Origin of the sequence: Mucilaginibacter sp. NFR10, from assembly GCF_900100445.1 — a bacterium.
Classification (GTDB): Bacteria; Bacteroidota; Bacteroidia; order Sphingobacteriales; family Sphingobacteriaceae; genus Mucilaginibacter; species Mucilaginibacter rubeus.
Genome location: NZ_FMTV01000005.1, coordinates 1 through 57,671, shown reverse-complemented (window position 1 = coordinate 57,671; position 57,671 = coordinate 1). Strand labels below are relative to the sequence as shown.

Here is a 57,671-nt window from a genome sequence, read left to right as displayed (position 1 = left end):
ACTAAAACAGTTATCAACTACATTGTAGTTATCAAATACAACAGCGCTTTGGTTGGCCTCAAATTCACTGCTGCTGGTACGTTTGTAAGCATCCTTGAGCAACGCGAAGGTGTTGACCTTAAAGGACCAGGATGGCACTTAGGCGGATTCTTTGATAATCGTGACAGTAAACACCGCGATACCATTGCTATTTCGGCCCTTCCTGCTGCTGTAAGCAGCTATTTTTCAACAACCTATCCAACAGATACTTTGTTGCATGCCTCTATCGCACCTGATAACGTATACATTTTGATAAGCCAGAACGGGGTACTTTACTCAACAACGGTAACCGCGGCAGGCAAACTTGTAAAACGTATTCAGATAGAAAAACACGATTTAAAACATGCTGTAGTAGCTGAAGCTAACTTACCGGCTGCTATTACCACTTATCTTACTGCTACTTATCCGGGCTACGTATTTGATAAAGCATTTTCTGAAAGCCCCGGCGGAACCCTGCAAGGTTACGTTGTGTTGATTACATCAAACAATACCAAATACGCTTTAATTTTTAATGCGTCTGGTACATTTGTCAGAGTCCTGCCTATCCACTAAACAATCAAGATTATAGCGCTGTTGGTAAGCCATGTTTTTAATTAAACATGGCTTACTTGCTTAATTTCAGAGCCTCAAACAGCGGATTACATATTTATTTCCTACTGATGAATTTAAAATTGGAGAATTTAACATACGAGCGGTGCGGCCCGTAGGTACTATGGTAAAGGCCGATTTGCAGATCAGCACCAATTAAATCAGGCCTAACAACCGGGCTTCCGGGCAGATCGGTCCAATGTATGCCGTCGTTGCTGCTCCTGATGTAAAATACGTCGCCCGATTTTTGGATCTGCAGATAACGGTTATAATTCCAGCCGGTTTGGGTATTGGTTTGCATCCGGTCGCCGGTTTTAAAATTGGTGAGCATGTTGCCACAATTCCAGGCCGGAAAAATACTGTTCTGGATCAGGTTTTCGCTGCCTTCAGTACCGGGTCGTTTTGCTTTGCGTACCATCAAGCCCATATCACTGTTACCGGCCACCTTTTTGTCCTTAAGGCCACTTACGTCAGCTACTTCTACCTCGGCCACAAAATCGCCCAAAACATTACGGTATAAAAATGGCCCATAAGGCAAGTTACCGTCCCAGTTTGAACCTTTTGATTCCAGGGTTAACACGTTGTCGCCGATAAATACCTTATCTTCCTGCTTATCCCCGCCGCTAATTAAACCATTCCATATTGTGCCGGTTGTGCCATCGACCACAAAATCCTTTTTAACCGGGAATCCGTCCGTAACGACATTAAACAACCCTGAAGATGTACTGACCGGCAAAGCCGCTGTTTTTGAATTTACATTACCGTAATTATCCTTTACTTTAAATGAATAGCTGTAGTTTTTATCTGGCTTAAGCCCGTAGCTGATATAATGCGGATTAGCCTGCCAGCCGCTTGATTTGCGGTTATCTGTCTCGTTAATAAAATCATATTGCAGGTTTGATTTTACAGAAGCATATTCGGGCGCCTCCATTTCAACCATGCCGGGTGTTACAGCCGTCGGAGCAGCTTTAAATGCAAACGAACCTGCTATAGGCGGATGATAGTTCTGTTTCCAACCCAGGCTCAATTGTTTAATTTCTGCTGATGATAAGCTATGTTTATAGACCACAAGATTAGATACCGCACCATTAAAACCATCGCCCAGTAAAAGCTTGCCGGTGAGCTTGTCTGTATTTGATGTTGTTGCAACCAGAGCACCATCTACATATAATTTAGCGACATTTCCGCTAACAGCTTTTATAACATAGTGCCATTTGCCCGTACCTAAATATTCACCGGCATTGATGAAAGGCTCTTTCAACGATTGTGCTCTCAGCATCGAACCGTTTTGCGTTGATGCACTTTGATAAACGCTTAATGCTACGCTGTAACCTTCTTCGCTATTAACAGCAACATCGTTATTAAACATAAGCGGGCTTTTGCCATTAAAACTAACAGCTATTTTTCCTTTAATATCCCTTACTTCTGCTGCCCGCCCATTAGCAGATTGAAACGCCCCGCCTGCACCTCCGTTGTTTATCCATTTTTGAAGCGGACCATAGTTAAGTTTTGCGGCATCGAGGTAAAGGGAGATATCTGATTTGGCAGGGTGTAAAGCCCATTGCTTTATCACACTATCGGCCAGCGGTTGATTATAAATTTTAAGCGAGGAAATAGCACCTGAAAAATAAGCCGAACGGTTTGTTTTTGCACCGATGATAAATTTATCTGCAAGCTGTAAAAACAGCATCTTGTTTTCTGCATTATTCAGCTCGCCATCTACAAATAGTTTTTCGAACGATCCATCAAACGTAACTACAACCTGGTGCCATTTCCCGGCAGCGGGCATTGTTTTGTATTGAAAGTCGGAAACACCAAAATGCTGAACAGCGCCGGCAGTTCGGTTGCTTCCATAGCCGAAAGTAGCGCTGCGATGATCTGATTCGCCGTTTGTCCAGCTTAATACCGGGTTTTCATCTTTGATCAGATCGGCGTAAACCTCATACGATACAGTATAACTGTTGTTGCCGGCAAGCGACCGGGGTACGGCTACAGTTGATTCAAGCGATTGCGTACCGTTAAACAACAATGCCTTTTTACCAGCGATGATATCAATAACAGGAGGTTTACCATTCGCAGTAAAACTACCGCTCAAGGCACCTTTGTTAACCCATTGGGTTACCGCTTCGCCGGCCTGAAAATTATCGGCGTTTAGGTTTACCAATAAACCTTCTTTCTCGTTTGAAACTACAGCCGTTGATATTTCTTTTTTATTAACAGGATCAACGTTGCCAGTTACTACCCTCTCGCCGTAAACTTTTACGTTCCAAATCGCTTTGTATAAACCCGGATATTCTGTGCCGGTAATTGTTAAGCGTATAAACCGGGCCTGCGCATTTCCTGAATCTACCATCGGCGAGCCATGTTGCTTATTCTCTGTTCTATCAGCAAAAGGCTTCCAGTTTTTGCCATCTACCGATGATTCTACAAGGTATTGGTAGTACCACGTTGCATATTCAAATTGCGTTAATACCTGCTGCACGGTCTTTATCGCACCTAAATCGATGGTGATCCAAGCCGTCTTGCGACTGTTATCGGCAGGTTTCCATAAGGTGCCGTTATTGTTATCAAGTGCAAATGATGGCTTATAATTTTCGTTGTAAAAAGATGAGGCTGTCACCTTTTTTTGATAAGCTTCGTCGGGAGCATTAATAGTACTTTTTCCTAATAGCCCAACTCCAAGATGGGTAGGAACAATCTTTTCAATATTGCCTTCGGCATCAAACACGATCTTATCCGCGCAAACCTGCCGGTGATAGCCCCCGTTGGAGTGCGGGTTATTATGGCGATGATACACCATATAAAAATCATCCCCAACCTGCACTACCGACTCATGGCCCGGTCCGTGAATAGTTCCATCAGCATTGGTACTCAGCACTGGGCTATTTTTGCCGAACTCAAATGGCCCCATCGGCCCGGTTTTGCTAATGGCGTATTGTACCTGATAAGTAGAATCCTCACAAAGACCGGATGAATAGGTAAAGTAGTAGATGCCCTTGCGTTTAAACATAAAAGGCGCTTCAAAAAAATCTTTGGCAATAGTATTGGGGATCTTTGCTGTTTTGGCAAAGGTGTGCATATCTGCGTTTAACAAGCCTACACCGCAGCCATGATCAGGATAGATGCCCCAGGTACCCCAAAACATATAGATCTTGCCGTCATCATCTTTAAAGGTTTGTCCATCCAGCGTAATCACCCCTGGGATAAAATAATTGGGGATCATCGATTTGCCGTCGGGCAGTAAGGGAGTCCAGGGTCCGGTGGGGCTTGTTGACGATGCGCCATAGATATCAACAGGCTGGCAGTAGTACATATAATACTTGCCGTCGTTTCCATTAATTACATCGGGAGCCCAATAGTAATTGGAGGTTGGCCAGTTCATATCATGCATGGTCCAGTTCACAAAATCTTTGGATGTCCAAACCTGTGATGGCCCGTGCCCGCCGCCATTGCCATCGGTGGTAGCATAAATGTAGTAGGTATCGCCAAACTTGCGTACAGTTGGGTCGGCAAAGTAGCCGGGAATAATGGGGTTGCCATTACCCGGTCCTGTTGCTGATTGTTGCTGTGCAGAACTGTTTAATACAGCCAAACACATATACCAGAAAAGAAAAACCGTTAATTGAAATTTATGCATTGTACCTTGTTACATCGGTAAAGCTAAAAGCTGAAGGCACAACGCCAAAAGCTAACTACCCTTTATCAAATATTAAAATACATGTAGAGGATTTTATTTAATTATGTGCTAACTCATCCGTGTTTCTTGCAGGCGGCTCTGCGTTAAGCAGGTGCTTTACAAAAAAGTCGCGTTTCTTTTTACGACCATAAGGGCCACCATCGCTATGGCCCATACCCGGCACCACCAGCAGGTCGAACATTTTATTGTTTTTGATCAGCGCATCCGCAAAACGGAAAGTTGATTCAGGCGGAACATTGTTATCGGCCTCACCTACTATCAGCATCAAATCGCCCTGCAATTTACCGGCGTTGGTAATGTTTGATTGCTGCTCGTAATGCGGGCCAACCGGGTAGCCCATCCATTGCTCATTCCACCATTGTTTATCAATGCGGTTATCATGACAGCCACAGGCAGATACCGCAGCTTTATAAAATTCAGAATGGAACAGCAATGCGCCTGCCGAATTTTGCCCGCCTGCCGATGTTCCGTAAACACCTATCCTGCTGATATCAACCTGTGGATACTTGCCAGCGAGCGCCTGCATCCATAAAATACGATCAGCAAAACCGGCATCAGCAAGATTGCGCCAGCATACATCGTGGAACGCTTTGGAACGGTTGGCTGTGCCCATACCATCCATCTGTACTACAATAAAACCCAGTTGGGCTATACTTTGCATTTCGTTAACAACCGAAAAGCTTTTAGGTACAAAGGAATCCTGCGGACCTGCATAAATGTTTTCAATTACCGGGTAGCTTTTATTGAGATCCATATTGGCCGGGCGATAAACCACACCCCAGATATCGGTTTTGCCATCCCTTGCTTTGGCGACAAACACTTCAGGAAGTTTAACACCTGTGGCCAAAAGACCGGTCAAATCGGCATGTTCAAGCTCCATAACCGTTTTCAGGTCGGCTGTGTTTTTTATTACAATGCGGGGAGCTATATTAACTTCCGAATACGTATCGATGTAATATTTTCTATCGGGCGAAAAGCTTAGGCTATGGTTGCCTTTTTCGGGCGTTAGGTCAACAAGGTTTTTACCATCAAAACCAATGCGGTAATAGTGCATGAAATAAGGGTCTTCACCTGCATTTTTACCGCTTCCCTTAAACCAGATCTGCCTTTTCTTAACGTCAACGCTGTCAATATCACGTACTACCCAATCGCCTTTGGTTACCAGCTTTTCTTTGCCGCTCAATTCATCAACCAGGTAAATATGACGCCATCCGTCCTTCTCGGTGATCCACACTATCTCATGCGTTTTTGAGGCGTAATAAGTGTAGATCCTTTGCTCATAAATAAAAGTATTTGTTTTTTCATCAATGATGTTGCGCGTTTTACCGGTAGTAACATCTACCTCAATAACCCTGAAACGCTGGTGACCACGATCTGCTTTTTCATAGATAAAATAGCGGCTGTCGCCATCGCGCCAATGCAATCGCGGCGCACCAAAAAAATCTATCTTTTCGGCATCGGTTTTTATCGCGCTTTTATCAGCGATGTTAAATATATATTGCTGATACGAGGTAAATTCATCGCCCGGCTGATCATACTCATGTGATTTCAACACCGCCCGCGTGGTGCCCGGTACCGAACTCAGCAGGTAATAAACCTCTTTAATTTTTTTAGGGTCGATACGATAACCGACAATGTGCTTACTATCCGGCGACCAGCTCAGTTCGCCATAAGGTTTATCTAAATTACCATCGGTAGTTAACTTGATCTCCGTTGAGTTTTTTAACGATTTAACGATGATGTTTCCGCCTTTTACAAAAGCAACCCATTGTTTGTCGGGCGATACAGAATCGGCGCTAACACCTTCCCAACGGTAATGGCGTTCCTGTAGTGGTTTCTCGTTATCATAACTTTGATGTACCGTATCGATAGTTTTAATGCATTGCAATGTGCCCAAATCACACTTGAGCCAGGTACCGCCTGTTTTAAATGTTGCCTGCTTTTTATCGGCACTAAAAAACATATCTTCAATACGGAAGCCGCCATCTTTCACAGGTTTGCCTGTTGCTTTGCTTACCTCATTACTTAACTGACTGCTTTCAAAAATGGTTTTCTTTGTTCCCTTTTCAGGATCAACCAAAATATAAGCTGTTTGGTTGTTAGCAGTTTTTTTACCGTACCAGAATTCATTCCCCCCAGCCTGCCAGTTGGGCCTGACGCCGGTGATAATCGGAATCTTCTTTAAGGCTGAATCAAGGGCATCGGCTGTTTTATAATTTTGCAGCACTTCTGCGTGAGTGGGGTAATACGGAGTAGCTTTTTGCTGGGCCTTGGCTGATTGACCTGCAGCTGCTAAAAAAACTGTTAACAGTAAATATTGGTGGTATCTTGTCATAAGTTATAGTGTTGCGTAAAGTTACCTAACACCACCAGTTTATATTTACATAAATTAACACATCATAGCAGGCATTTAACAAATCAGCCCGCGGCTTTTGGATGCGGACCGATTTGTTTGGTTAATCCCTTTTGCAAGTTCAAGCGCCCTTCGCTTGAATTATAAAATAACTAAGTGCCCACGGCAAAGCCGGCAACTTAAGGTAGTCGAGGGGGTTAACAGGGTTAACAGAAATTCGATTTTTATATTACAAACAACTGAAAATCAATTTATTAATCAACAGACAGGGTTACCTCTAAATCCACCGCTCAGTTGAAGTTGGGTGGGCCGACAGCTTTAGAAATTAAACAAACAAAGGATTTAAAAAAATCTTATGCAAGTTCAAGCGTCCTTCGCTTGAATTAAATTTAAAGCAAGCGTCCACGTTTACTTATTTTAACGTTTATGCGAGCGTGGACGCCCAATAAAAGCAAACGATCAAGCGTGGACGCTTGACCGTGCGAACGTTTTTCAAATCCCCTCTTGAGAGGGGGCGCGGCGGAAAGAGCGTTAGCAGGGGTGTGTTTATGCGATTGGCTTATCACAGCAGAAACACACCCCTCCGCCCCTCTCAAGAGGGGAATCGCACAATCCCGTACTTTTAACTTGTTTTATCCCCTCAACGCCTCAATTTCTTCCCGTGTTTTAGGCAAATATTTACCCAATAACTGGCTACCGGTGTCTGTTATTAAAAAGTTGTCTTCAATGCGGATACCGCCGAAATCACGATAAGTATTCAGCACATCGTAGTTAATAAACTCAGCGAATTTCTTTTCGGCTTGCCAGCGGTCAATCAGTTCGGGAATGATGTAGATACCCGGCTCAACGGTAAGCACATAACCCGCTTCCAACTCACGGCCCAGCCTTAATGATTTTAGGCCGAAAACAGCAGTTTCCTTTTTCAAAGTTTCGGTATAGCCCACATATTGCTCGCCCAGATCTTCCATATCATGGGTATCCATACCCAGCATGTGGCCTAAGCCGCATTGGAAAAACATAGCATGTGCCCCGGCTGCAACAGCCTCGGCCGGGTCGCCTTTCATGAGGTTCACTGCTTTAAGGCCTTCGGCCAGTTTTTGGCAGGCTTGCAGGTGTACATCTTTGTAGCGTACGCCCGGTTTCAGCATACTGATGGCATGATCCATCGAATTCAAAACCACATCATACAGCTCTCTCTGGCGGGTGCTGAACTGCTTGCCTACCGGGAAGGTACGGGTCAAATCACCGCCGTAGTGCATGGCGTTTTCGGCGCCGATATCACTTAGTACCATATCACCCTCTTCCAGGATATTACCGTAATAGTGCGTGTGCAGCGTTTGGCCATGTTTGGTGATGATTGCCGGATAACCTAAGCGTGAATCATTGGCAATGGCCACTTCATGCGCCCTGGCAACCAGTTCATACTCCCTGATACCTGGGCGGGCATATTTCATTACTGCCAGTTCCATATCAACACTGATAGATACCGCCTTTTCGATTTCAGCAACCTCCAACGGGGTTTTGATCACCCTTTGGGCTATTACCGCTTTTACCAGTTGCAGTGAAACACGACCGGCTACATCTTCCAGACTCGTGTTTAGCCAATCGGCCAGCTTGATTTTATTTTCCGGGCGATATGGTGGCAAAATATGAACCGGGCGACTGCCGGTAACCGCCTTGTGGATATAGTGCTTTACCTCAGCATAAGGCCTTGTTTGCGAAACGCCAACCAGCGCGGCCATTTCACTAACAGATGGCAAAGTGCCCGTCCAGATAATATCATCAATAGTGAGATCATTGCCGAATATTACTTCCTCGCCCGTATCCGTATCAATGATGGCAGCCAAACCAGCTACATCAAGTCCGAAATAATATAAAAAGCTGCTATCCTGCCTAAACAGGTAGGTGTTGTCTTTATAGTTCATGCTGCTGTCCTCGTTTCCTAACAAAACGATGATGCCATTGGCACCTATGCTTTGTTTTAAAACATTACGGCGCTGTACGTAAACCTGCTGATCAAAAAGTTGAAGTTTCATAATGCAAAATTAAACATGCCGGCTCTGTTGAGGAACCGGCATGTGCAAGTATAATTTAAATTTGATTATCTGATGATGTTTAACGGCCCACTATTTCTTCCACTCGCCATCAAATAAACGCCAGATGTTAGTTGGGTTGGCCTGTTGTAAAGCTAAAGGCAACAAAGCATCCGGGCAGTTTTGATAGCAAACCGGGCGCACCCAACGTTTAGCAGCATTGATACCTACCGCGGTAAAACGGCTATCGGTAGTGGCCGGGAACGGACCACCGTGCACCATACTGGCGCAAACCTCAACACCTGTTGGTACACCGTTGAACAATACTCTGCCTGCTATGGTCGGCAATAATTGTAACAGGCTTGAATGGCCTGCAAAATCTTCGTCGGTACCCATTACAGTGGTGGTTAACTGTCCGGATACTGATTTCAATACTTTGATCAGTTCCTGCTCGTCTTTACAGCTTACCATTAATGAGTACGGGCCAAATACCTCTTCATGCAACAGGTGATTTTCAAGGAAAGTTTCGGCGCTTACCAGGGCGATAGTTGGCTGCGCTTCGATGTCGACGGCTTCAGTAGTGGATTTTACAACACTGGTAACACCAATCTGTTCCAGGGCAGCGTGGCTCTTTTTCTCGTAAGCCGAATGAATGCCGGCGTGCAGCATTTTGGCCGGTTTGATATCTTCAATACCGTTACCTAACAGCTTATAAAAATTATCAAGTCCTTCACCTTCAATAGCCAGCATTAAGCCCGGATTGGTACAAAACTGGCCAACACCCAAAGTAATGGAACCTGCATATTGCGCAGCGAGATCGGCTGCGTTTTTGTTTAAAGTATCCGGTAAAAATATAACCGGGTTGATACTGCCCATTTCTGAAAATACAGGGATAGGCTTTTTACGCTCAGACGAATATTGCAGCAGGGCTAAACCGCCAACAGTTGAACCGGTGAAGCCAACTGCAGCGGTATCATCTGCCTGAACCAATGCTTTACCGCTTTCAAAGGATGTACCATGTACATGTTGAAAAACATGCTCAGGCATATTGCTGCTTACAATAGCTTTTTTGATAGCCTGATAAACCATTTCAGAAGTTTCGGCATGGGCAGGGTGTGCTTTTACTACTACCGAACAGCCTGCACCCAAAGCACTTGCAGTATCGCCACCTGCGGTTGAATACGCAAATGGGAAATTGCTTGCGCCAAAAACAACAACCGGTCCCAGTGGGACAAGCATTTTGCGGAGATCCGGGCGAGGTAACGGTTTCCTGTCGGGCAAAGCGGTATCGATACTGGCCTCAACCCAGCTGCCTTCGCGCAGCATCCCTGCAAACATACGCAGCTGACCGGTGGTACGGGCACGCTCGCCGGTTAAACGGGGTAAAGGAAGGTTAGTTTCTTCAGCTGCTTTATGCAACAGGGCATCGCCTACTGCTTCTATTTCATCAGCAATAGCTTCTAAAAACAGGGCCTTTTGTTCGGCGCTTGTTTTTTGGTAAGCCTCAAACGCGCTTTGCGATTGCTGCATAATGATATTTATTTCTTCGGTGCTTTCTTCTTTAAAGTTGTTAGCCATGGCAGATATTTTAGTAAAAAACGAGGGCCTACGCCATTATTTTGCGCAAGCAAATATATTTAACCTTTTATGATATGTACTGAAGATTCCTAACCAGTTATAGCAGGATTTTATCTTATTTATACAACACAATCTCAAAACAGATTAAAAAACGGTCAAGCGATACAGTACTCAACGCGTGGGCAACGGTCTTGTTTACATCAATTTATAAAACCTTACCCCATGCGGCGGAATGTTGCAGGAAACAGCGACAACATTTTTAGCGAGATCTTTTTGCTGCCAGAGATCCCGCACTGTTTTGGCCTTACCCTGTTTTATACTTTTAAACTGCAGATCATACTTTGCGTATTTTTCACCAAGATTAAAGATGCCTATGGCTTTGCTGCCATCTGCCAGCTGTTTAACCCAAACCTGGATTTGCTTATCATTGATCATCCTCTCGGCCTGCTTGCCTGCCACATCCTGATCAATGGCAATTACCTCCCGATTTTTTAACAGGTTGAGGGTAAACTCATCAAGCTTATCCATATCACAGCCAATAAGCAGGGGTGCCGATAAAAGGCTCCATAAGCTCATGTGGGTATATTGCTCATAAGGCGTTAAGTTGGTTTGGTGCAGGTTTTCGCCCCAGCCTACCCTGCCTAAAATAAGCATATCCGGGTCGTTCCATCCTCCCGGTCCGGCATAGGCTGCATTATTGGTTTGACTGAAGCCAATGCCATACAAACTTTCCCAGGTATCGGTGATATCCTCCGTGGTACGCCACAGGTTGCCATTCATTTTTGCGCCCCATTTCCAAACATCTTTGATACCGTACTGGCAAATGCTGTAAATAATATCCCGTGGTTGCTTTGCCAATTCATCGCGCATGACCATGTATGGCATTTGCTGTGCGAAAAGCGTTGTATCACCCGCAGTTTGATCGGAGTAGCTGCATAGATCGTATTTTAAATAATCTACGCCCCAATTAAAATAGGTGGCAGCATCCTGCCCTTCATGCCCTAACGAGCCCAGGTATCCGCCACAGGTTTTAGCGCCAGGCGATGAATAAATACCAAATTTCAATCCCTGTTGATGCAGGTGCGCGCCAAGTGTTTTCATGTCGGGAAACTTTTCGTTCGCTGCTATTTCTCCATCCTGTTGCCTTGCGGGAGCCTGCCAGCCATCATCAACGTTGATGTAATTCCAGCCGTATTCTGTGAGCCCTTTATCAACCATGGCTTTGGCCGAAAGCCTTACTTTTTCGTCGCTTACGTTTAATCCCCAGCAGTTCCAGCTGTTCCAGCCCATGGGCGGGGTAAGTGCCAACAGTTTGCCCGATTTAACGGTTAATATTTTTCCATCTTTCCCTAAAGTATTGCTTACAGAAACAGATACCCGGTAGTCGCCGGCCTTGGGTGCAACACCGGTTATGATGCCTGTTTTAGGATTAAAGCTTAAACCTTGAGGCAGATTTTTAACTGTAAACCTTAAAGGCTTTTGCCCGCTTGCCGCAATCTTATAAAGTACCGGTGAGCCGGGATGTACGCCTAAAACTTCCGCGCCATTGATCATCGGTTTAAGGGATACTTTGGGGGTAAGCAGATACGGGGCAATCTCAGCAAAAGCTTTAGTCTTGCCGGACGCGCTTTCAGTAAATTCATAAAACAGCTTGATCCCCTCACGATGCGGGAAGGTAAGCGTATAGGTTTCCTTACCCAACGGTGGCAGATTTGCGTTTACAGTTTTTTCGGCGATTGTATTTTCGGTTACCTCGTCAATGATCCTATAATGAAACTTGCCTGTGATACTGGTTCTAAAGCTATTACCTACAGTTAATTTCCTAACAGATTGTGCATTGGGTAAAAAGCTAATGTCGGTTTGAGTAAAGACAATGCCGTCAAATTTCTCCAGCATATCAATATAAGGGCTTCCCATAAAAATACCGCCCGAGCCGCCGCCGTCATACACTTTAATGGCGATGATATTTTCTCCGTCCCATTTAATAGCCGGATCATTTGCCGCAATACAGTAATTACGCACGGCAGGCCATTTGCTTATGTAACCGCCTTTATCTTCAGGAAACGCTCCCGTTTTACCAATCAGTTTGCCGTTAAAATACGTTTCGTCAACGTCATTAACATGGGCGAGGAATACCCGCAAACTATCGGCCCACACCGCCTGCTTTTTCAACGATGATGGAATTACCACATGAATCCGGTACCAAGCAAAGCCGTGGTAATCGGGATAGCCCTGCTCCTGCCAAACGTCACCAACTTTGATGTTTTTCCATTGGGTATCGTTGAAGGCAGCTTCTTTCCAGGCGGCATCATTGCCGGTAGAGAACTTTGCAATGCCCAGCTTAATAAAATTTCCGTTTTGAGCGAAAGCTGCTATGGCGATAGTCATAAGCCATAGCAGCGATAAGATCTTTTTCATGAATTGATTTAGTGAATGTCCCCGGGGCCTACAAATTTTCAACCGGGAGTTCGGCAGTCTTGCGTTGCTTGCTGCCGCCTATCAGGTAATAGACCGGGATGCCTGTTAAAGTGATGATCAAGCCAGGGTAGGTATAGGCCGGTTTATATTTGATCAATAACAGGCAAAAAGCGATCCCCATGATAATATAAATAACAGGCAATACCGGGTAGCCGAAAGCTTTGTAAGGCCGCTCCGCATTGGGCATTTTTTTGCGGAGTATAAAAATCCCGATGATAGTAAGCACATAAAAAACCACCACCACAAAGGAGATCATATCCAGCAGATCGCCGTATTTACCGCTCAGGCTCCACAAACAGGCAAACACACATTGCAACCACAAACCAAAACCCGGTACCGAGTTTTTATTCAGCGTTCCTACTTTTTTAAAGAAGAGCCTGTCTTTAGCCATCGAATAATAAACCCTCGCTCCCGACATGATGAGTCCGTTATTACAGCCAAAGGTTGATACCATGATAAGCAGCGCAATGATCACCGTACCCGAGCTGCCAAAAATATGCTGCGAAGCAACCACGCCTACCCTATCTTTATCGGCGCTGGCAATATCATGCAGGGAAAGCACACCAGTATACATTACATTGGTTAAAATGTAAATCACCGTCACGATCAGTGTACCCAGCGCCAGGCTTAAACCGATATTCCTTTTCGGATTTTTGATCTCGCCGGCAATAAAAGTTACGTTATTCCATGAGTCGCTGCTGAATATGGAGCCAACCATGGCCGAGGCTATTGCGCCCAGGGCTGCAATGGTAGTATAAGAAGCAATGGAACCATTAGCGCTGAGGCTATGCATGCTCCAGGCATTTTTCCAGTTCTCATTCCATACCGAAGCTTTTAAAGCAAATAAGCCAAACACAATTAAACCCAGCAAGCTCAGCAGCTTAGCCATGGTGAAAATAGTTTGCACAATTTTTCCGCTGTTAACGCCGCGGGTATTGATATAGGTTAAAAATACGATCACCAGGATTGAAAGCAGTTGCGCCGGTGATATGGTAACGAAGCCCAGATCAATAGCAACAAGACTTTCACTCAATTGGGGGATGAGGTAAGCTGTAAATTTGGCAAAGGCCACGCCCACGGCCGCAATAGTAGCCGTCTGGATTACCGTGAAAAAACTCCATCCGTATAAAAAGCCCACCAAAGGACTGTAAGCTTCCTTCAGATAAACATACTGCCCCCCTGCTCTTGGGAACATGGCGCTCAGTTCACCGTAACTTAAGGCCGCAGTTAGGGTCATAAAACCGGTGATGAGCCACACAAATAGCAGCCAGCCTGCGCTGCCCACATTGCGGGTAATATCCGCGCTCACAATAAAAATACCGGAGCCAATCATACTGCCCGCCACCAGCATGGTGGCATCCATCAACCGCAACGAAGGCTTAAAAGAAGTGCTGTTCTCCATAAAAAAGTTTTTTTGAAAGCTTAAAGCTGATAGCTTTCGATGCTGTTTAATTATTTAGTCCCAAAGTCGTAAAACTTCCAGCTTGTTGTAAAGTCTTTAGTTAATGCCTGGTTGGTTAACGTGGCGCGCAACATTTCAACCGGGATCAGGTTTTCTTTAATGGCGGCATCGTGGAATTGCTTGTAGGTCATTTTACCGCTGTCAACCAGTTCTTTCCTCAATTCTGTCAACTGCAAACCACCTAACAGGTATGCCACCTGGTAAAGCGGACTATAGCCTCCCTCAAATGAGCGTCTAACTTCACCCTCGGCGTTGGCTTTTTCATGACCTACACGGTCAACCAAAAAGTCGATACATTGCTGTGGAGTCCAGTTACCTAAATGATAGTTAAGTGAAAATATGATGCGGGCGCAACGGTGCATACGCCAGAACAGCATACCTACACGTTCTTCAGGTGTTTTGGCAAACCCTTTATCGTAGAGTAAAAGTTCCCAGTACAAAGCCCAGCCTTCAACCGCGAATGGGGTACCGAAATCCTGACGATAAGCTTTGTAACGGCTGTTCATAAAATATTGCAGGTTATGACCGGGAATCAATTCGTGCTGCACCGTCCCCTTTGAAAAGTAAGGGTTGTTGCCGCGCATGCTCATCAGTCGGTCTTCATACTGCATGGTATTGGTTGGGTACGAGATGCTGATTTCCTTGCCACCGGTAAAAAATGGGTTAACCAATTGCCTTTGCGGCGACATCATTACCATGCCCCAGGTTTCCTCGGCCAGTGGCGGTATTGTGATCAGGTCGCGCTCTTTGATAAAGCTTAGCGCATCGTTATATAATTTAACAATCAGTTCGGGCTGATGACCTACCGGCACGTAGCTGTTTTTTACTTTCTCCAACGCTTTTTTCCAGTCGCTGCCAAAACCCATTTCCTGCGATGCCTTCAGCATTTCCTTATCGCACCAGGCAAACTCTTTGTTGGCAAGCTTGATAAGCTCTTCGGGCGTGTAAGGGATCATTTCGGCTTGCAGCTGATTGATCAACTCTTCCCTGCCGATGGGCACACCTTTTATACCGCTGCTATCGCTTTTCTGGCTGGTGTTCAACTTTCCTTTGCTTATAGCCAGCTCACTGTACCTGTTCAGCGCATTATCAAGGGCTTTATAAGGTTCAGGTACCCACCAGGTAAATGAAGGGTCGTATTTATTATAGAACCCAAAAAAGTCCTTTAAACGACCTTTTAAACCAACTAATGCAGCTTTGGTAACTTTTGCTATAGGCATATCTACCGACGGAAGCTTACGATATGCCGTCGTATCTGCTTTAAGTTCTTTCAGGATCTTGTTCAGGTCGCCAGCAACTTTTTCGCCATCAACAAACGTTCCGCGGCGGCGCTTTTGTTCAAGCGCGTAAATCTCATCGGCAAATGAAATGTATTTAGCAGCCTGACTATACAGGCCTTCTTCTTTCTTCAGATCTTTCAGATCAAAGTTGATGCGTTTCTTCAACAGGATATAATCAACCTTGCCGTAAATACTCAGGGCATTAAAGTCGGTTTGCTCCAGCTGTTTCAGATAATCATTGTCAACCTCAATTAATCTTTTACGTTGTTCTGGCGAGTTAATGACATCCTGTTTGTATTGTTCTTCGGCACGATCATTAACGTTATACGGCGAATAAAAGTCATGAATAGCGTTCATATCCTGCCCGTATCTGATAATGGTACCCGCTACTTCGCTGCTTTGCTCATACAAATTGCCGGCAGGAGCGGTCTGCGCTTTAACGGTTAGGGTACCAATAGTAAGGGCGTAAAGAGCCAAACCTTTTATGGTTGTTTTAGTATTAATTAGCACGATATATTTTGGTTTGAGGTAAGAAAATTAAAGTAGCTATTAGCTTGCAGCCCTGTTCAGGCTTATCAGATTGTTGTTGTATGAGTCGAGATAGCCACGTGGCGAATTACCTATTACGCATTTGAATACCCGGTTAAAGTTAGTAATACTCTTGAAACCGCACTTGTAAGCTACGGTGTTAATACTTTCAAATTTATGGGCAATCAATTTTTTGCAGGCCTCGTTGATCCTGATCTCGTTCAGGAACGAAATAAAAGTATGACCAGTATGCTTTTTGAAATATCTGCAAAACGACTCCGGCGTCATATAGGCCACCTTAGCAACGTCCTCAAGCGTAATAGGCTCACTGTAGTGCTGCATAATGTAATTATAGATATTACCAATCCTGATCCCTTCATTTTCGGTTATCCCCGGCAGGTTGCCATAGGTTGATAAAGGATCCAATTTGCTTTTGATATTGGTAAGCCCTTTAAGCAGATGAAAAAACTGGATCAACTGGTCAGGGCCGGAAGCTTTTTGCAATGCGATCATGATCTGCGATATTTTGTCAACAACAGAATGCGGTAATTTAAAACCCTGTTGATGCTGCTGCATAAATATGAGGCTCGGTTTAAGCTCAGGTAAATTAAACAGCGGTGCCAAAGCCCCTTCCGGGTTAAAAAATATTGTAAGCGCCTCTATCTGCTTGTTGGCATTGGGCGCAAAATATTCGGGGTTACTTTTAAACACATGCGGCAGGTTGGCGCCTATTAAAAACAAATCGCCTGCAGAGTAATCATGCATATTATTTCCTGCAATCAAAGTCCCCTCACCCTGCTGGATCCACGTGAGCTGAATTTCTTTATGACGGTGCAGGTAGGGGTAATGGTAAGGCAAGCTAACCTTTTCTGCTATCACACTTTTATCGTGCGGAACCGGGATAGTAAATTGTAAAACTTTCATCTGCTACTTGATTATCACTTGTTGAATTTACAATTACTTAACTTAATTTGCTAATAAATGAAGCTAAAAGGATAAAATACGGGCAATATTTGATAATTTATAGTTGATACAGGTGCCAAAATTGACCGAAAAACCCTTTTTTATCCAACAAACATGAAGTAAATTAAATGTTATATAAACAATTAAAATCAAAATTATAGGCACCACAGCCACTATTTGGCCGAATAAAATATTTTTAATTGTACAGAATACAACTATTGTATATTTTACACTTACCATGCATTTTACGCAGAAAACCCATTTTCAACCTGTTTTTTATGATGCAGGTAATAAAACAAGCTCCTGTTAACGCAAAAAAACCGTTCATCAGGGGTGAATGAGCGGTTCCGTTTTCCGGCATGCCGGAAGGGTAATCAATTGTTTAAATTAAGATCTTTCAGGAGCAAATTCTTTAATATCAATAGAGGTTGGTTTGCCCGATATAATTTCACTTGCCAACAAACCGGTTGCTGCGCCCAGACTAAGCCCCATCATACCATGACCGGTAGCCACGGTAAGGTTGCTATATTGTTTGCTCCTGCCGATGTATGGCAATCCGTCTGCAGATGAAGGCCGGAAGCCGAACCAGATATCCTTTTGTTCAGGAACAGCAGGTTTTAAACCCGGGAAGTATTTTGGCACGGATTCTACAATACCTTTTACACGGTTCATGTTGATACGATCGTTGATCTTGTCAAGCTCCATAGTACCACCATAGCGTAAACCACCATTCATTGGCGTAATGGCAACCCTTGCTTCGGCCAGCAATGCAGGGATGTGCATGGTGTCGCTATCATCTTTTACATTGAATGAATATCCTTTACCCGGCATCAGCAAGATTTTTAAACCTAACAATCTGCCAATAGCCGGCGACCATGAACCACCAGCAATAATGTATTCATCAGCAGTAAACTCTTCATGGCCTGCCAATACCCTGCTCACTTTACCGCCTTTAGTTTCAATTTTTGTAACCTCTTTATTGGTAAGCAATTTTACACCGGCAGCTTTCAGGTACCTGATCAATGCGGCCATCAGCTTATTTGGCGAAAGGTGTGCATCGCAACGGTAATGTACCGCGCCCAACACGTCAAGCTCAAGCTTTGGCTGTAGCCTTTTACAATCATCAACACTAAGCACCGCCATATCCAAACCTAATTCCCTGCCTTTTTCGGCCATGTGCGCCTCTTCTTCGCCTGCCTTTTCGGTTTTGTAAAACATCAGGATACCTTTTTCAACCAGGTCAAAATCAAAGCCTGGCTCTTTGCTCAGATCTTCATAAAGCTTTTTACTGAGCAGGGAAAGCTCCGTTAAAGGAACAGCCGATTTTTCAACGTGCGCGGCATTCGCTTTCTTTAAAAATTTTAATCCCCATGATATCAGTTCAGGGTTTAAAGATGGCTTTACGTAGAACGGACTTTTGCTGTTAAACATCCACTTAATGCCCTGCGAAACCATCCCCGGCGTTGCCAGCGGGATAAAATGGCTTGGCACTATCATGCCCGCATTGCCATATGAGCAGCTATCGGTCATATCGCCTTTATCCAGCATAGTAACCTCATGCCCGGCTTTTTGTAAATAATAAGCCGAACTAAGCCCTACTATCCCACCTCCTATTATCAGCACTTTTGCCATTTTTATTTTAAGCTGAAAGCTTAGGGCGGAAAGCCGAAAGCTTGTTAATAATTCTTTTTTAAACGTCCCATCAGGGTCTCTCGCAGAGGACCCTGATGCATACGCCATTCAGATTCGCCGTTCCGAGCATTTATTAGATATTTAGAATGCGGAAACCTCAGGGCCCTCTACGAGAGCCCCTGAGGGAACATGAACCTTTTATTTACTACTTCAAATTACCTGGAAACCGTGAGCATATGGATCATCATCGTCTATCTTGATGGTGTTGTAACCGTAAACTTTAGCCCAACCCTCAACGCTTGGAATAATGGCGTCGATATCATTGATCTTAACCACATCCTCAACCCTGCCTGTAAATTTACTGCCGATGATACTTTCGTGAACAAAAGACTCACCCACTTTCAACTTACCTTTGGCAAACCACTGCGCCATACGCGCTGATGTGCCAGTTCCGCAAGGCGACCTGTCGATAGCTTTATCTCCATAAAATACCGCGTTACGTGCAGTTGCATCTGCCGATAAGGTGGCCCCTGCCCAAAGGATGTGCGTACAGGTATTGATAGTAAGATCCTGCGGATGTACAAACTGGTATTTTTCGTTAATACGTTTGCGCAACACCTGGCTCCAGGCAATCAGCTGACCTGCTGTATAATGCTCGATACCTTTAAAGTTAGGCTGAGGATCAACAATGGCGTAATAGTTACCACCATACGAAACGTCGATAGTAAGTGTACCTAAGTCAGGACATTCAACCTCTAAATCAGTTGCAGCCAAGTAGGCTGCAACATTCCTTAACTTTACCGAGGTTACCTTTTTGCCCTCCTGCTTGTACTCAATGAGCACAAGACCAGCAGGTGCTTCCATCCGCACAATACCCGGAGTTTTTGGCTGAATCAACCCTTCTTCAATGGCTATCGTGATAGTACCGATAGTTCCGTGACCGCACATCGGTAAACAACCGCTTGTTTCGATAAACAAAACAGCAACGTCATTTTCCGGATCGTGAGGCGGATACAGGATACTGCCCGACATCATATCATGACCGCGTGGTTCAAACATCAGGCCGGTCCTGATCCAATCATACTCTTTTAAAAAGTGCTGACGTTTCTGGCTCATGTTATCGCCTTTAAGCGCAGGGCCACCGCCTGCAACCAGCCTTACCGGGTTGCCGCAAGTATGGGCGTCAACACAAAAGAAAGTTTTACTTGACATATGTTATTATAACGCTACTTCAGTCAATTTACCCCAGCTTCCAACAGGCAATTCGGGCCTTGCAGCAAGTGCATCATTAATAATTTTCTGAACTTTTTCGCGCTCAGCACCAATTAACGGCAAACGTGGCGCACGTACATTTTCGGTACCTATACCGGTTGCAACCTCGGCCAGTTTAATATATTGTACCAGCTTAGGGTGGATATCCAGCTCAAGTACCGGCAAAAACCAACGGTAAATAGCCAAAGCCTCGTCGTAACGTTTTGCTTTAACCAAACGGTAAATAGCCACGGTTTCTTTAGGGAAGGCATCAACCAAACCGGCAACCCAGCCATCTGCACCCATCACAAGGCTTTCCATAGCCAGCGGATCAACACCGGTAAAGATCTTGAACCTTTCACCAAAACGGTTGATCATACGGGTAACGTTTGATACATCGCGGGTTGATTCTTTTACCGCCTGGATATTATCATAAGCAGCAAGTTGTTCAAACATATCTAAAGTAACCTCAATCTTATAATCAACAGGGTTATTGTAGATCATGATCGGCAGTTCGGTACTTTTTGCAATAGTTGTTAGGTAAGCAACGGTTTCACGGGCTTCGCTGTTATAACGCATAGGTGGCAACAGCATCAAACCATCGGCGCCTTTATCAAATGCTTTCTGAGCATAAGCAACAGCCGCTTTAGTGGTTTGCTCGGCAATGTTCAGTACAACAGGTACTTTTCCTTTTACAAACTCAACAGTATGGGTAAGCAGCGCGAATTTTTCATCATCGCTTAAAACGCTTGCTTCGCCTAATGAGCCGCCTAATATAAATCCGTCAACACCGGCCTCAAGCTGGGCATTCAGGTTTATATCAAAAGCTTCAAAATCAAGTTCGTCATTATCTGTAAATTTAGTAGTTACTGCAGGGAGTACGCCTTTCCAATCAAAAGTTATCATTGTATATTATTTTTCACAAAACTAAAAATAGTATTAAATATGTTTATTTAACAATTTAGCAGACACTAACCGTATTTTAACCTATAATGCTACTTACCGGCAATGCGTCTGCTAAATAACGCCTATTGCGCATCCCACCAAACCCTGTCGGTAAGCTTAGCGTTTTGCTGCGGCTGCGGGTTTGAAGTCATTTCCGACTGAGGATACAACACCCTGCGCGGAATATCCGACAGCGCATTCTTAACCTTGGTTAATGCAGGGAATCCTGTACGCCTCCAATCGGTATAGTTCTCCATCGACAGGAAATTAGCAACAACCTTTTCCTCAATAATAAGCTTCATGGCGTTGGCGCTGGTAAGCGTTCCCCTTGAAGTTAAATAATTATCCGCAACGGCATCAGCAATACCCAGTTTTGACATATGCGATTTAACAGCCAGCATATATACCGGCTGCGCAGCAGTAGCCCCGGATATTATAAACGTAGCTTCGGCTTTTAAAAATAGCGCTTCCGAATAAGTAACAATATAGTTATTTGAGCTCGTACTTGCATAAAAAGTGCCTCCTAAAGAGTAAGACTCTAAACTGCCAATGTCGTCGGAGCCGATCACCCGTCCGGTATACAACCCGGTTTCAATTGCAGGCGCTACCATTTTTGATTTGCGCGGGTCTTTCCTGGCTTCAAAACCGTCAACAAATGTTGATGCCAATACCAGCGTTGAACCCGGCAAAAAGTTTTGCTGCCATGGGTTTTCGGCTCCGGCCCCGCCGGCGAAAGGCATTTTCATATCATCGTCATTACTTGCCATGCCATTTTGAAGGGCAGTGAGTGCCAACTGCGCCTGTGCTGCTGCCGTATGACCGGGTGCTTTAGTAAGGTGCATGTAATAACGTGCCTTTAGCGTATAAGCCGCCTTTTTCCATTTGCCCATATCACCGGTATAATAGAAATCATCGCCCGATGGCACCGTGGTGCTATTTTTGGCAATATCGGCAATGGCATTATCAAGCAGGGTTTGTATTTGCCCATAAACAGATTCCTGGCTGTCATAGGTTGGTGTAACGTTGGCGATACCCTGAAAACCTTTTGAAAAGGGAACATCGCCCCAAACATCAGTAGCCGAGCCAAGTGTATAAGCCAGCAAGATCTTTGATATGGCTGCGTAATTCGCATTACCATCGGCCTCGGCTTTTTTATTTAGCAGAACCAGGTTGTTCATTACCTGCGTGTAAAAGTTATACCAGTCACCGTCCATATCCTGATGGTACATGAGGTAGGTGCCAAAATTTGGTGGCACCTGGTTTAAGGCTATGACCTGCAGGTATTGCTGTAATACTATCGGAAGGTTACCGCCGGCGGTGATATTTTGTGATATGGCAGCTTCAACCGGGGCCAGGATCAGTGATTCTTTAACATCTATAGGTCTGTTGGGATCGTGATTTACATCAATGTATTTTTTACAGCCCGTAAAGCTTACCAACGCGCATGTTATTAACGTGATATATTTATTTTTCATGACAATTTCTTATTAGTGATTTAAATTATAGGGTAACTTTCAAGCTAAAATCAACTGATTTTGAGGTTGGGGTTGAGAATGAATAGATCCCCTGTGAACCATTTGATGAACCAAATGAGCTAACTTCCGGGTCGCCGCCGGTAAAGTGCGGTGCATGGATCCATAGGTTGCGGCCCGTTACACTAAATGTTGCCGATTTGAAAGGACTTTTGCTTAGCCATGATGGTTTTAACGTGTAACCCAAACTCACATTACGCAGTTTAACATAGCTGCCATCCTGGATAACAGACTCCAGCACACCGTTTGCGCGCTGATAATACGCCTGACCGTTAACTGCTACGGTGTTTGGTTGTCCGGTAGTTGCATTTACACCGTCAACTACTCTTAAACCACGGTTTTCAGTAATTTTTGGCGTGCCATAGAAATAGCCATAACCATCAACATTATTTTGGATATCGCCACCACGTTTGATATCAAAGAAGAAACTGAAGTTGAATTGTTTATACCTAAAGTTGTTATTGATACCACCAAGCCAGTTAGGGTTAATATTGCCTACTATGCCCTGGTTATCATCTGCATATGGCAAACCCGAATCGTCAATCAATAACTTACCCGCGGCGTTACGGGCGTAACGGGTGCCATAAATAACACCATAGGGCTGCCCAACTATCACATTAGTGAAGCCATTGCTAATCAATGACAGGTCTTTATAAATAGATAACACCTTATTCCTGTTACGAGTAAAATTTAAAGTAAGGTCCCAGTTAAAATCGCGGCTTTTTATTGGGTTTACATTTAACAATACTTCAATACCCCTGTTACGCATTACTGCAGAGTTTACACTTGTTGCAGAATACCCTGTTGAGGGCGGAAGCGCCACAGTAGGTATGATACCACCATTTGTTTTTTTATTGTAGAATGAAGCCTCAAGACTGATCCTGTTATTAAAGAAACCCGCCTCAAACCCTGCTTCAAACTCGTTGATACGCTCGTTTTTAAGATTAGGATTGCCCAGTACATCGTTGATTAAAAAACCAGCCTGCTGGTTATAAGGGAAAGAGAGGTTCCGGATAGTTGCTTTGTTATAAGGCGTTAACAAACCATACGCGCCAATGTTGCCGTCATTACCCACAGTACCATATGAAACCCTTACCTTACCCAGGTTCATGACCTTTGAAAATTCGGGGCTAAAAAACTCCGAGAATATGAAGCTACCGGCGGCAGAACCATATGGATAAAAGCTGTGGTCTATCGAAAGTACAGAGTTACCATCGTACCGTCCGGTTAATGACAATAGCAGGAAGCGTTTATATTCGATATTTGATTGCAGATAGAAACCCACTTTGCGCTGCAATGATGAGCCTTCACTATAATTAACTGTTGATGCGGAAGCCATATTATACAAACCGGGTACAGTTAAGCCAACACCATTTGCGTATGTACTTTCACCATAGGTAGAGATCAGGTTATTACCCAGCACAACATCTACATTGAAATTGCCAAACTGCTTGTTAGCACTGATTAATAAATCATTATTGTACTGGCGGTAAGTAAGGTTCTGATCAACCAACCTGCCGTTGGGGTTCGACACCGACTGGGTTGATTCATGGTACCTGTCCATTTCACTATAAACATCGGCGCCAAACCTTTCAGTAATAGTTAACCATGAAAACGGTTTATAATCGGCAGTAAAAGTTGGTAAAAACCTGTTAACACCAGAGTGATTTTTGATGTTATCCAATACCCAATAAGGGTTGTTTCTGGAGAAACGATACAACCGCTGTGTACCATCCGGATTTAAATAAGGCTGCAGGTTGTATGAAACCGGCGCTGTAAAAATTGTCCAAACCGGGCTTTCCAGCGCATAACCTTCCGGCAACCTGTCATTTTGTGAATTGGAGTAATTTAGCTGAAATGTAGTAGTCAGGTTTTTAAGCACTTGTGCACTGTATTTAGCGAAGAATGTATTACGCAAAAATTTAGTTGTTGGCACGGTACCTTGCTGGTTAAAATTAGAGTACGAAACCAGGTAAGTAGAATTGTTACCGCCACCGCCGATGTTAACAGTATTATTATACGTGTGGCCGGTTTTAAAAAACAGATCAGACTGGTTATAAACTTTCGCGGGTTGCCCATTTATTTTCAGGGTGTCCATGCGCGCACCCCATGATGTACTTGTTTTTTGATTTACACCATCATAATAAATACCGTTTGTACCTTGCGAATACTTATTTTGAATTTGAGGCAACAACGGGTTTTCAAAAGAAAAGTCGGACGAAAAAGTGATAAGCGGCTTTTGATTCAAAGCGCCGTTTTTAGTGGTAATAATAACAACACCATTCGCACCCTTTGAGCCATAAAGGGCCGTTGCTGCAGCACCTTTCAACACGTTCATACTGGCAATAATAGAGGGATCAATATCAGCCAGTCTATTTGTGCCCGGACCGGAGTTAAGGTTACCTGTTTCAGCATTATCAACAGGAACCCCGTCAATAACCATTAGGGGTCCATTTTCGCCATAAAATGAAGTTGCGCCTCTGATCACGATCCTTGCGGAGCTACCCGGCGTACCCGATGAGCTTGTAACCTGCACGCCTGATACCTTACCGGCAAGAGCATTTACCAGGTTGGGCTCTTTTGATTGCACAATCGATTCGGCTTTTACCTCCTGGGAGCTGTAAGTTAAGATCCTTTTGTCGCGTTTTATCCCCAGAGCGGTAACAACAACTTCGTTCAGCTGTTTATTATCCTCAGCTAAAGCTACATTAACCTGAGCTTGTCCTGTTAACTTAATTTCCTGGGTTGCAAAACCAATAGCGGTTACCATAAGTGTACCCTGTCCGGTATAGTTAAGGCTAAACATACCACTACCGTTGGTAACAGAGCCGGCGCTTGTATTTTTTATTTTAACGGAAGCGCCAACTATGGGCTCGCCCTTCTCGTCGGTTACCTTTCCTTTTAATGTTACTGTTTGCGCGTAGGTGCTGTAACAAAACACAAACACACTTAGTAAAGGCAAAATGAACCTCTTTAGTAATTGTTTAAACTTCATAAATTAAATTTTGGGGTTAAAAACTATATATTACATGCTGTATTTCAGACACGTAAAACTATCTGCGAGCCGCCCCTTGTTTTTTTATGAAATTTGCCAATACTGCCCGTATCTTAACATTACTGTTACAATAGCATTAATTTGATATTATATTTATATAAAAACCAGTTAAAACGTTAATATATTGATAGTTAATTCGCAATATCGTTAATAAACTCACTGTAAATAACCTGCACGTTAAAAAAACGGATAAAATCCTGCTATCAACTGCAAAATATTATTCAAAATAATTGTGCAAAGCACACTAATTTAGTTGAAAGTTATTCTTACCGTTACACAAACATATCATGCTAATAAAAAAGTGGTTTAAATTGAACTTATGCCTCGTAGCTTGCTTAGCAGGGGCACAAACTATCCAGGCACAATCCTACGTACCCGAATTGAACGATACCCGGGTAAAGATAAAACCGGTAGTTCCGGTTAAAGCCTATTCTTTTAATTTAAAGGACGTTCAATTATTGGAAAGCCCTTTTAAAACGGCAATGGATGCTGATGTTAAATATCTGCTATCTATAGAGCCTGACAGATTACTTTCGGCTTTCCGTTCACACTCGGGCCTTAAACCTAAAGGTAAGATGTATGAAGGCTGGGAGTCATCAGGTTTGGCAGGGCATACATTAGGACATTACCTGTCGGCCATTTCCATGCACTACGCATCAACCCGCGACCCTGAATTTTTAAAGCGCGTAAATTATATAGTCAAAGAACTTGCCGAATGCCAGGTAGCCCGTAAAACAGGTTACGTGGGCGCAATCCCCAAAGAAGACACCATCTGGGCCGAGGTTGCCAAAGGCGAGATCCGCTCCCGTGGCTTCGATTTAAACGGTGGCTGGTCGCCATGGTATACTGTGCATAAAATTATGGCCGGTTTACTTGATGCCTATTTATATTGCAATAATGCCGAAGCCTTAAAAGTATGCAAAGGTATGGCCAACTGGACAGGGGAAACCATCAAAACCCTTGATGACGAAAAGCTTCAAAAGATGTTATTGTGCGAATACGGAGGTATGGCCGAAACGCTTGCTAACCTGTATGCTGTTACTGGTGATAAAAAATACCTCGAACTGTCATATAAGTTTTATGATAAAAAGATTCTCGATCCGCTATCACAAAAACAGGATATACTGCCCGGCAAACATTCCAACACCCAGATCCCTAAGATAATAGCCAGTGCACGCAGATATGAGCTTACCGGCGATAAAAAAGATAAGGCCATAGCCGATTTTTTTTGGGAAACCATTGTTAACCACCATTCCTATGCAACAGGAGGTAACAGCAATTATGAATACCTAAGCGACGCAGACAAGCTTAATGATAAACTAACAGAAAACACTACTGAAACCTGCAATACCTACAACATGCTGAAATTAACCCGGCATTTGTTTGCGGTTGAGCCTTCGGCCATGCTGATGGATTATTATGAAAAGGCGTTATATAACCACATCCTCGCTTCACAAAATCATTCAGATGGAATGATGTGTTACTTTGTACCGCTTAGAATGGGCGGCACTAAACATTACAGCACTCCTTTTGATGATTTTACCTGCTGCGTTGGTTCGGGCATGGAAAACCATGTTAAATACAACGAAAGCATTTATTTTAAAGGTGCCGATGGCAGCTTATATGTAAACCTGTTTATCCCCTCAGTACTTAACTGGGCATCAAAAGATTTATCGGTGAAGCAGCAAAGCAGTTTCCCTAATGACGATCACATCACATTTACGGTGAACACCAAAAAGCCGCTTACCATGGCTATCCGCATCCGTAAACCAAAATGGACTGGCGCTGCTACCATCAGCATTAACGGGAAAACTCAAAATGCTGCCACTGATGACCAGGGATATATTGTGCTAAACCGCAAATGGAGCAACAACGATAAAATTGAATTTACAACACCCGAAAAGCTTTATACCGAAGCCATGCCCGACAATGCCAACAGGCGCGCGGTATTTTACGGCCCGGTATTATTAGCTGGTGTTTTAGGCAATACAGAGCCCGATCCGTTGAAAGGTGTTCCGGTTTTTGTAACCAGCGAAACTGACCCTAACCAATGGCTGCAAATGGTTGACAAGAAACAATTGAGCTTCCGTACGGTGAATATTTCAAAACCTGAAGAAGTTACACTAATCCCTTTTAATCAAACCCAAAATCAATACTATTCTGTTTACTGGGACGTATTTACACCACAGGCCTGGATTGTGCAGCAAAAAGCGTATGACGAGCAAAGGAAAAAACAACAGGAGTTAGAAGCCCGCACCATGGACATTTTACGTGTAGGCGAAATGCAGCCCGAGCGCGATCATAACTTCAGCAGTGAAAACGCCACTACAGGCGAAGATCACCAAAAGAAATGGCGGTCGACAGAGAACGGAGGCTTTCTGCAATACGAAATGAAGGTTGATGCCAATGCACAAAACACGCTAATTAACAGCTATTGGGGCATGGATAACCGCGGCAGAAAATTTGACATCCTGATTGATGGCGTTAAGCTGGCTTCTGAAGATTTGAACCAGTACAAAGAAAGCCGCTTTTATGATATCAGCTACACCTTACCTATTGAACTGACAAAAGGCAAACAAAAAGTAACCGTAAAACTGCTGCCGCAAAAAGAAAACAGTGCAGGCCCGGTTTACGGCAGCCGGATGGTTAAAAACTAATTTTAAAGTAAAAGAACTTGAATATCATGATCAATAAACAAAAAGTTGCCAGTGCGCTTGCCTTTTCACTGGCTGCACTTACAAGTCCGGTATTGGCACAGCAAAAAGATTACCCTATTCAACCGGTTGCCTTTACCAGCGTACACGTGAACGACAACTTTTGGCAGCCCAAAATGGAAGTAAATGCCACCGTTACCATTCCGTATGTACTGGCGCAATGTAAGGCAAACGGGCGCATGGATAACTTTTTACGTGCGGCAAAAAAACTGGATGGTGATAAGTTAAGTGAATTTCCATTTGATGATACAGACGTATATAAGGCCATTGAAGGTGCATCCTATTCTATGCAGAATAAAAGGAACCCGCAACTTGATAAATCCATTGATAGCCTCATCTCCATTATCGGCGCGGCCCAGGAGCCGGATGGGTACCTGTATACTTTCAGGACAGTTAACGCTAAAAAGCCTCATGAGTGGATAGGTTCCAAACGCTGGGAAAAGGAAGAGGACCTTAGCCACGAACTATATAACGCGGGCCACCTTTACGAAGCCGCTGTAGCACATTACCAGGCAACCGGTAAACGCACACTGCTCAACATTGCCATAAAAAATGCTGACCTACTGGTTAAAACCTTCGGGCCGGGCAAAATTGAGGAGTATCCGGGGCATCAGATAGTGGAGATCGGTCTTTCAAAAATGTACCGGGTTACCGGCAACAAACAATACCTTGACCTGGCTAAATTCTTTTTAGATGTACGCGGACCAAAAGGAGATGCTTACAACCAGGCCGATAAAAAGGTAGTTGACCAGCATGAAGCCGAAGGGCACGCGGTACGGGCTGCTTACATGTACACCGGCATGGCCGATATTGCTGCATTGACAGGTAATACCAAATATTTGGCAGCCATAGATGATATCTGGAGCGATGTGGTAACCAAGAAATTATACATCACCGGCGGCATCGGTGCAACCGGGGCAGGTGAAGCTTTTGGCGAAGCATATCAATTGCCTAATATGTCGGCCTATGCAGAAACCTGTGCGGCCATTGGCAACGTTTACTGGAACAACAGGATGTTTTTGCTGCATGGCGATTCAAAATACATTGACGTACTGGAAAGAACCCTTTATAACGGTCTGTTGTCAGGCGTATCGCTAAGCGGTAACAGGTTCTTTTACCCCAACCCGCTGGCTTCTATGTTCCAGCATCAGCGCAGCGCATGGATCAGTTGTGCCTGCTGTATCAGCAACATGACCCGCTTTTTACCTTCATTACCGGGTTATGTGTATGCCAAAAACAAAAACGACCTGTACGTTAACCTGTTTATGAGCAACTCAAGTAACATCAAACTTGCTGAGGGTAATGTAAACATTGTACAGCAAACGGATTACCCATGGAAAGGTAGGGTTGACATTACCGTTAACCCCGATAAAGCCGGTGAATTTACATTAAGGGTGCGTATCCCGGGCTGGGCGAAGCAACAACCAGTACCGGGCGACCTGTATACCTTCATGGAAAAAAAGTCATTCCCGCTTACCCTGATGATCAACGGGCAGGCAAAATCATTTGAAACAGAAAAAGGCTACGCCATATTAAAACGCACCTGGAAAAAAGGCGATAAGGTTTCACTTTTATTACCGATGGAAACCGAAAAGGTATTGGCCAATCAACAGGTTAAAGACGACCGTGGCAGATTTGCTTTTGAGCGCGGCCCAATTGTTTATTGTCTTGAAGGCCCTGATAACAAGGACAGCCTGGTACAAAACATATTGATTGATAAAAATGCCATTGCCGATGCCAACTATCATGCCGACCTGCTCAATGGCGTCGATGTAATCAGTGCCGAAGGAAAAAGCGCCAAACGCCAACTAAAAACCGACAGCATTTTACAAACCGACCAAATGGTGAAGGCTATCCCCTACTATGCCTGGGCCAATCGCGGTCCGAGCGAAATGACCGTTTGGATCCCTTATGAAACTTCGGCAGTGCGCCCTAAACCAGCACCTACCATTGCCAGCACCAGTAAAGTAAGCGCCTCGTTAAAAAATGTACGGATGTTTGCTGCCATAAAAGACCAGTATGAACCTGCCGATTCCAAAGATACCAACTACCCATACCTGCACTGGTGGCCCGCTAAAAACACCAATGAGTTTGTACAGTATGATTTTGACACTGAACACACCGTTAGCGAATCGAAAGTTTACTGGTACGATGACGGCCCATGGGGTGGCTGCCGCATCCCGGTATCGTACAAAATCCTGTATAAAAAAGACGGGCAGTGGGTTCCTGTAAAAAACACCACACCCTACGCCATAAGTAAAGACAACTTTAACGTAGTTACTTTTGAGCCGGTTGCTACCACAGCCTTGCGGATGGAAATTCAGTTACCGGTTGATAATTCTACCGGGATCCACGAATGGGCGGTTAAATAACCTCCTGTTATCCATAATAACAGTAAAGCCTTTCCGTTTATGCGAAAGGCTTTACTATTTTAATTACACCGCAACGGAATACTTTAAGTATGAAAAAGCCCATTTTACCTATAAACTTATATTCCCTACATTTGCGGCCTTAAAAAATAAAAAAATGATAAATTTCGAAAAAGTGAAAGAAGTAATCGCAGCGGCTGAAGCTGATGCGGCAAGCTTTTATGAAAAAGGCAACAAAGCTGCCGGTACAAGGTTGCGTAATGCTATGCAACAGTTAAAAGTATTAGCTACGGATATCCGTAAAGAAGTTACTGAAAAGAAAAACGCAGCAGCTTAATCACTGTTAAAAATGTTTTTAGATAAAGCGGGCCTGGTTTTCCATGTACCCGCTTTATTTTTTTTTGATCCCACTGCCATTTCAATCACTCGCTTGGGTTTTTCCACGCCGGCGAACTGCCTAAAGCACAACAAGGCATAGCAAGTACAACCTACTGCCCGACACACAGGTTTAAAATGTAACGAACCAGAAAGTATTTGTAACAAACTCAAAAGTATTTTCACTCCCGCTGATCTTTCTTTGTAAACCTTCTGAAAAAACATTCATAATCAAAACAACCCGATATGAAACGGAATACATTTGTACGCGCTTTGATGGGCGCTGCCACATTTTTAGCCATTCCATTTGATGGAGTTGCCAATAACCTATTCAAAACCAGGGAAAAGAAAGGCTGTAAAACCGATGCAGGAGCTGATCGCGCTCAAAATCCAATGCACTTATTTGATGGCGATACTTTCTATACCAAAGTTTCAACCAGGGATACTGATGGTGATATGTATGTTTATGAATCAACCCGGGTTAAAAAAGGCGGGCCTAACCTGCATGTACATTATGAGCAGGACGAATGGTGGTATATTTTGGAAGGCGAATTTCAAATTAAAGTAGGCGACCAGCTATTCCATGCCAAACCGGGCGACAGCGTATTTGGCCCAAGGGGCGTTTCGCACACTTTTACTAAAATAGGCGATGGCGCACCGGCTAAAATGCTGATTACCTTTCAGCCGGCCGGTAAAATGGAAGCTTGTTTCCAGGCATTGAGCGATGGTTTGATGAAAGGTAAATCCGAAGCAGAGCTTGATGCATTCAGAAAGCAACATGGCTTTGAACGGGTAGGCCCCCCGCTTGATTACTATAAAAAGTTTTAGCCGGCCCAACCATCATTTTTACCAAATAATTTATTTCTGATGTTAATTTACATACCTTTTTACTTATCATGAAGTGGCTTGCTTTTAAACAAAAACTGAGCCTGGTTTACTTACGCCTTATACCTTTAGCAGTTGTAGCTATAGGATTTGGGATAGGCCATGTGAGTTATAAAATTTATTTGCCAATCTGGGTTGTTAACGCCTGTTTAATGGTAGCAGCAACGTGGCATTTAGGTGGTTATCAACTCCGAAACAATAACCAGGAGATAAAGAAGCAGGTAATCACAGCTTTATTACTATTTGCACCCTGGCTATTATTTTCCATTTTTGCGGGGATGGGGCCCCCTCCTGCAACCTTGCAAGGCTGGGTTAATTCAGCTGCCGAGCAGCAGATCCGGTATACTATACTCATAGCAGGCGGTATTTTATTCGCGCTGGGTTCGGCATTGTTGAAAGTAAAATTACAGGCGGCAGGCGAAAATCTATATTCGGTAATGGCTTCAGCAGCGATTAATCTTTCATTGCCACTCTTTATCATCAACATGGCTTTTTGGGGATATTACCTAACCGATGCATTCCGGGTGTTTATACGATTAGGTGTTTCCAAACGTCCGGACTTGCATGGGCCAATAAAAAGTTTATTTTATGTGATCAGTATAGCCGAAGTATTACTGATGTACCTTGGCACCGTATTTTTTGCCGTTTCACTTAAAGTCACCGGGCTTTTTAATCCGGTTGCCTGCCGGTATTATATCATCTTCGGTTTAATCGGCATGGTGCTGGTTTTATTACCATCCTACTGGCCCGAGCCATTCGGCACCGCCGGTTTTCTTGTTGCTATACCGGCCATTCCTTTTATAATGCCATACCTCATTGGTATACACCTGTTAAAGCATGCTAAAGCTGATTAGTTAAATTGTAATATAAAAAAAGGGAGCTGCTACTTTTTCTCTAAAGTAACAGCCCCCTCTTTTTAATTGACTACCCCGACCCTATTTCCCTAAAACATCCAGAATAGGGTGATCAATAGCATTCAATGTATTTTCTGATGGTTTTATCAGTTCAAGTACGGTAATTTCATTGTTACCTTTTTTGAGCCATTCAACCGGCACATACAGGGTTTGCTGAGGACCGCAATTCCAATAGCGGCCTAAGTTGTGTCCGTTGAGCCAAACAATACCCTTACCCCATGTACTCATATCAAGATAGGTATCGGCCAATTTATCAACCTTGAAAACTGCTTTTTTCAATTGCGGTGTGTTGTTAGCTGCAACCTTTTTAATTGCCGGACTTGTTTTCACTTTATTGATATCATCAAAAGGCAGTGAATACATTTTCCAGTTTTTCAGCTCAGTACCGGCAAAAAGTACCTTTTCGGTAATACCCTTTTTGTTTTTAAGCAGATAAGGCCCAAAATTGATGCGGCCAAGGTTTTCAACCAAAATATCCAGTGTCACCTTCCCTTTTGGTAAGCTGATCATCAAGCTGTCCTGGTATTTGCGCCTGTCAAGTATTCCTACACGTTTACCGTTTACGAAGACCACGCCATAATCACGCAGGTCTTTCAATTTAAGCAGACCAGATTTGCCGCCGTTAATGGTTGTACGATACAACACAAAACCGTAAGCCTGGTTCAGGTCTTCAAAGGTAAGCGGAGTATTGTTGGCCTTTGCGAGCGGCAACACATTAAACAAACTGGTTGATTTGGTAAATTTAATTGCAGGCAAACCCATAGCAGGTTTAGCAGCCGGAACTTCGGGCAGGGTTACGCCTGCTGGAAGGTGTTTACTAATCACCTCTCTAAACTTCATGAACTTATCGGTAGCGTTACCTGCCTCGTCAAGAGGGGCATCATAATCATAACTACTGATTTGCGGTTCATAGGGATTTTGATCATTATAGTTTGCACCATTCATGAAACCGCGTGTTGTGCCGCCATGAAACATATACATGTTAATGGAAATACCTGCTGCCAATACCGAATCAAGCTTTGGTATAAATTTAGCCGCCGGTACTGTATGATGCGCGGTTCCCCACCAGTCGAACCAGGCTGGGTACCATTCGGCAATAAAATAAGGGCCTTTGCCATTATAATTTTCGCCGATCAATTTTTTAACTTTTGTTACATCATCAACACCGTTTATAGCAGGCAGCAAGCCCGATAAATGACCATCCTTTATAGCTGGTTCAGGGTCGCAGGTGTAAAGCTGGCCATCAAAACCGGCGTCTATAAACATTTTGCGGTTAAGGGCCAGATAATCTTTATCGCTGCCGTACGACCCGTATTCATTCTCTATCTGTACCATTAAAATATTACCGCCGTGGTTCACCAGCAGGGGTGACAGCTGCTTACCTACCTGGGTAAGATATTTTTTATAAGCTTCCAGGTATTTAGGCTCCTTGCTGCGCACCACTAAGCCCTGCTCTTTTTCAAGCCAGTAAGGATAGCCACCAAACTCCCATTCGGCGCAAACGTACGGGCTTGGGCGCAGTATCACCCAAAGGCCTTCCTCCTTTGCTATTTTAACAAACTCAGCTATATCATGATTGCCTGTAAAATCATAATGCCCTTTTTGTGGCTCGTGGACATTCCAGAAAACATAGGTGCCAATAGTATTTAAACCCATTGCTTTGGCCATTTTCATACGCTGGCGCCAGGCCTCGCGCGGAACGCGGGTATAGTGCATTTCGCCTGAAATGATCTGCAGCGGTTTACCATCAAGCAGAAATGTGGTATCGCCAAGAGCAAAAGTATGCTTGGCATTTTGCGCCTGCAGCTTTGCGGATGCAAACAGGATAACAAAGAGGAACAGTAGTTTTATAAGTTTCATAAATGGAAAAAATGCAGGGTTTTAGTTTTTATTTGTATAAGGGGTTGACTATTTTACTGTTAATGTTATAGTTGATGATTTAAGATTACCGGCACTAAACTGAACCTGTACCACGCCAGGTTTACCTGTAGTTTGTACATAGGCCAATAAGCGCCCATGCAATGCTTTACGTTTGTTTGATTGGTAGCTTTCATGACTGCTGTTGCTGCCGCTTTCAAGGCCTAATAGTTTAGCCGCGCCGTTAATTGTTACTGTTATCTCATCGGTAGCAGTAAATACAGGGTTCCCGTTTTTATCGGTGATGTAAACCTCAATCTGGCTCAAGCCTTTTGTGTTATGGTTAAACAGGGTATTATCAGCTACCATTTTAAGTTGATAAGCATCGCCGGCTGTTTTGATATTGTTAGTGCATACTTCAATACCGTTGTTGTAACCTTTAACAACCAGCTCGCCCGGCTCATAGTCAACCTGCCATGATGGAACCTGCCCTCTTGCGGCGCCGCTTATTTGTCTACCAAGAGATTTGCCGTTCAGGAACAATTCTGTTTCCTGGCAATTGGTAAAGCAATCAACTTTTACTTTACTACCGGATTGCCAATTCCAAACAGCCTCGGCAGTACGGTGGCTCCAGATCCCTCTGTCATCAGTTCCGGTAATAAGGCGTACACCTATATAAGCCATGGGCTTGTCCGACCAAAGACTTTGCCTGAAGAAATATTCAGGCTTTTTAAAGCCGGCCAGGTCAATAAGCCCTGCTCCGTTACTACGCTGCGGCCATTTACCGGCCTCACCCAGGTAATCTATACCAGTCCACAGGTATTGGGCCGAAATATATTCGTTACTGTCTACAGCGTTCCAGGCTTGTTTTTGCATGCCGTTTTCACTGCCGTAAATGATACGGTTGGGGTATTTTTTATGATCTTCGGGGTACCTATATTCCTGGTAATTATAGCCCACAACATCTAATACATCAGGGTAGCCAACTTCGTTCGACATCACCACACCGGCCAGCGCGGCCGTTACCGGGCGGGTTTGATCAACGGCTTTTACAGCTTTAACTAATTGTTTGGCTATCGGTGTTAGCCCGCTTGCCGCTGGATGATCAGGCAGGTAGCCCTTACCATAGATCTGCGGGTTGCGGCCTGTGTTTAACACCTCATGGGTATATGGGTCGTTGGGGTAATCTATTTCGTTACCAATGCTCCACATAATGATAGATGGATGGTTGCGCGCACGCAGTACCATATCAGCTACATCCCGGTCTGCCCATTCCTTAAAATATTCGTGATATCCGTTTTTGGATGGCGTACCAACATTCCAGCCTGCTACCCATTTGTTTTTTCCTACCTCCCATTCATCAAAAGCTTCGTCCATTACTAAAAAGCCCATCTTATCGCACAAATCGTATAAATAATCTGCATGAGGGTTATGGCTTAACCTGAGTGAGTTTACTCCCGCATCCTTTAATAATTTCAACCTGCGTACCCAAACCTCCTGTGGAACAGCTACACCCAGGGCACCGGCATCATCATGGATACATACGCCTTTGAGCTTGGTGCTTTTATCATTCAAAAAGAACCCCTTATCCTTGTCAAAATGAATACTTCTGAACCCTACCAATTGCGTTACTTCGTCAAATGCTTTACCATTACGGTTAAGCGATATCTGTAGTTTATAAAGGTTTGATTTTTCGGTATCCCATAATTGTGGGGATGTTATTTGTTGTTCAAACTCAACCCCGTGTACTCCCGGTTTTGCTTTTATTTGTTTTTGGAGGGCAATAGCCGCTTTTCCTTTCCCATCAAGCAGGTTTACTTTCACCAATACAGAAGCATCAACTTTGTCGCTGTTGGTAACACTCACCTTAATTTTTGCTGTAGCTTTAGCTGCCGAAACATCGGGCGTGGAAAAGGCCACATCCCAGGGGGCTATGTGTACCTGGTCTTTAACGATGAGGTATACATTACGATAGATACCAGAACCGGTATACCACCTCGAATCAGCAAATTCGCTATGATCTGCCCTTACAGCTATCGTATTTTTTCCAGTTAAATTTAGATACTTGGTCAGCTCATACTGAAACGAAATAAAACCATTTGGACGTTTACCTAAATAATGCCCGTTGACCCATACCTCGCTATTTTTATATACGCCATCAAAGTAAATATAAACCTGCTTCCCCTTCCATGCATTATTACCGGCGAAGCTCTTTTTGTACCAGCCAATCCCCCCGGGCAAATAACCGGTAGCACTTGCCCATTCGTCGCTAAAAGGACCTTCAATACTCCAGTCATGCGGCAGATCGACAGTTCTCCATTGCGTTTCGGTAGCGATCCCGCTGATCCCCGTACTGATGTCGCCCTTGTGGAAAGACCATCCCGTATTAAATAAAACCGGTTTGCCAACGCCCTGGGCCTTAAGTAAGCCAGGCAGCATTAACATGCCAAGTACAAAAAGAAGCAGATGTTTTTTATTTTTCATTTGTTGACAGAGAGATACAATGCTATTTGATGACACCTGTAAACGTGACAATGGAACGTGCCGGAACAACATTCTTATCACCGGTTACTTTACCGGCTTTAAGCTCGGCAACCTGCGATGTTAAATAGGATGATGTAAACTGAACTTTAGCATTATCTATGTGAAATGCCGCTCTTACCTCATTAGCACCCTGGTTAACTATAACCACGGTTAAGTTTTTTCCATTTTTAAATGCCGATACCAGCAGGGGCTTTCCCTCGGCTACTGATGAAACTTCAGCATCAACCCTCACAGCCCCGGGTTTAATAAACCTGCTGTAGTTACCCATGGCCCAAAGCATTTTACTGCCGTAAAAATTGCCGTCGGTTTTATTTTTGTCGATGTAGATGAGGCCATCCTTATAATCATAGGCCGAAATGGCTGTCCACCATTGCCAGGCCGACGCGTTGGCCGCTGTAAGATCGGTGTGGATCACCGATGCTAAATATAGCGCGGCATCAATACCCAGATCACGCTTGTTACCGTCTATCTCACCCGCATTATCGCCTAAGATGCAATACTCCGATTGCCAGAAATCAAGACCATTAATAGTCGCAATACTATCGCCCAATGCCCTGCGAGCTTTTACTGACGATGCCATTGGCGACGTAGTGAAATAACTGTGCGCCGCGATAGTTTTGGCTACCGAAGGCAGGTCGCCTATGTAATTGGCCGATCCGAGCTTAAAAAAATCGGTTATCTGACTGCCTTTACCCGGCTTATCACCTTTAGTAAATAAATAGTTGATACTCCCGGCCTCGCCAACCAAAATCTTTGAGCTAATCTTATTACTTACGAATTCTTTATTGATGGCCCGTATCAATCCTGCTACCTCGGCATTATTATATGGGGCACCTTCCTGACCGCCATCGCTCCAATCCCACTGGGGTTCGTTTACCGGGCTTATGTAATCAAATTTTACTTTACTTACCTGCTCAACTCCCTTTACAACTTTAGCCAGGAACACAGCATAAGCATCATATTTATCGGGTGCTATATTAACTTTGCCTCCACTGGCGTACGCTTTTCCATTAATGGTAAACTGCACCGGCGGACTATTATTAAAACCTAAAAATTGTTTAACTCCGCGTTGTTTGGCGGCTTTCAGGAACCAAACCTGCCCGGCCTGGTTTTGCCAGTTATAGCTGCCATCGCCTTTTAAAAACGATTCAGCACGACGCCACTCGTCTTTAATGCCACTTTCATTTCCTTGCTGGGTACTGCCCGCACCAATGTTAAACCTCCATAACGACAAGCCTATGCCTTTAGGCGAGCCATCGGCATAAGTATCCCGGCTAAAAAGCAGGTCGGCAATTTTATTGCGCTTATCATCAGGCCAGTTACCCACAAACTGGCAGGCCCACGCATCCGAAGCACCAAAATTGCTGATGGTTTGGTGCGTTTTTGAAAAATTGATATCAATAGTTACTTCTTTGCCCTGGCTGCTTACCAAAGGAATGTTAATCCCCAAAGCAACTACAGCCATCAGTGTTTTTTTTATAGTAGTTTTTATTATCATCGTGTTTAAATCAACAAATAAAACAGCACTGTTTAGTGCTGTTTTATTGCAATATTATTGTTGCACTATTTGCCATTGCTGGTTAGTAGCGCCGCCATAAGGCCACTGAATGATGCCTGCACCATTTGTGGTTGATGCGCCGTTAACATCAAGCGCAAGCCCGCTGTTACGGTTAATTACTTTATAAATGCCATCGCTGGTAGCAGTAAGCTGCCATTGCTGGTTGTTGCCACCGTTCCACGGCCATTGTATAATGCCCGCGCCATTGGTGGTTGAGCTCATGTTAACATCAAGAGCTTGTGTGCTGTTGCGGTTAGTTATTTTGTAATAGCCACCGCCGTTGGCAGCAATAGCCCATTGCTGGTTATTGCCCCCGTTTTGAGGCCATTGTATGATGCCGGCGCCGTTGGTGGTTGAGCCACCATTAACATCAAGCGCCTGGCCGCTGTTAACATTTAAAAATCTGTAGTAAGCACCGGTATAAAACGTATCGGTACCGCCGGCCCCTACGCCCCAGGCATATTTGATCCGGCTTAAGCCCGATGCATTTGTTGTTGATACGGTAAGGCTGGTGCCAGTCCCGTTTAGTTGTTGAATAGCATAGCTATCGCCCGTACGTACGCCAGGCCAGTAAACTGCTCCCATGCCATAAGCACGTGCCTGGTTGGTTAATCCCTGCAGGTACGCTATTTCCTGGTCACCGCCAATAGCGCCGGTGTAATTTTTACCACCTGTCATCGGGATACCAAACTCGGTAAGCACAGCACGGCTGCTGTAAGCGCCGATATTGCCTTTCAAACGGCTTTCCCATTGCAAAGCGGTTGTCAATGTGCCGTTGCTAAAAAAAGTATAATCATGTATAGATAAAAGGCAGCCCGAAAAACGGCTGTCGGCCCCTACCCCGGTTATATCCTGCGAATAGGACGTACCGCTAATGAGGATCCTGCCTTGCGGAACAGATGGATAGTTACTTAACCACTGGGCACAGATGGTTGTCCAGTCGGTTAAAGTATAGCCATGTGGCTCGTTAAAAATTTCAAAGTACACGTGGGCATTGCTGCCATATTTGGTAACAATGGTTTGCCACATCGACCAAAACTCGGTTGTGTTATCTATCTTGCCATCTTCGGATGATTTGGCTTCCCAATACCCGAGTATCACGTTCATTCCCTTGCTCAATGCTTTATCAATAACACCGGTGTAAGAGCTCCACCAGGTTTGCGATACGGTTGAATAATTTACGGGCAGCCTCACCGTATTTGCTCCCGTGTTAGTCTGTATGCCTGTTAATACAGCATCAGCCTTGGCCGATACCGTGGCATAGCTATCGGTAGATGTTAAGCCGCTTAATACCAATATCCCGTCGCTGAAGTTGTCACCATCGGCAGCCCAGTTCACGCCTTTCAGCGCGCTTGCCGGTGTTGAATCCGTAGTTACTGTTTTATCTCCTGTTTTTACTTCATCCTGGTTTGATGATTTTTTTACTGATACGATATCCTTTTTACACCCGGCCGTCAAACAACACATCGCTAATAATGCAATACTTAAGTTCTTCATAATTTGTTATAGGTTAGAATTGGGAGAAAAAAGGGGGAAGAAAGAAGCTCTTCCCCCGGAATATTTTATTAGTAACCAGCGTTTTGTTGCAATTGGCCACCAGACGCCTGGATCTCGGCCCTTGGTATCGGCAACCAGTAATGTTTGGTTGCAAAAGAACGGCCATCCAAGGCTACTTTTGGTGTATAAGCAAAGCTGCCATCAGCGTTTTTGGTGATGATCACCCCACCCGCCGGTTTATTTTCGGTAACGTCAGCAATTTTCCAGCGGCGTACATCGTAAAAACGGTGTTCTTCAAATGCCAGCTCAACACGACGCTCGTAACGTACGGCATCACGCATCTGTGATTGCGACATACCTGAAGCCAAAGCCGGCATATTAACACTTGGACGAGAACGGATCAGATTAATCGCTGTACGTGCAGATAAGGTTGAACCCGAAGGGATCACATCCGGTCCGTAAGCTTCGTTAGCCGCTTCAGCAAAGTTCAACAGGATCTCAGCATAACGGAAATAGATCCATGGCTGGAAGCCCGCGTTACCCCACGGATTTTGAAGCGGATATGCATCATTCATATATTTTTTGAGGTAATAACCTGTTTTGGTAGTATTCCAGTTATCTGCTCCGTCTTTGCTATCCTTACCACCTGGAATAAAAGATTCAATAGCCCGGCCCCTGTACATCGCACCATTGTATAATACAGTAGCTGCAAACCTTGGGTCGCGGTGATCATAAGGGTGTGTCGGATCATAACCTGATGTTGGATCGGTAATAGCTTTACCATTATCCATTTCGTAATCATCAACCAAATTTTGCAGCGGTGTATTACCTGCCCAGCCGCCATAGCCGTTTGGCCCGTTGGCTATTTCAAGGTGCGTATGGTTTGCATTTTTAGTATATAAACGTTCAAAAATGGTTTCGTTGGTTTCGTTAACTAAAAACAGATTATTATAGCCACCAGTGTAGATACCATATTTATTCAAACTGATAACTGCCTGTGCGGCGGTAACCGCATCGGCCCAGGTACCTGCAGCATATAATGGGCTTGCAGCATATAATTTTAGTCTTGACTTTAAAGCCAGCGCCGCACCTTTTGTAGCACGGCCTAACAGCCAGCTACCATCGTTGTTTAGCGGCAACTTAGCAGCGGCATCATCAAGCTGAGCAGATACGTAATCGATACACTCTTTAATGGAGGCACGCTTGAATAGTGAAGGGTCCTGTAGGTTATCATTAAGGTTGGTTACCTTATCGCCCACTAAAACAACTCCGCCGTAATTACGGATCAGATCCTGATAACGGAAAGCCCTGATAAATTTCAGCTCGCCTTCAAGATGCATTTTGTGCCCGGCACTGAACGGCATGTTTGGCAAAAGCGCTAATGCCGAATTAACCTCGCGGATGCTGCGATAACTACGTCCCCAAAGCACACCTGCGCCACCTAAATTTTCGGGAGCAAGCTGGCCCCTTTGTATCAGCCAGGTAGCATCATCATTGTTATAGATCGATTCGTCTGTAAGTGAGCTCCACATGCTATATTCGAAGCCACGGCCGAAGCCTGGGTTTGAGCCATCGCCCTCTTTATCTTGCAATTTAGCACCGATATAACGGTTGGTAACATAAGCTTCATACACCGCGGTATCCGAAGCAATGGCCGATGATGCGATCCTATCCGTAGGGGTTACATCAAGTAAATTCTTTTTACATGCTGTGATGCCCAGCATACCGCCCATCATTAAAAATAAAAGCGGAGTTTTATATTGTAGTTTCATTATCGTCTTCTTGATTAAAATTTCACGTTAGCACCTAAGTTTATAATTCGCTGTTGCGGATAAAACTGACCGCTGCCACTGGTTCCTTCAGGATCGTAATCCTTCACTTTGGTAATGGTGAATAAGTTGAACGCACTTGCGTAAACCCTTAAACCACCTATTTTAAGTTTTGACAGGAACGGCGCATTGAAATTATAGCCTAATTGCACATTCTTTAACCGAAGGAAAGAAGCATCATTAAGCCAAAAAGTATTGTTATATAAACCACCACTGATAGCGTTCGATGCTCGGTCTGTTACACGTGGATAAGTTCCATTGGTGTTTGAGGGGCTAAACCTGTTATCGGCCCAGCTGCTGTAAAAGTTACCTACACTACCTGCTTCGGGCAATACATACTGGCTAACCTGCGCCTGGCCTGCAAATAGTACCGAAAGATCGAAGTTTTTGTATGCTGCGTTTAAACTAAAGCCATAAGTAATTTGCGGGATATTGCCGTATTTGCTACGGGTTTGGTCATCGGCATTTATTTGCTTGTCATTATTAACATCACGGTATATCAAGTCGCCAACTTTAGCGCCGGTTACGTGCGGCGTTGCATCAAGCTCGGCCTGGGTACGGAATATACCTATCGCGTTGTAAAGTAATGACGTACCTATCGGTAAACCTGTTTGGCGCTGATAAGATAAAGCACCGGGTGCCTCATCAATGAAAACAATTTTGCTTTTGGCATAAGTAATATTACCGCTTACACCCCACGTAAATTCATGGCCGGTATGGTTATAACCTAAAGTTGCCTCAAAACCATCACTGTTAAACTTACCTATATTTTCAAGTGGCACCAGAGGATCTGAGCCATAAGGGTTAACTATACCTGATGATCCGGGAATCGACGCATTCCTGGCTGTAAGTACATTACGCCTTCTTTGCTGGAAATAGATGGCCTCCACTGTAAAATTATGCAAAAAAGTGGCATTGATACCGATATCGAGCTTTTTAGAGGATTCCCATGTAATGCCGGGGTTTGCCAATTTAACAAGATTAACGTTTGGCTGAATAACGTTCGAGCCGCTACCCGGATTGCTTGCCACAAAACCATTGGGAACTAAAGTATAGTTATTAAAATACTGGAACGGGCCAACAGCGTCATTACCTAACGAACCATAAGAAGCCCTGATTTTCAGATCATCAAAAAATCCTACACTGTTTTTAAACCAATCTTCTTTAGTAATTCTCCAACCTACCGAAGCAGAAGGAAAATAGCCCCATTGTTTTGCGCCCGGAAAAATTGATGTACCATCAGCGCGTAACTGGCCTTCAAACAAATACTTTTCATCATAAGCGTATGTTAAACGGCTGATATAGCTGGCTCGATTGTAATTTGAGCTCCAGCCCGAATTAAGGTAATCGGTAGCTGCGCTTCCGCCTTGCGACAGATCAGGCAATTGCGATGACAGGTAGTTAAAACGTGTAGCATCAAAGTACTCGATGTGGTTTTTGCTTTGTTCATAACCAACAAAAGCGCTCACATCATGCAAACCAAACTTATGCGCGTAGTTTAATTTAATATTCGAGGTAAGCAAAATATCGTTCCTTTGCGACTCGAATAAAGTTGCCGCATTGTTATTGCCGCCTACTGTAACCTTATTATAAGTATTTGAACTCTGAACATAGCTATACAGAACATACGGCTTACTGAAGTTTTTATTCAAGTTATACGATTTATCAACAGAAAAGAAACCATCAACTGATAAACCTTCAATACCAGGGATAGCGTAGCTACCTTTTAAAATACCGTTAAAAACCTGTTTAGGATTGTTGGCATTACCACCAAGACTCGTTACCTGTACTGCCGGGTTATTATTTTCGATACCTGTAGTTGGCAAGCCATTTGGATAATAAGCGGCTACAATAGGTTTAGCACGGTAAACAGAACGGAACAGATCGCCCGCACCGGTTATCGGAAATTGCCTGTCTTCTTCACGGCCCGAAAGTGATAAACCTACTTTTAAGCGTTTAGTAACGTTAGCATCAATATTTGACCGGAAATTATATTGGTGATATTTGGTAGCACCATTTTTATAAATACCATCCTGGTAAAGCGTACCTAATGATACAAAGTATTTGATATCATCACTACCACCGGCAATAGAAAGGCTATGCTGGTTTTGCAAAGCCGAACCTTTAAGCGTTTGCTTTTCCCAATCGGTATTTGGATAATTTAACGGGTCAGAACCATCCCTAAACTTTTGGATCTGCTCGGCAGTATACGATTGGTTTAAGCCGCCGGCCGGGTTCGAGTCGTAATTAATCTCGTTCATGATCTGGGCATAAGTTGCCGCGTCGGCCATTTTTGGCAAGCGGGTTGGCGAACTGAAGCCCTGGTTGAAACTATAGTTGATAGTTGGTTTACCGGTTTTACCGCGTTTTGTAGTAATGAGGATAACACCGTTAGCAGCACGGTTACCATAAATTGCAGCTGAAGCGTCTTTTAGTACCGACATGCTTTCAATGTCATTAGGATCAAGCCTTTCCAAACCGCCTATCTGAGCCGGAATACCGTCAACAACAATTAATACATCGTTGCTGCCGCTGGTGGCCAAACCACGTACAGTAATACCTGAACCATCATAACCAGGTTCACCGCTGCGGTTATTAACCACTACCCCCGAAAAACGACCGGCAATACCGTTTGAAAGATTTGGCTGAGGGCTTTTTACCAGCTCAGAGCCTTTAACCTGCGAAATTGAACCCGTTAAAGTGGCTTTTTTCTGTGTACCGTAACCTACAACCACAACCTCGTTCAATGATTTAGAATCGGCCTGTAATTGAATGTTAAGAGTAGCTTGCCCGTTAAGGATAATTTCCTGCGTGTTGTAGCCAATATAGCTAAACACTAAAATGCCTGATGAAGCACTGGGCACGTTAAGGCTGAACTTACCGTTAACATCGGTAACAACCCCGGTTGATGTGCCTTTTAAGGCAACGCTTACACCTGGCAGGGTCTGGCCTTTTTCGTCGGTAACCTGGCCCGTTATTCTGGCATCAGGTAAGCGCTGTTCATTAATGGTACCCGCAAAAGCCATTACCGGCATTTGGACTGTAGCGAAACAAGCAACGGCCATGCCGGCCGCAACTACGAAAAAGCGGGGTGATCTTTTCCGATGGGGAGAATCCTTTACATGTAAATTTAGTTTCATATGGTTTTAAAAAATTGGTTTTTTAATCGGCTCAAACCTTGCAAAGCGAGGTGCATAAAAACAAGAAAGTGGATTCGGCATCGATAAACTACCGCCCCATTTTGACCTTATTATTTATACACGGTACAAAAGTTTGGTTTAAACCTTGGTTATTGGTAGGGCTAAATTGCGTTTTAAAGCAAAAATGAGTGAGGGGTAAATTCTGAATAAGACAGGGGGTATTTCATAAAAAAGCGCTTAAAAACAGCATTTTGGGCGCTTTTTAAAGAGGGGGGTAAATCAATACTGGCAGGGGGACAAAAATAAGTTGTAGTATTTAGCCCCCAAACATTGCTGCGCTTGTCGTCCGCTCATCACTTTGTAAAGAAGGGCCACAAAAACCACTCTTAGCTTAGCTGTGAAACTGAAGCCGAAGGGAAGTTGGTCCGGCGAGGTATGAACCAGGTGAATCAACCAACCGATAAACACGATTAATTCTCCTTAATCACATCCCGGTTCACGTTGTAATTGTTGTGAAATGGCTTACGATATTTCTTAATGTAATCGGACGGATTTATACCGAACAGCTTGTTGAATTGTTCTCTAAAGTATTTGAGGTCATTTAAGCCCACTTTATAGGCCGTTTCGTAAACTGTGCTATCGGTTGTCAGCAAGATCTCGGCCGCCTTACGCAAGCGGATAAAACGGATAAAACTATTTGCAGATTGCCCGGAAATAGATTTGATCCGCTTGTATAAGTTAGAGTGGCTCATGCCTATTTCGGCAGCCAGTGTTTTGATGCTGAAATCCGGGTCGGTTAAGTGCTGCTCAACTATCTGCAAACATTTTTCTAAAAATTCCTTGTACTCCTGCGAAATCTTGAGATCATTTGATTTGTTAAGGGTTATTTCATTATAGAAATACTTCTGCAGGTTGTTCCTGCTTTTCAGGATCCCGTTAACACGGGCCACCAGGATCTCTTTTTCAAAAGGCTTGCTGATATAATCATCCGCCCCTCCTTCAATACCTTTAAGCTTTATTTCGGGCGAGGAACTGGCGGTAAGCAATATCACGGGGATGTGGTTCAGCACAGGATCTTCCTTAATACGGCTACATACCTCAATACCGCTTAACCCCTGCATCATTACGTCGCTTATTACAATATCGGGCACCAGGTGATAAGCAAGTTCAAGTCCATCTGTACCATTATCAGCCTCAAAAATCTCAAACTCACCGCTAAAAATTTGTTTAAGGTAAGTACGGATCTGTTGATTGTCATCAATCAGCAGCATGGTTTTGGTATCGGAGCTTAAAGCCTCAGAATTTTTGGCTGCGACGGCGTTTTCAGTCTCAACGGCGGCTAATTCACCCTTATTCTCCATTAGCTCATCCAGGAACACCGAAGTTTCGGCAACGTCTTCAAACACAAACTGCTGCCCAAAATGCTCCCTGCCTTTTAACAACGATACATGAAACATCGTACCCTGTCCCTGTTGGCTAGTATAACCGATGCTGCCTTTATGGTTTTCAATAAATGCTTTAACCAAATAAAGCCCGATACCAAAGCCACCTGCCAATGGAACCGAATTTTGCAGCTGGTAAAACTTGCCGAATAACTGATCGCCGGTACCCTCGGCTATTCCACAGCCGCTATCCTTTATCTCGATGATAATTTTATCGTTAAAATCGGCTATTGTACAAGTTACTATGCCATACTCCGGTGTAAACTTCAACGCATTCGAGATGAGGTTAAACAGGGCTATTTCCATTTTTTCCCTGTCGGCATAAATCTCTATCGCATCCCTTTGACTTACAAAATCAAACTGAATATGCTTGGTACGTGCCTGGTGATTAAAACATAAAAACACCTCATGACAAAGCGATACGATATTGAGCCTTACTATTTTAAGCTTATCGGTATCGCTTTCGGCTTTTCTGAACAGTAAAAGCTGGTCAACCAAACTCAAAAGACGCCGTGCGTTGCGATAAATGATATGCAAATTACCGGCATCATCAGTAACCTCGCCCTTCCCGAACAACATATCCTTTACCGGGTTGATGATGAGCGTTAACGGTGTGCGGAATTCATGCGAGATATTGGTAAAAAAGGAAAGTTTACGCTCATTAAGTTCCTTATCTTTTTCGGCCGAAAGCTGGGCTACTTTAACCTCGTATTTAAGCCTGGTTTGGCGGTTTCTGTAAAGTATATAGTAATAAGTTACAACCCCTGCTGCCGCTATATAAATTAAATAAGCCCACCAGGTTTTATACCAGGGCGGCAGGATCTTAACCTGTAAGGTGGCATAATTATCAAACCACAAACCATCCTGGTTGGATGCTTTTACCCTGAACGTATATTCCCCGGGTTCAAGGTAGCGGTAAGTTGCAAGCCGCTGATCGCCAACATAGTTCCAGGTTTTATCAAGACCATCCAGTTTATAAGCAAAGCCCCCCTTATCCGGGTAAGTATAATTCAACGAGGCGTACTGGATAGAAAACACCGACTGATCAGGCTGTAACGTGATCTGCCTTGCCTGGTTAATGGCTTCGGGCAATACGGTGCGGTCCTTGTCAAGCCCGCCAACTTCAACCTGCTTACCAAAAATCTGCAAACCTGTTATAATAACTTTTGGTTTATAATCGCTTTGATTTACTTTTTCAGGGTCAAAAAAGTTAAGCCCTTCTGTTCCCCCAAAATACATTAATCCATTAGCAGAATCAAACAAAACAGACCCTGCGTTAAACTGCCCGGCCTGTAACCCATCCGACTGATCATAATTTAAGATCTTATTATTCCGTACATCAAGGTTTGATAAGCCTTTATTGGTACTTAGCCACAATGAACCATCAGATGATTCCTTAATGGCCGATACTGTATTATTAGCCAGACCATTAGTTTCATTAAACTTTTTAAAAAACCGGTTTTGAAGATCGTATGAAATTAGTCCATCGCCCTCGGTTCCTATCCATAACCTGTGTTGTTTGTCGGGATGTAGTGAAAATATCACCTGGCCGGGTAAATTATTTTTTTCATCGGCGGGTTTAAAATACCTGCTGAATTTCTTTTGCCCGGCGTTATAAAAATCAAGTCCCCCACCATAAGTACCAACCCATAAATTACTATTATCATCCTCAGCAATTGATCTTACATCGTACGAAGTAAGTCCGCTATTGGCAGGTGTATAGTTGGTGAAAGTTTTTGTAACGGCATTAAACAGGCACAAGCCGCCGCCGTTGGTGCCAATCCATAAATTTTTATGCTTGTCCTGGTAGATAACCCGTACGTCGTTACCACCCAGGCTTTTGTTATCTGTCTGGGTGTGTAGGTAGTTGACAAACGAATCCGTTTTCTTGTTATATTGCAAAAGTCCCTTTGCATAAGTACCAAACCATAAATTACCATCCTGATCGGTATAGCCGAATAAAATGGCATTGTCGGTAATGCTGCCGGGCTGCCCATCTGCTTTGTATTGCTTTATAAGGGTGCCATTATGGCTGGTTTTGTAAATCCCCTCGCCATCAGTGCCCAGCCATAAAAAGCCGTCGCTATCCTGGCACAGGCCATAAAACCTTACCAAACTTTCGCCGCTGGCCCCATATCGCTTTTTAGCAATCTTTGAAAATTTCTCCTTAATGCTGCTCACCATGTAAATGCCATCGCCATAGGTACCTACCCAAACATTTTTATCCTTATCTATATAAAGCGTTTGAACAGAGCGCTGTGTAAGGTAATATCCGTCATCGCCGGTTACCGGCTGAAGAAAAAAGTTATTAATGTTGTAGTTGGGGCTTGTACCGATGTTAACTTTAAACAGCCCACCATCCTGCAGACCTACAAGCAATTGCTTATCGCTATCTTCAATAACTGATATGTATCGTTTACTTTTAATACCCTGCTGACCGGTTTGCAGCAAGGTAAATTTATTTGATTGCCTGTTGTAGTAGCCGAGCCCGCTTCCGGTTGCTATCCACATGTTGTGAAAATGATCTTCAAAAATATCATTGATCCGGGTACCCGGCAGGTTGGCTATTGGAGGGCCTATGCCCGCAAGGTTGGCTATTACACCATCCTTATGACTAAAAACATTGATGCTGCCTTCCTGTGTACCCACCCATACCAGCCCTCTTGAATCTTCGTACAAACAGAGCACCCTGTTACTTGACAGCCGGGATAAATTGACCTGAGTATAGTTAATAACCTTTGCCGATTTGGTATCAAAATAAGAAAAGCCCTGCCCATAAGATGTGATCCATAAATTACCATCATGGCTTTGGATGATATTACTGATATCGTTTTTGACGGCCCTGTTAGAAGTGAATTTATAATGGATAAACTTTTCTGTACGGCTATCAAATTTGCTGAGGCCGTTTCTTGACGATACCCAGATACTGCCATGAACATCGCACAAAACCTTTTGTACATAGTTACTGGCCAGTGCAGTTGAATCGCCCAGGCGCGATTTAAAAATCTTAAAAGTTGTACCGTCAAAACGATTGAGCCCATCATTGGTGGCAAACCACATAAAACCCTTATCATCCTGTGTAATGCTATTTACAATACCAAAAGAAAGACCATTTTTTAAAGAATAGTTGAGGATCTTATTTTTGATGGGCGACTGCGCATGGGCCGAAGAAATGATCAAAAAAAGAACAAAACAGACAAAGGATCCCTTTTTCATTAACAAGTTGCAGGCTGTGAATTACACAAATAATTGGAAGATTAAAGCTACCTAATTAATTGTAAAGTAAACAATAATATTACAAAAATGTAAAATACCCGTTACAATAAGGGAAGATTTGCTTATTCGGGCTACATAGCAAATTATCAGTCCGGCGTTATTTACGACGACGATCACAGCCCATCAGCGATCTGTAATTGCTGATAATGATCCATTACCTCGTCGAAACATATGGCGAGCCACCTGGTATAATCGCCCGGGTTTTCTTTCAGGTCGACTGCCAGCCGGGCCATCGTTATGTATTTAAATGAGGAGACCTCGTCATGGTCAGGGATCGGCAAAGCATCAGTGATGCCAAAAAACACATGATCGTATTCATTTTCAACCAGGTCGTCCTGGATAGCTGCACAGTAAACAAAAGAAAATACAAAGTTAAGTTCGGCGGCCATTCCCATCTCCTCCTTTAGCCTGCGATGGGCTGCTGTAAATGTGAGTTCGCCGGGCCTTGGATGGCTGCAGCAGGTGTTTGTCCATTTACCACCCGAGTGGTATTTGCCTTCGGCGCGTTGCTGTAATAGCAGCTCTCCTTTTTTATTAAAAATAAAAACTGAAAAGGCACGGTGCAGGCTCCCCTGAAGATGCGCCTCCATTTTTTCCATAGTGCCAATTTCCTGATCATCGCGATCAACCAAAATCACGGTTTCTTCTATCTTCACTCGCTATAATTTGTTGTTACCTTCCTGATGAGAAACGCTGATCTCTGGAATTTCTTGTTTTTTTGTTAATCTTAAAAACAGGGCTAAAGTCATGTCGCAAATTTCAGCTTTATTTTCAATAAAAAACGGATTTCCTTTTGGAGAAACCCGTTTTATTTTATGAAGCGACACTTGTTTAGTTTACATCAAACCAAAGCTTGGTGGTAAGCGCATCAGCTCCCTGTGCTGCCACTGCCGACTGGTAATTAGTTTTGTTCAGCGATTGCTCTGTACCTGGATAAATAAACCTTACCGGTATTTTACCATTCAGTGTACCTGCAACGGCGGGTTGCAGTTGAGGATAATCAAGCCTGCGCCATTCGGTCCAGCCTTCCAATCCCTGGCCAAACAAGGCTAACCATTTTTGCTCGCCAATTGATTTTTTATAATTAGAGGCATCATATTGCACTGCCGGTTGCGCTATATAAGTAGCGATATCAGCGGAAGCAATACTGTATTGTGTCAATGCAGCAGTAATCGCCTGACTGTATAATGAAGCGGCATCTTCGGTAGTAAAACCGCGAGCGGCAGCTTCAGCCCTATCAAACAAGCTTTCGGCATAGCTTAATATTACAGCAGGGGCATGTGGTGCACGAAAATAAGTGCCTGGTTTAGAAGTTTTGGTGAAGCCGTAATTGCTGGCATCGCCCACCAACAAACCGTTTGGCAAGCCAACATAAGTTTGAGGTGTGGGGTCCTGCGTTTTGGCTGCGTATATAGATAAGCGTGGATCATTAAGTGCAAACAGCTTATCAACTATTGTTTTGCTGATACGGTAATCATCGCGCGTATCAAATAGGTTGCTCACGGGATTTTGGTTAGGCGAGTCGACATAAGTGAATTGTGCTGTTTCAGCATTCGAACTGATGTATGAACCGCCTTCGGCCTTGATATCGTCCAATACTTGCTTAGCTTTTGCCGGCTCTCTGTCGGCAATACGCAAGGCGATACGAAACCTTAAGGAATTGGCAAATTTTTTCCAAGAAGCAATATTATTGCTGTAGATCACATCGCCCGCTATGGCTTTGCCCGAAGGATCGAGCGCTGTTTGAGCTGCTTTCAAGTCATCCAGCAAAGCAAAATAAACGTCCTTCTGAGTATCATAAGCCGGGGTAAGATACTGATCGATATTGGTGGCCTGCTTGTAAGGAATATTCCCATAAGCCTCTGTTAATAAACTGAATGTCCACGAACGTAGCACCAGTGCGACACCTTTATAGTTAGTATTACCCTGAGCATCGCCAATTTTAATGATCTCATTGAGATTTACAATGCTTTTTGAATAGCCCGTACTCCAGAGTTCTTCAAAGGCGGTACTGGCATAAATATACCGGTCTGGGTCAGTATACTGAATTTTAGACCAGTATTGAACAAAAAGTAAGCTGGCATCCATGTTATTGGCAACTCCCCAATAAGTATCAGATGTGGCTTTGGTGGCAGCAGTCAACAGGTAGTTGGGCTGTGCTGTTTGTGAGCCGTTAGGGTTTTGATTGATCCTGGCAAGTTCCTTTTTGCATGATGTTATCGATAATAAGACCACGCCGGATAATATGCTGATATATTTAAGTTTCATGATGTTTAAAATTTAAGGTTTACGTTAAAACCGATGTTACGTACGGTTGGCAGAGTGAGATCTTCCAGGCCCTGGCCATTGCCTGCGTTAAAGGCTGTCTCCGGATCGATGTTCGGCGCGTTTTTATGAATGATCCAAAGGTTACGGCCAACTACCGAAAATGTAGCGCCCTGAAAACCTATTTTATTCACCCATTTAGCCGGTAAAGAGTATCCCAGCTTTACTTCACGAAGCTTGATATATGAGGCATCATAAACAAATGCTTCGTCAATATTGGTAAAACCTTTGTAGTATGATTGCGCGGGGATAATGGTGGTATTCGGAGAACCATCGGCCTTAACCCCTTTAAAAATCATCCCATCATTATAAACGGTTACACCCGCCGGAGCTGCGCCGGTTACCTGCACCGCCGGATTTGTTGTTTTATTATCCGAATAGTAATAGCTTAAACCACCATTAGCAGCACCGCGCCCCGGTAAGGTAGAGGCCAGTACGCCGGTATAGGTACCAGTACGGTTGGTGTTTGAGTAGATGGATCCACCGAAACGCGCGTCAACCAGGAAACTCAGGTTAATGCCTTTGTAGGTGAAGCTGTTATTGATGCTTCCTAACCAATTTGGAGTGAATTTGCCAAGGTAACGTTTGGTTGTGTTGAATACAGGTGTACCGTTAGCATCGATAACGATTTGCCCGGAAGCGTTACGCGTATAAGCGGTACCATAAAGTGCGCCGTAAGGCTGGCCAAGTGCCGCTGTTACCTGTACAGTTCGGTCAGACCCAATTGGCAGACTTTGCAAACGGCCTTCGGCATCAAGCGAAGCAACCATGCTGCGGTTCAACGAATAGTTAGTAGTGATATCCCAGGTAAACTCCTTTGATTTAATTGGCGTTATCCCCAATTGTATCTCAAGACCTTTATTATTAAGGCGCCCCCCATTGATGATTTTTTGACCAAAACCCGTGGCCGAACTAACCTGAACCGCAAGTATTTGATTGGTACTATTGGTATTGTATGCACTTACATCCAGATGTAACCTGTCCTGAAAAAAGCCTAATTCAAAGCCAGCCTCTGCCGATGTTGTACTTTCTGGTTTCAGTGTGTTATTGGCATCTGTAGCCGGTAAACTTTGCTGTGGATTAGCATTGAAAAGGATTGATGAGGCAAATACATTCCTTAACTGGTAAGGATCGGTAGCCTTACCCACTTTAGACCAGCCACCTCTTAATTTAGCATAGGTAAGCACATCGCTTTTAATGCCCAACGCTTCGGATAGTATTAAGCTTCCGTTTACTGAGGGATAAAAGTATGACATGTTATCAATTGGCAATGATGAAGACCAATCATTACGTGCCGTTACGTTGACGAAGGCATAATTCCTGAACCCAACCTGTGCCGATCCGAACACACTGTTAGTTTTAAGTTTAGAATAAAAGTTTGTTGAAACCAGCGGGTCACGCGAATTACCCATGTTATATAGTCCCGGAATTGCAAGTTTAGGTGCTAACTGATCATTTTGTTCGAGTGTTTTTACCGAGATATTACCACCAACAAATGCATCAAGCGAAAAATCATTGTTTAGTTTTTTGGTATACTGCAACCTGCCTTCCGTATTATTTTCATTTACGCTGTAAGCATCTTCCTCATATGAGCCAAACGGTGTTCCATTAGTGCCATAAGCAACCTTGATTTTACGGCGATCATTATAATAATCGGTGCCGGTACGGAAGTTTGCCGATAGGCCATCGATGATCTTATAATTTAGTTCAACGCTTCCGATCAGGTGATTTTTGTGCTGACCAACCGTGTTTTCATAGGCCAGCCAATATGGGTTACTGTAATAACTGTTATTCCAGTTAAAGGTGTTGCCATTGGCATCCTTGTAGTTTTTAAGCTTGTTGATATCAACCTGGCGCCCAAACCAGGTAAACTGCAGCATGGTACTGGTTGCACGTTTTCCATAAGCACCCGGCAAGTTATCAGCGTCGTCTTTAATATAGTTAACAGTGGTATTTACTGTTAATTTAGGATTGAAACGGTAGCTTGAATTTAAAGCGAATGAGTTACGTCCCTGCGATGTATTTGGGACAATACCGGTTTGATGCAGGTTATTGTAAGATACCCGGAAATCACTCTTTTCGTTACTGCCCGCTAATGCTATACCATTATTAAGCGTCACGCCAGTCCTAAAAAAGTCTTTTACGTTATCGGGATGGGCGATAAATGGCACAGCCTGTCCATTGGAATAAAACTGCGGGATCAATGAGCCATCCAATGCAGGCCCCCAGCTTTCGTCAACACCATCGTTAACGCCACCGCCCTTACCGTCAACATAACTGAATTTACCATTTGAACCCTGGCCGTATTCATTTTGATATTTGGGTAATACCTGCACATTTGAAAAGCTGGTATTAGAGTTAATGGTAACCCCAAGCCCTTTTGCTCCTTTACCTGTTTTGGTACGAATAAGGATAACGCCTGCTGCCGCGCGTGAACCGTATAAGGCTGCAGCATTCGGGCCTTTTAACACGCTTAGCGACTCTATGTCTTCAGAATTGAGATCAGAGAGGGCATTAGCGAAATCCCTTGAACCACCAGATCCTAAAAACTGGGTATTATCAACAATAACCCCGTCAACTACAAACAAAGGCTGATTATCTTTAGTGATAGAAGTTTCACCACGGATAACGATACGTGATGAACCCATATCACCCTGGCTGTTGGTAACCTGCACACCGGCAATTTTACCGGCCAGCGCGTTTACAAAGTTGGTTTCTTTTGCCTCAGAAATATCTTTCGATTTAAGCCCTTGTACCGCATATCCCAGCGATTTTTTATCCTTTGAGATATTGAGGGCCGTTATCACTACCTCGTTCAGCGAATTTGGAGCTTCAATCAAAACCACGTTTAGGGTAGTTATTCCTTGCGTAATCGGGATCTCCTGGGTTGTAAAGCCAATGTAGCTAACCCTAAGCACATCATTAACATTGGCGTTGATGATAAACTTACCATCAACATTGGTTTGTGCGCCCGTGGTTTTACCTTTAACAGATACGCTGACACCCGGCAACGGCAACCCATCGGATTTGGCGGTTACCTCCCCGCTTATTTTAACGGATTGCCCCGCAACCGTCTGGACGAGAATAAAAGGCAATATAATTGCCAGTAATAGCTTGTAAATTTTTAACATGATAATTAATAATTGAGATTAATTTTTGATGCCTTTACCGGTACAAAAGACATGGCTATCGCCTTAGCGGGCATAATTTGCCCGGCTCATAAGCCTATCGTAACTGTAAAGAATTGATTAGGGGATGGTAATTATTAAGCTAAGACAAACTGCAGCAAGCCCGCATTTAAACACCATGCATGCTGTAAATGATTAACAGCAACAATGCATGCTTTGCATATTGAGACAGAAGGATTTGCAGATTGACTGGCTTTCCGAAACGAAAGTTTTCTTGTGTAAAAAAGTAGATTCTGTTTTCATAAAACGGGTATTAAATAAGTACTGATAGATTCTTTTTAATTGATGGACGCTGTTTTGTTGTTTACCAAAGCGTCCACAGCTTTTAACATGGATGCAAATTCCTGTTTATCGTACAAGCGGGTGAGGTAAACAATTTTCCCATCCCGATCGATAACCACATTGCGGGTAACACCGCTCTTTTTGCTGGCAAACCGACCAAAAATCTCAGCACCAGGATCGAGTGCCAACGGATAGCTTATATTCATGACCTGGTGAAAACTTTTTACTTTGTTGAGCGGTTCATCGCGGTCAACGCCCATTAAAACAAGTCCTTTATCTTTATAAGCCTGCCAGATCTCTTTTTCCAAATGCGGCATTTCTTCTCTGCATACGCTGCACCAGCTTGCGGTAAACTGCAGGATAACCACCTTACCACGCAACTTCGTTAAAGAAGTTTTTGTACCATTGGTCAATACGAGCTCAAAATCGGCAGGAGCAAGATCACCGGTTTTTATGATATAACCGCGGTCGTCAGCTGTCGGATCAATTGCCTTGGTGATCTGCGCAACAGCCGGCAATGTTGTTATGAAAAGCAAACAGGTAAAAAGTAATTGTTTAATGTTCATTGCTATACAGGTTAAACCGTAATATCATCCCGGTGATATTTTCAATATTTTAATTAGCAAGAAAAATGAAGAGGGAAAAGAAGTATACAACACCTTGCACTATACAAGGCCATAGCGTATTACATTATCTTTTCTACCCTATTTTGGGCAGACAGGAATTAGCACCTTTATAACAGTGGGCTTACAGGTTGCTAAGACATCACAGGGCCTTTCCCTCAGTCTTTCTTGATAATTAAAATATTCAAAGAACCGATTTGACGATGCAAATATATATAAATTCTACTAAAACCATAGACTTTATATAATTATTGCAATAAAATGAATTAACACTTTAAAATTCTGCAGGCTTATTTACAGAATTTGTTTACTGATTGGAGTAGCTGAAACTTTTTGAAGATAAATTCCATAACAACAAAAAGTCCCTAACGTTCGCTGCCGGGACTTTAACCTAAACTTATTTTGTAGATTATTAAACTACCTTATAATAAGGTAAAACAAGGCAATTAGGTTTTTAATTATTTAGCACTTTTATTCGCCTGTTAACTGGCAGTCCCGTTAAAAAGGGCTGCAAAGCTATTTTCGGCTGTTATTTTTTCGATCAAATTTTCCAGTGACCGGTAGATATTCATATTCAAAAATGGGCCTGCGCTAATCCTTTTAATGCCCGCATTTTGCAACGCTTTAAAATCCGGAAGGCCAGGCATACACATTACGCTAACCGGTAGGCGCGATAAGGCCGTTATTTTTTCAATATCTGCTATTTGGGTAATGCACGGAAAAAACAAACCATGCACACCTGCACCCTGGTAAAGTTTAGTACGGGTCAAAGCGTCTTCCAGTGCGTTAGGTAAACCAAGCAGAAAGGAATCGGTCCTTACATTTATAAATACCTCTACCCCTGTGGCGGTTAACAATGCAGTTATCTGTTTAAGTTTTGTGGCAAAGCCTTCGGCACCAACAATACTTCGCTGGCCATTCACCACTATCGAATCCTCTATATTGATACCCACAACACCAATATTATATAGTTTTGTGATGTTACTGCAGATAGCCTCCGGTGTTTCACCATAACCACCTTCAAGGTCGACTGTTAGCATGGCTGATGTTGTTGCAGCTATGCGTTTAACAACAAAAAGGTAATCCTCAAAACTCATCTCTTCGCCATCTGCAAAGCCTAATGAGCTGGCAACAGCCGCGCTTGATGTGCCGATTGCTTTAAAATTTAATTTATCATAAACCTGGGCGCTTTGTGCATTCCATACATTGCCAATTTGCAAAGGTTCGGTTTGATGATGCAGGGCTAAAAATTCATTGAATCTATTTTTCATGTTCTTTTTTTTATTTTATGCTCAAAATTAGGCTGGGCGCTTTTCTAAAAATTGTATAAAACGGAAGAGATTAGTGAAAGGTGAAAGGTGAAAGGTGAAAGGTGAAAGGTGAAAGGTGAAAGGTGAAAGGTGAAAGGTGAAAGGTGAAAGGTGAAAGGTGAAAGGTGA

At 43.7% G+C, this 57,671-nt stretch carries 32 protein-coding genes and 1 riboswitch (1 of these 33 running past the window's edge); of the genes, 6 read left to right on the top strand and 26 right to left on the bottom strand.

The annotated features are described in order from the left end of the window. Positions 1–591, top strand: partial view of a PepSY-like domain-containing protein gene (locus tag BLP33_RS17365; RefSeq protein ID WP_175490047.1) — the 3' portion only. It extends 315 nt beyond the left edge of the window; only the last 591 of its 906 coding nucleotides appear in the window; its start codon lies beyond the left edge, outside the window; the stop codon is at positions 589–591. Positions 592–685: 94 nt separating this feature from the next. Here BLP33_RS17365 and BLP33_RS17360 read toward each other — a convergent pair whose 3' ends face one another. The 13 genes from BLP33_RS17360 to BLP33_RS17295 form a co-directional block, all read right to left on the bottom strand. Continuing rightward, positions 686–4,264 carry a family 43 glycosylhydrolase gene (locus BLP33_RS17360; protein ID WP_090531418.1) on the bottom strand — a complete coding sequence of 1,193 codons (3,579 nt, stop codon included), beginning with the start codon at positions 4,262–4,264 and terminating at the stop codon, positions 686–688. A 97-nt stretch (positions 4,265–4,361) separates the two neighbouring features. Next, the gene (locus BLP33_RS17355; protein ID WP_090531416.1) at positions 4,362–6,659 is read right to left on the bottom strand and encodes a S9 family peptidase; all 2,298 of its coding nucleotides are present in this window, start codon (positions 6,657–6,659) and stop codon (positions 4,362–4,364) included. 650 nt (positions 6,660–7,309) lie between these two features. Beyond that, the gene (locus BLP33_RS17350; protein ID WP_090531414.1) at positions 7,310–8,713 is read right to left on the bottom strand and encodes an aminopeptidase P family protein; all 1,404 of its coding nucleotides are present in this window, start codon (positions 8,711–8,713) and stop codon (positions 7,310–7,312) included. A 90-nt stretch (positions 8,714–8,803) separates the two neighbouring features. Further along, entirely contained in the window at positions 8,804–10,288 is a 1,485-nt protein-coding gene (locus BLP33_RS17345) for an aldehyde dehydrogenase (NADP(+)) (protein WP_090531412.1), read from the bottom strand. A gap of 195 nt (positions 10,289–10,483) precedes the next feature. Continuing rightward, positions 10,484–12,706, bottom strand: a complete 2,223-nt coding sequence (locus BLP33_RS17340; RefSeq protein ID WP_090531410.1) for a putative Ig domain-containing protein — start codon at positions 12,704–12,706, stop codon at positions 10,484–10,486. Positions 12,707–12,734: 28 nt separating this feature from the next. Beyond that, positions 12,735–14,168, bottom strand: a complete 1,434-nt coding sequence (locus tag BLP33_RS17335) for an APC family permease (RefSeq protein WP_090531408.1) — start codon at positions 14,166–14,168, stop codon at positions 12,735–12,737. 50 nt (positions 14,169–14,218) lie between these two features. After that, complete coding sequence (locus BLP33_RS17330; protein ID WP_254780178.1) at positions 14,219–16,018, bottom strand: DUF885 family protein; 1,800 nt, start codon at positions 16,016–16,018, stop codon at positions 14,219–14,221. A 39-nt stretch (positions 16,019–16,057) separates the two neighbouring features. Next, a complete protein-coding gene (locus BLP33_RS17325; protein WP_090531406.1) occupies positions 16,058–16,960 on the bottom strand; it encodes an AraC family transcriptional regulator in 903 nt (300 codons plus the stop codon). A gap of 426 nt (positions 16,961–17,386) precedes the next feature. Next, complete coding sequence (locus BLP33_RS17315; protein ID WP_139160013.1) at positions 17,387–18,739, bottom strand: NAD(P)/FAD-dependent oxidoreductase; 1,353 nt, start codon at positions 18,737–18,739, stop codon at positions 17,387–17,389. Positions 18,740–18,841: 102 nt separating this feature from the next. After that, positions 18,842–19,843, bottom strand: a complete 1,002-nt coding sequence (locus tag BLP33_RS17310; protein WP_090531400.1) for a 4-hydroxyproline epimerase — start codon at positions 19,841–19,843, stop codon at positions 18,842–18,844. Between the two features lie 6 nt (positions 19,844–19,849). Beyond that, the gene (locus BLP33_RS17305; protein WP_090531398.1) at positions 19,850–20,788 is read right to left on the bottom strand and encodes a dihydrodipicolinate synthase family protein; all 939 of its coding nucleotides are present in this window, start codon (positions 20,786–20,788) and stop codon (positions 19,850–19,852) included. A gap of 122 nt (positions 20,789–20,910) precedes the next feature. Beyond that, positions 20,911–22,302: a SusD/RagB family nutrient-binding outer membrane lipoprotein gene (locus tag BLP33_RS17300; protein WP_090531397.1), complete on the bottom strand. Its 1,392-nt coding sequence runs from the start codon at positions 22,300–22,302 to the stop codon at positions 20,911–20,913. A 25-nt stretch (positions 22,303–22,327) separates the two neighbouring features. Next, on the bottom strand, positions 22,328–25,354 hold the full coding sequence (locus BLP33_RS17295) for a SusC/RagA family TonB-linked outer membrane protein (protein WP_090531395.1): 3,027 nt from the start codon (positions 25,352–25,354) through the stop codon (positions 22,328–22,330). Between the two features lie 347 nt (positions 25,355–25,701). On the opposite strand from BLP33_RS17295, the gene BLP33_RS17290 reads away from it, so the two are divergent. The 5 genes from BLP33_RS17290 to BLP33_RS17265 all read left to right on the top strand — a co-directional run bounded on the left by BLP33_RS17290 (position 25,702) and on the right by BLP33_RS17265 (position 32,611). Further along, positions 25,702–28,071, top strand: coding sequence for a glycoside hydrolase family 127 protein (locus BLP33_RS17290; RefSeq protein WP_175490046.1), 2,370 nt, complete (start codon positions 25,702–25,704; stop codon positions 28,069–28,071). A 26-nt stretch (positions 28,072–28,097) separates the two neighbouring features. After that, positions 28,098–30,500 (top strand): glycoside hydrolase family 127 protein, encoded by a 2,403-nt coding sequence (locus BLP33_RS17285; RefSeq protein ID WP_175490045.1) that lies wholly within the window; start codon positions 28,098–28,100, stop codon positions 30,498–30,500. Between the two features lie 154 nt (positions 30,501–30,654). After that, the gene (locus BLP33_RS17280) at positions 30,655–30,834 is read left to right on the top strand and encodes a histone H1 (RefSeq protein ID WP_090532015.1); all 180 of its coding nucleotides are present in this window, start codon (positions 30,655–30,657) and stop codon (positions 30,832–30,834) included. Positions 30,835–31,118: 284 nt separating this feature from the next. Continuing rightward, entirely contained in the window at positions 31,119–31,700 is a 582-nt protein-coding gene (locus BLP33_RS17270; RefSeq protein WP_090531391.1) for a cupin domain-containing protein, read from the top strand. A 68-nt stretch (positions 31,701–31,768) separates the two neighbouring features. Then, entirely contained in the window at positions 31,769–32,611 is an 843-nt protein-coding gene (locus BLP33_RS17265) for a hypothetical protein (protein ID WP_090531389.1), read from the top strand. 81 nt (positions 32,612–32,692) lie between these two features. Here BLP33_RS17265 and BLP33_RS17260 read toward each other — a convergent pair whose 3' ends face one another. From BLP33_RS17260 to BLP33_RS17205, 13 genes are all read right to left on the bottom strand, one after another. After that, the gene (locus BLP33_RS17260; protein ID WP_090531387.1) at positions 32,693–34,531 is read right to left on the bottom strand and encodes a glycoside hydrolase family 35 protein; all 1,839 of its coding nucleotides are present in this window, start codon (positions 34,529–34,531) and stop codon (positions 32,693–32,695) included. A 48-nt stretch (positions 34,532–34,579) separates the two neighbouring features. After that, on the bottom strand, positions 34,580–37,012 hold the full coding sequence (locus BLP33_RS17255) for a glycoside hydrolase family 2 TIM barrel-domain containing protein (RefSeq protein ID WP_090531385.1): 2,433 nt from the start codon (positions 37,010–37,012) through the stop codon (positions 34,580–34,582). 22 nt (positions 37,013–37,034) lie between these two features. Continuing rightward, the gene (locus tag BLP33_RS17250; RefSeq protein WP_090531383.1) at positions 37,035–38,570 is read right to left on the bottom strand and encodes a glycoside hydrolase; all 1,536 of its coding nucleotides are present in this window, start codon (positions 38,568–38,570) and stop codon (positions 37,035–37,037) included. 54 nt (positions 38,571–38,624) lie between these two features. Next, positions 38,625–40,127 carry an RICIN domain-containing protein gene (locus BLP33_RS17245; protein ID WP_175490044.1) on the bottom strand — a complete coding sequence of 501 codons (1,503 nt, stop codon included), beginning with the start codon at positions 40,125–40,127 and terminating at the stop codon, positions 38,625–38,627. A 68-nt stretch (positions 40,128–40,195) separates the two neighbouring features. Beyond that, entirely contained in the window at positions 40,196–41,899 is a 1,704-nt protein-coding gene (locus tag BLP33_RS17240) for a RagB/SusD family nutrient uptake outer membrane protein (RefSeq protein ID WP_090531381.1), read from the bottom strand. A gap of 14 nt (positions 41,900–41,913) precedes the next feature. Then, positions 41,914–45,096, bottom strand: a complete 3,183-nt coding sequence (locus BLP33_RS17235; RefSeq protein ID WP_217633183.1) for a SusC/RagA family TonB-linked outer membrane protein — start codon at positions 45,094–45,096, stop codon at positions 41,914–41,916. Between the two features lie 470 nt (positions 45,097–45,566). Then, on the bottom strand, positions 45,567–49,754 hold the full coding sequence (locus tag BLP33_RS17230) for a hybrid sensor histidine kinase/response regulator transcription factor (protein ID WP_090531379.1): 4,188 nt from the start codon (positions 49,752–49,754) through the stop codon (positions 45,567–45,569). A 173-nt stretch (positions 49,755–49,927) separates the two neighbouring features. Further along, positions 49,928–50,470: an isopentenyl-diphosphate Delta-isomerase gene (gene idi / locus BLP33_RS17225; RefSeq protein WP_254780176.1), complete on the bottom strand. Its 543-nt coding sequence runs from the start codon at positions 50,468–50,470 to the stop codon at positions 49,928–49,930. A gap of 3 nt (positions 50,471–50,473) precedes the next feature. Next, positions 50,474–50,641, bottom strand: a complete 168-nt coding sequence (locus tag BLP33_RS27485) for a hypothetical protein (protein WP_175490043.1) — start codon at positions 50,639–50,641, stop codon at positions 50,474–50,476. A 4-nt stretch (positions 50,642–50,645) separates the two neighbouring features. Next, positions 50,646–52,082 (bottom strand): SusD/RagB family nutrient-binding outer membrane lipoprotein, encoded by a 1,437-nt coding sequence (locus BLP33_RS17220; protein WP_090531377.1) that lies wholly within the window; start codon positions 52,080–52,082, stop codon positions 50,646–50,648. Positions 52,083–52,087: 5 nt separating this feature from the next. Then, the gene (locus BLP33_RS17215; RefSeq protein WP_090531376.1) at positions 52,088–55,270 is read right to left on the bottom strand and encodes a SusC/RagA family TonB-linked outer membrane protein; all 3,183 of its coding nucleotides are present in this window, start codon (positions 55,268–55,270) and stop codon (positions 52,088–52,090) included. Positions 55,271–55,605: 335 nt separating this feature from the next. Beyond that, positions 55,606–56,175: a TlpA disulfide reductase family protein gene (locus BLP33_RS17210; RefSeq protein WP_090531374.1), complete on the bottom strand. Its 570-nt coding sequence runs from the start codon at positions 56,173–56,175 to the stop codon at positions 55,606–55,608. A gap of 121 nt (positions 56,176–56,296) precedes the next feature. After that, a riboswitch (SAM riboswitch) is annotated at positions 56,297–56,410 on the bottom strand. 304 nt (positions 56,411–56,714) lie between these two features. Further along, the gene (locus BLP33_RS17205; protein ID WP_090531372.1) at positions 56,715–57,503 is read right to left on the bottom strand and encodes an isocitrate lyase/PEP mutase family protein; all 789 of its coding nucleotides are present in this window, start codon (positions 57,501–57,503) and stop codon (positions 56,715–56,717) included. Positions 57,504–57,671: the final 168 nt, after the last annotated feature.

Bases quoted from the DNA above. Each gene is read 5' to 3' on its own strand.
- BLP33_RS17335 (WP_090531408.1), bottom strand. From the start codon at position 14,168: ATGGAGAACAGCACTTCTTTTAAGCCTTCGTTGCGGTTGATGGATGCC.
- BLP33_RS17250 (WP_090531383.1), bottom strand. From the start codon at position 38,570: ATGATAATAAAAACTACTATAAAAAAAACACTGATGGCTGTAGTTGCT.
- BLP33_RS17245 (WP_175490044.1), bottom strand. From the start codon at position 40,127: ATGAAGAACTTAAGTATTGCATTATTAGCGATGTGTTGTTTGACGGCC.
- BLP33_RS17235 (WP_217633183.1), bottom strand. From the start codon at position 45,096: ATGAAACTAAATTTACATGTAAAGGATTCTCCCCATCGGAAAAGATCA.
- BLP33_RS17340 (WP_090531410.1), bottom strand. From the start codon at position 12,706: ATGAAAAAGATCTTATCGCTGCTATGGCTTATGACTATCGCCATAGCA.
- BLP33_RS17325 (WP_090531406.1), bottom strand. From the start codon at position 16,960: ATGAAAGTTTTACAATTTACTATCCCGGTTCCGCACGATAAAAGTGTG.
- BLP33_RS17220 (WP_090531377.1), bottom strand. From the start codon at position 52,082: ATGAAACTTAAATATATCAGCATATTATCCGGCGTGGTCTTATTATCG.
- BLP33_RS17215 (WP_090531376.1), bottom strand. From the start codon at position 55,270: ATGTTAAAAATTTACAAGCTATTACTGGCAATTATATTGCCTTTTATT.
- BLP33_RS17230 (WP_090531379.1), bottom strand. From the start codon at position 49,754: ATGAAAAAGGGATCCTTTGTCTGTTTTGTTCTTTTTTTGATCATTTCT.
- BLP33_RS17310 (WP_090531400.1), bottom strand. From the start codon at position 19,843: ATGTCAAGTAAAACTTTCTTTTGTGTTGACGCCCATACTTGCGGCAAC.
- BLP33_RS17270 (WP_090531391.1), top strand. From the start codon at position 31,119: ATGAAACGGAATACATTTGTACGCGCTTTGATGGGCGCTGCCACATTT.
- BLP33_RS17290 (WP_175490046.1), top strand. From the start codon at position 25,702: ATGCTAATAAAAAAGTGGTTTAAATTGAACTTATGCCTCGTAGCTTGC.
- BLP33_RS17240 (WP_090531381.1), bottom strand. From the start codon at position 41,899: ATGAAACTACAATATAAAACTCCGCTTTTATTTTTAATGATGGGCGGT.
- BLP33_RS17355 (WP_090531416.1), bottom strand. From the start codon at position 6,659: ATGACAAGATACCACCAATATTTACTGTTAACAGTTTTTTTAGCAGCT.
- BLP33_RS17210 (WP_090531374.1), bottom strand. From the start codon at position 56,175: ATGAACATTAAACAATTACTTTTTACCTGTTTGCTTTTCATAACAACA.
- BLP33_RS17350 (WP_090531414.1), bottom strand. From the start codon at position 8,713: ATGAAACTTCAACTTTTTGATCAGCAGGTTTACGTACAGCGCCGTAAT.
- BLP33_RS17305 (WP_090531398.1), bottom strand. From the start codon at position 20,788: ATGATAACTTTTGATTGGAAAGGCGTACTCCCTGCAGTAACTACTAAA.
- BLP33_RS17300 (WP_090531397.1), bottom strand. From the start codon at position 22,302: ATGAAAAATAAATATATCACGTTAATAACATGCGCGTTGGTAAGCTTT.
- BLP33_RS17360 (WP_090531418.1), bottom strand. From the start codon at position 4,264: ATGCATAAATTTCAATTAACGGTTTTTCTTTTCTGGTATATGTGTTTG.
- BLP33_RS17265 (WP_090531389.1), top strand. From the start codon at position 31,769: ATGAAGTGGCTTGCTTTTAAACAAAAACTGAGCCTGGTTTACTTACGC.
- BLP33_RS17255 (WP_090531385.1), bottom strand. From the start codon at position 37,012: ATGAAAAATAAAAAACATCTGCTTCTTTTTGTACTTGGCATGTTAATG.
- BLP33_RS17315 (WP_139160013.1), bottom strand. From the start codon at position 18,739: ATGGCGTATGCATCAGGGTCCTCTGCGAGAGACCCTGATGGGACGTTT.
- BLP33_RS17205 (WP_090531372.1), bottom strand. From the start codon at position 57,503: ATGAAAAATAGATTCAATGAATTTTTAGCCCTGCATCATCAAACCGAA.
- BLP33_RS17285 (WP_175490045.1), top strand. From the start codon at position 28,098: ATGATCAATAAACAAAAAGTTGCCAGTGCGCTTGCCTTTTCACTGGCT.
- BLP33_RS17280 (WP_090532015.1), top strand. From the start codon at position 30,655: ATGATAAATTTCGAAAAAGTGAAAGAAGTAATCGCAGCGGCTGAAGCT.
- BLP33_RS17295 (WP_090531395.1), bottom strand. From the start codon at position 25,354: ATGAAGTTTAAACAATTACTAAAGAGGTTCATTTTGCCTTTACTAAGT.
- BLP33_RS17260 (WP_090531387.1), bottom strand. From the start codon at position 34,531: ATGAAACTTATAAAACTACTGTTCCTCTTTGTTATCCTGTTTGCATCC.
- BLP33_RS17345 (WP_090531412.1), bottom strand. From the start codon at position 10,288: ATGGCTAACAACTTTAAAGAAGAAAGCACCGAAGAAATAAATATCATT.